52 protein-coding genes and 1 pseudogene (2 of these 53 cut by a window edge) are annotated in these 56093 nt (G+C 70.6%); 29 read left to right on the forward strand and 24 right to left on the reverse strand.

The window, feature by feature from the left end:
* Window positions 1–69, forward strand: partial view of a CopD family protein gene (locus tag IB242_RS01985; RefSeq protein WP_192275516.1) — the end only. Its footprint begins 354 nt before the window's first position; the window shows 69 of its 423 coding nt (coding positions 355–423); its start codon lies beyond the left edge, outside the window; its stop codon occupies window positions 67–69.
* 682 nt (window positions 70–751) lie between these two features.
* Here IB242_RS01985 and IB242_RS01990 read toward each other — a convergent pair.
* The gene (locus tag IB242_RS01990; protein ID WP_192275517.1) at window positions 752–2443 is read right to left on the reverse strand and encodes an alkaline phosphatase; all 1692 of its coding nucleotides are present in this window, start codon (window positions 2441–2443) and stop codon (window positions 752–754) included.
* Window positions 2444–2657: 214 nt separating this feature from the next.
* Here IB242_RS01990 and IB242_RS01995 point away from each other — a divergent pair, with 214 nt between their 5' ends.
* Window positions 2658–3959, forward strand: coding sequence for a dicarboxylate/amino acid:cation symporter (locus tag IB242_RS01995; RefSeq protein ID WP_192275518.1), 1302 nt, complete (start codon window positions 2658–2660; stop codon window positions 3957–3959).
* A 16-nt stretch (window positions 3960–3975) separates the two neighbouring features.
* On the opposite strand, the gene IB242_RS02000 is transcribed toward IB242_RS01995, so the two are convergent.
* The 3 genes from IB242_RS02000 to IB242_RS02010 form a co-directional block, all read right to left on the reverse strand.
* Complete coding sequence (locus tag IB242_RS02000; protein WP_192275519.1) at window positions 3976–4839, reverse strand: bile acid:sodium symporter family protein; 864 nt, start codon at window positions 4837–4839, stop codon at window positions 3976–3978.
* A gap of 154 nt (window positions 4840–4993) precedes the next feature.
* Complete coding sequence (locus tag IB242_RS02005) at window positions 4994–5698, reverse strand: C40 family peptidase (protein ID WP_343237097.1); 705 nt, start codon at window positions 5696–5698, stop codon at window positions 4994–4996.
* Window positions 5699–5987: 289 nt separating this feature from the next.
* Complete coding sequence (locus IB242_RS02010; RefSeq protein WP_225539950.1) at window positions 5988–6500, reverse strand: C40 family peptidase; 513 nt, start codon at window positions 6498–6500, stop codon at window positions 5988–5990.
* 120 nt (window positions 6501–6620) lie between these two features.
* Between IB242_RS02010 and IB242_RS02015 the strand changes: the two genes are divergently transcribed.
* Window positions 6621–7100, forward strand: a complete 480-nt coding sequence (locus tag IB242_RS02015; protein ID WP_192275522.1) for a peptidylprolyl isomerase — start codon at window positions 6621–6623, stop codon at window positions 7098–7100.
* Between the two features lie 462 nt (window positions 7101–7562).
* On the opposite strand, the gene rnhB is transcribed toward IB242_RS02015, so the two are convergent.
* From rnhB to IB242_RS02045, 6 genes and pseudogenes are all read right to left on the reverse strand, one after another.
* Entirely contained in the window at window positions 7563–8219 is a 657-nt protein-coding gene (rnhB, locus tag IB242_RS02020; protein ID WP_192275523.1) for a ribonuclease HII, read from the reverse strand.
* A pseudogene (gene lpxB, locus IB242_RS02025) lies at window positions 8216–9373 on the reverse strand (lipid-A-disaccharide synthase); the annotation flags it as partial. The pseudogene lpxB and the gene rnhB, both read right to left, overlap by 4 nt.
* Before the next feature lie 35 nt (window positions 9374–9408).
* Window positions 9409–10200, reverse strand: a complete 792-nt coding sequence (gene lpxA, locus IB242_RS02030) for an acyl-ACP--UDP-N-acetylglucosamine O-acyltransferase (RefSeq protein ID WP_192275525.1) — start codon at window positions 10198–10200, stop codon at window positions 9409–9411.
* Between the two features lie 16 nt (window positions 10201–10216).
* Window positions 10217–10675, reverse strand: a complete 459-nt coding sequence (gene fabZ, locus IB242_RS02035) for a 3-hydroxyacyl-ACP dehydratase FabZ (RefSeq protein ID WP_192275526.1) — start codon at window positions 10673–10675, stop codon at window positions 10217–10219.
* Window positions 10672–11697, reverse strand: coding sequence for a UDP-3-O-(3-hydroxymyristoyl)glucosamine N-acyltransferase (gene lpxD / locus IB242_RS02040; protein ID WP_192275527.1), 1026 nt, complete (start codon window positions 11695–11697; stop codon window positions 10672–10674). The genes fabZ and lpxD overlap by 4 nt, the downstream gene beginning before the upstream one ends.
* A 137-nt stretch (window positions 11698–11834) precedes the next feature.
* A complete protein-coding gene (locus tag IB242_RS02045; protein ID WP_192275528.1) occupies window positions 11835–12359 on the reverse strand; it encodes a Smr/MutS family protein in 525 nt (174 codons plus the stop codon).
* Window positions 12360–12441: 82 nt separating this feature from the next.
* Between IB242_RS02045 and surE the strand changes: the two genes are divergently transcribed.
* The 4 genes from surE to IB242_RS02065 all read left to right on the forward strand — a co-directional run bounded on the left by surE (window position 12442) and on the right by IB242_RS02065 (window position 15471).
* The gene (gene surE / locus IB242_RS02050; protein ID WP_192275529.1) at window positions 12442–13230 is read left to right on the forward strand and encodes a 5'/3'-nucleotidase SurE; all 789 of its coding nucleotides are present in this window, start codon (window positions 12442–12444) and stop codon (window positions 13228–13230) included.
* A complete protein-coding gene (locus IB242_RS02055; RefSeq protein WP_192275530.1) occupies window positions 13227–13904 on the forward strand; it encodes a protein-L-isoaspartate(D-aspartate) O-methyltransferase in 678 nt (225 codons plus the stop codon). Before surE ends, IB242_RS02055 begins: the two co-directional genes overlap by 4 nt.
* Window positions 13901–14566 carry an exopolysaccharide biosynthesis protein gene (locus IB242_RS02060; protein WP_343237069.1) on the forward strand — a complete coding sequence of 222 codons (666 nt, stop codon included), beginning with the start codon at window positions 13901–13903 and terminating at the stop codon, window positions 14564–14566. The genes IB242_RS02055 and IB242_RS02060 overlap by 4 nt, the downstream gene beginning before the upstream one ends.
* A 119-nt stretch (window positions 14567–14685) precedes the next feature.
* Window positions 14686–15471 carry a peptidoglycan DD-metalloendopeptidase family protein gene (locus IB242_RS02065; RefSeq protein WP_192275531.1) on the forward strand — a complete coding sequence of 262 codons (786 nt, stop codon included), beginning with the start codon at window positions 14686–14688 and terminating at the stop codon, window positions 15469–15471.
* 867 nt (window positions 15472–16338) lie between these two features.
* Here IB242_RS02065 and IB242_RS02070 read toward each other — a convergent pair.
* On the reverse strand, window positions 16339–16725 hold the full coding sequence (locus IB242_RS02070; RefSeq protein WP_192275532.1) for an Mth938-like domain-containing protein: 387 nt from the start codon (window positions 16723–16725) through the stop codon (window positions 16339–16341).
* Between the two features lie 16 nt (window positions 16726–16741).
* Window positions 16742–17047 (reverse strand): ribosome assembly RNA-binding protein YhbY, encoded by a 306-nt coding sequence (gene yhbY / locus IB242_RS02075; RefSeq protein WP_192275533.1) that lies wholly within the window; start codon window positions 17045–17047, stop codon window positions 16742–16744.
* Window positions 17048–17130: 83 nt separating this feature from the next.
* On the opposite strand from yhbY, the gene rlmE reads away from it, so the two are divergent.
* From rlmE to IB242_RS02130, 11 genes are all read left to right on the forward strand, one after another.
* On the forward strand, window positions 17131–17763 hold the full coding sequence (gene rlmE, locus IB242_RS02080; protein ID WP_192275534.1) for a 23S rRNA (uridine(2552)-2'-O)-methyltransferase RlmE: 633 nt from the start codon (window positions 17131–17133) through the stop codon (window positions 17761–17763).
* 64 nt (window positions 17764–17827) lie between these two features.
* A complete protein-coding gene (ftsH, locus tag IB242_RS02085) occupies window positions 17828–19765 on the forward strand; it encodes an ATP-dependent zinc metalloprotease FtsH (protein ID WP_192275535.1) in 1938 nt (645 codons plus the stop codon).
* Between the two features lie 20 nt (window positions 19766–19785).
* Entirely contained in the window at window positions 19786–20049 is a 264-nt protein-coding gene (locus IB242_RS02090) for a hypothetical protein (RefSeq protein ID WP_192275536.1), read from the forward strand.
* A 64-nt stretch (window positions 20050–20113) separates the two neighbouring features.
* Window positions 20114–21010, forward strand: a complete 897-nt coding sequence (folP, locus tag IB242_RS02095; protein ID WP_192275537.1) for a dihydropteroate synthase — start codon at window positions 20114–20116, stop codon at window positions 21008–21010.
* A 551-nt stretch (window positions 21011–21561) separates the two neighbouring features.
* On the forward strand, window positions 21562–22983 hold the full coding sequence (locus IB242_RS02100) for an amino acid permease (protein WP_192275538.1): 1422 nt from the start codon (window positions 21562–21564) through the stop codon (window positions 22981–22983).
* A gap of 25 nt (window positions 22984–23008) precedes the next feature.
* Window positions 23009–23980, forward strand: coding sequence for a tRNA (adenosine(37)-N6)-dimethylallyltransferase MiaA (gene miaA / locus IB242_RS02105; protein WP_192275539.1), 972 nt, complete (start codon window positions 23009–23011; stop codon window positions 23978–23980).
* 61 nt (window positions 23981–24041) lie between these two features.
* A complete protein-coding gene (gene hfq, locus IB242_RS02110; RefSeq protein ID WP_192275540.1) occupies window positions 24042–24329 on the forward strand; it encodes an RNA chaperone Hfq in 288 nt (95 codons plus the stop codon).
* A complete protein-coding gene (gene hflX, locus IB242_RS02115; protein ID WP_192275541.1) occupies window positions 24330–25652 on the forward strand; it encodes a ribosome rescue GTPase HflX in 1323 nt (440 codons plus the stop codon). It abuts the gene before it with no gap.
* A 300-nt stretch (window positions 25653–25952) separates the two neighbouring features.
* Window positions 25953–27083, forward strand: coding sequence for an FtsH protease activity modulator HflK (hflK, locus tag IB242_RS02120; protein WP_192275542.1), 1131 nt, complete (start codon window positions 25953–25955; stop codon window positions 27081–27083).
* Window positions 27080–27943 carry a protease modulator HflC gene (hflC, locus tag IB242_RS02125; RefSeq protein WP_192275543.1) on the forward strand — a complete coding sequence of 288 codons (864 nt, stop codon included), beginning with the start codon at window positions 27080–27082 and terminating at the stop codon, window positions 27941–27943. Before hflK ends, hflC begins: the two co-directional genes overlap by 4 nt.
* On the forward strand, window positions 27943–28134 hold the full coding sequence (locus IB242_RS02130) for a DUF2065 domain-containing protein (RefSeq protein ID WP_192275544.1): 192 nt from the start codon (window positions 27943–27945) through the stop codon (window positions 28132–28134). The genes hflC and IB242_RS02130 overlap by 1 nt, the downstream gene beginning before the upstream one ends.
* 269 nt (window positions 28135–28403) lie before the next feature.
* Here IB242_RS02130 and IB242_RS02135 read toward each other — a convergent pair whose 3' ends face one another.
* Entirely contained in the window at window positions 28404–29282 is an 879-nt protein-coding gene (locus IB242_RS02135; RefSeq protein WP_192275545.1) for a PhzF family phenazine biosynthesis protein, read from the reverse strand.
* A 275-nt stretch (window positions 29283–29557) separates the two neighbouring features.
* Between IB242_RS02135 and IB242_RS02140 the strand changes: the two genes are divergently transcribed.
* The 6 genes from IB242_RS02140 to IB242_RS02165 all read left to right on the forward strand — a co-directional run bounded on the left by IB242_RS02140 (window position 29558) and on the right by IB242_RS02165 (window position 37744).
* A complete protein-coding gene (locus tag IB242_RS02140; protein ID WP_192275546.1) occupies window positions 29558–32170 on the forward strand; it encodes a bifunctional aspartate kinase/diaminopimelate decarboxylase in 2613 nt (870 codons plus the stop codon).
* Entirely contained in the window at window positions 32154–32606 is a 453-nt protein-coding gene (locus IB242_RS02145) for a hypothetical protein (protein ID WP_192275547.1), read from the forward strand. The genes IB242_RS02140 and IB242_RS02145 overlap by 17 nt, the downstream gene beginning before the upstream one ends.
* Before the next feature lie 87 nt (window positions 32607–32693).
* Complete coding sequence (gene murL / locus IB242_RS02150; RefSeq protein ID WP_192275548.1) at window positions 32694–34052, forward strand: UDP-N-acetyl-alpha-D-muramoyl-L-alanyl-L-glutamate epimerase; 1359 nt, start codon at window positions 32694–32696, stop codon at window positions 34050–34052.
* Window positions 34033–35424 carry a UDP-N-acetylmuramoyl-L-alanine--D-glutamate ligase gene (gene murD, locus IB242_RS02155; RefSeq protein WP_192275549.1) on the forward strand — a complete coding sequence of 464 codons (1392 nt, stop codon included), beginning with the start codon at window positions 34033–34035 and terminating at the stop codon, window positions 35422–35424. The genes murL and murD overlap by 20 nt, the downstream gene beginning before the upstream one ends.
* Window positions 35425–36396: 972 nt before the next feature.
* Window positions 36397–37191, forward strand: a complete 795-nt coding sequence (locus tag IB242_RS02160; protein WP_225539954.1) for a dienelactone hydrolase family protein — start codon at window positions 36397–36399, stop codon at window positions 37189–37191.
* Window positions 37184–37744 (forward strand): invasion associated locus B family protein, encoded by a 561-nt coding sequence (locus IB242_RS02165; protein ID WP_192275550.1) that lies wholly within the window; start codon window positions 37184–37186, stop codon window positions 37742–37744. The genes IB242_RS02160 and IB242_RS02165 overlap by 8 nt, the downstream gene beginning before the upstream one ends.
* A gap of 50 nt (window positions 37745–37794) precedes the next feature.
* Here the strand turns inward: IB242_RS02165 and IB242_RS02170 are convergent, their stop codons facing one another.
* Window positions 37795–38049, reverse strand: a complete 255-nt coding sequence (locus tag IB242_RS02170; RefSeq protein WP_192275551.1) for a helix-hairpin-helix domain-containing protein — start codon at window positions 38047–38049, stop codon at window positions 37795–37797.
* Window positions 38049–39047 carry a polyprenyl synthetase family protein gene (locus IB242_RS02175; RefSeq protein WP_192275552.1) on the reverse strand — a complete coding sequence of 333 codons (999 nt, stop codon included), beginning with the start codon at window positions 39045–39047 and terminating at the stop codon, window positions 38049–38051. The genes IB242_RS02170 and IB242_RS02175 overlap by 1 nt, the downstream gene beginning before the upstream one ends.
* Window positions 39048–39197: 150 nt before the next feature.
* Here IB242_RS02175 and IB242_RS02180 point away from each other — a divergent pair, with 150 nt between their 5' ends.
* A complete protein-coding gene (locus IB242_RS02180; protein ID WP_192275553.1) occupies window positions 39198–39746 on the forward strand; it encodes a single-stranded DNA-binding protein in 549 nt (182 codons plus the stop codon).
* A gap of 173 nt (window positions 39747–39919) precedes the next feature.
* Here the strand turns inward: IB242_RS02180 and IB242_RS02185 are convergent, their stop codons facing one another.
* The 3 genes from IB242_RS02185 to IB242_RS02195 all read right to left on the reverse strand — a co-directional run bounded on the left by IB242_RS02185 (window position 39920) and on the right by IB242_RS02195 (window position 42463).
* Window positions 39920–40312: a diacylglycerol kinase gene (locus IB242_RS02185; RefSeq protein ID WP_192275554.1), complete on the reverse strand. Its 393-nt coding sequence runs from the start codon at window positions 40310–40312 to the stop codon at window positions 39920–39922.
* Window positions 40313–40509: 197 nt separating this feature from the next.
* Window positions 40510–41742 (reverse strand): HAMP domain-containing sensor histidine kinase, encoded by a 1233-nt coding sequence (locus IB242_RS02190; protein WP_192275555.1) that lies wholly within the window; start codon window positions 41740–41742, stop codon window positions 40510–40512.
* A 25-nt stretch (window positions 41743–41767) separates the two neighbouring features.
* The gene (locus tag IB242_RS02195) at window positions 41768–42463 is read right to left on the reverse strand and encodes a response regulator transcription factor (RefSeq protein WP_192275556.1); all 696 of its coding nucleotides are present in this window, start codon (window positions 42461–42463) and stop codon (window positions 41768–41770) included.
* A 95-nt stretch (window positions 42464–42558) separates the two neighbouring features.
* Here IB242_RS02195 and IB242_RS02200 point away from each other — a divergent pair, with 95 nt between their 5' ends.
* Entirely contained in the window at window positions 42559–44187 is a 1629-nt protein-coding gene (locus IB242_RS02200) for a phosphoethanolamine--lipid A transferase (protein ID WP_225539956.1), read from the forward strand.
* Window positions 44188–44245: 58 nt separating this feature from the next.
* Here IB242_RS02200 and IB242_RS02205 read toward each other — a convergent pair whose 3' ends face one another.
* From IB242_RS02205 to IB242_RS02215, 3 genes are all read right to left on the reverse strand, one after another.
* Window positions 44246–45157 (reverse strand): alpha/beta fold hydrolase, encoded by a 912-nt coding sequence (locus IB242_RS02205; protein WP_192275558.1) that lies wholly within the window; start codon window positions 45155–45157, stop codon window positions 44246–44248.
* 789 nt (window positions 45158–45946) lie between these two features.
* Window positions 45947–47230: a HAMP domain-containing sensor histidine kinase gene (locus tag IB242_RS02210; protein WP_192275559.1), complete on the reverse strand. Its 1284-nt coding sequence runs from the start codon at window positions 47228–47230 to the stop codon at window positions 45947–45949.
* Window positions 47227–47919 carry a response regulator transcription factor gene (locus tag IB242_RS02215; protein WP_192277631.1) on the reverse strand — a complete coding sequence of 231 codons (693 nt, stop codon included), beginning with the start codon at window positions 47917–47919 and terminating at the stop codon, window positions 47227–47229. The genes IB242_RS02210 and IB242_RS02215 overlap by 4 nt, the downstream gene beginning before the upstream one ends.
* 154 nt (window positions 47920–48073) lie before the next feature.
* On the opposite strand from IB242_RS02215, the gene IB242_RS02220 reads away from it, so the two are divergent.
* Window positions 48074–50095 (forward strand): LTA synthase family protein, encoded by a 2022-nt coding sequence (locus IB242_RS02220; RefSeq protein WP_225539958.1) that lies wholly within the window; start codon window positions 48074–48076, stop codon window positions 50093–50095.
* Here IB242_RS02220 and IB242_RS02225 read toward each other — a convergent pair.
* Entirely contained in the window at window positions 50045–50956 is a 912-nt protein-coding gene (locus IB242_RS02225; protein WP_192275560.1) for an EamA family transporter, read from the reverse strand. The genes IB242_RS02220 and IB242_RS02225 overlap by 51 nt on opposite strands.
* Complete coding sequence (locus IB242_RS02230) at window positions 50953–52137, reverse strand: MFS transporter (RefSeq protein WP_192275561.1); 1185 nt, start codon at window positions 52135–52137, stop codon at window positions 50953–50955. Before IB242_RS02230 ends, IB242_RS02225 begins: the two co-directional genes overlap by 4 nt.
* Window positions 52138–52245: 108 nt before the next feature.
* Between IB242_RS02230 and IB242_RS02235 the strand changes: the two genes are divergently transcribed.
* A complete protein-coding gene (locus tag IB242_RS02235) occupies window positions 52246–52749 on the forward strand; it encodes a MarR family transcriptional regulator (protein WP_225539960.1) in 504 nt (167 codons plus the stop codon).
* Window positions 52750–53098: 349 nt separating this feature from the next.
* Here IB242_RS02235 and IB242_RS02240 read toward each other — a convergent pair whose 3' ends face one another.
* Window positions 53099–54826 carry a peptide MFS transporter gene (locus IB242_RS02240; protein ID WP_225539962.1) on the reverse strand — a complete coding sequence of 576 codons (1728 nt, stop codon included), beginning with the start codon at window positions 54824–54826 and terminating at the stop codon, window positions 53099–53101.
* Window positions 54827–55204: 378 nt separating this feature from the next.
* Here IB242_RS02240 and IB242_RS02245 point away from each other — a divergent pair, with 378 nt between their 5' ends.
* Window positions 55205–56093, forward strand: partial view of a S9 family peptidase gene (locus IB242_RS02245; protein ID WP_192275563.1) — the 5' end (the start) only. 1283 nt of this gene lie beyond the right edge of the window; only the first 889 of its 2172 coding nucleotides appear in the window; the start codon lies at window positions 55205–55207; its stop codon lies off the right edge, out of view.

Raw genomic sequence — 56093 nt, forward strand, 5'->3', positions numbered from 1 at the left:
TTCTTCAACGAGATCCCGGTGCTGCTGCTGGTTGGCGTGATCTGGCTGGTGCTGGCCAAGCCGTTCTGAGTGCGTCCCCGTCCGCGCAGCGGGCTGCTGCCGCGCGACGGGCTGGAGGGATGCGGGCGTGGTGCCGTTCTTCAGTCTGCCCGTCGCCCTGCGCGGGTGGGCCCAGAGTCACGCGGCCGCTGATCCGTTGCGGATCCTGCGTCCATTTCACTGCTTCGCGCCGGGTTGCGCGGCGCCTGCGATACCGCGTCCGCAGGCAGGTGGCGATGGTCACGCCGTGAGCCACCGCGCCGATCAGGATCGCAGTGATCCAGCCTGATCCCGGGATGTTCTGTCCTGACGGGCGCGAGCGCGACCCGCGGATCAACGTGCGTGCTGGATGCTGCGTCAGGGTATCGGCATCGCGGCGCAGGGCGGATCGGCGGATGCAGGCAGGCCAGCTGCGCGATGACGCGGACGCGGCGTCTGTTGCTGCCTTCCATGCCGCGCCTGCGGCCTGGCCGGATTCGGAGCCGGAGCTGTCCGGCTGCAACGCTGGGCCGGGCAGAGACGCGAACCGGAGCGCTGGCCCCTGCCAACAGCGGGGACTGACGGAGCGCACCTGCTGCAGCCCGTGCTTTCCGTCCTGTCGCCGCGGCTGCAGCGCGGTGGCGCTTCGAACCCCCCCAGGCCACAGACCAAGGCGTGCCTGCAGCAGGGCATGCGGTGACGGCGGTGCGCCGTCATCGCATCCCGACGTCGCTCAGCGCTTCATGAACTCCGTTGGCTTTGGCAGCTCGACCGGCACGCCGTTGGCGTCGCAGGTACCGGCTTCGCACAGGGTCTGCCGCAGGCGGGGCGTGGACTGGACGATGAAATGGTAGATCGCGTTCTGCTCGACCGTGCCACGGATCGCACTGCTGCCCGGGCCGCGCGCCCAGATGCCGACGTCCTCGCCGCCATGCGACTCCGAACCCATCGGCACCAGCGCCTCCTGCAGGTAGTCCGGATGCTCGGTGTCGATGTCGGTCAGGTTCGGGCGGCCGTCGGCCGGCTCGATGTTGCTGGGGCTGTGCAGGAAGCGCTTCGGGCCGGCCGGCTGGCGGTTGCTCGCGCCGGTGTGGCCGGGGCCGTTGGCGTAGCTCAGCGTGGTGTAGGGCAGGCCGCTGGCGTCGCGGGCGTAGCTGTTGGGGTCGCCGTCCTCGCCGCTGCCGCCGCGGACCTTGCCCAGGATCGCGTTGCCGCGCACCGGGTAGCCGACGAAGTTCAGCGTGTGCGAGTGGTCGGCGGTGACCACGATCAGGGTGTCGTCGGCCGAGGTCGCGTCGATCGCGGCCTGGACCGCATCGGACATCGTCACGGTCTCGTCCAGCGCACGGTAGGCGTTGCCGTAGTGGTTGGCGTGGTCGATGCGCGCGCCTTCGATCATCAGCACGTAGCCGTTCGGTTCGCGCGACAGGCGCGCGATCGCGGTGCGGGTCAGCTCGGCCAGGCTCGGTTCGGCGGCGGTGTCGCGCTCGTGCTCGAACTGCATGTGGTCCGGCTCGAACAGGCCGAAGATCGCCGGCGCGTCGGCCGCGGCCTGCAGCTGCTCGCGGTTCCACACGTAGGCGCCCTGCGGATGCAGGGCTTTCCATTCGGCGATCAGGTCGCGGCCGTCCAGGCGCTGGCCGACCTTGTCGTCGTACTCGGGATCGCGCTGCTCGACGGTGGTGAACTCGCCACGACCACCGCCCAGCATCACCAGCGGGCCGCGGCCGTAGTCGGCGGTGACCAGCTGGCTGGCGATGTCGCGGCAGCCCTGCGCCACTGCTTCCGGCGGCAGGTCGGTGTCGTTCTCCCAGTTGCGGTTGGGCACGTGGGTGTAGGTCGCCGCCGGGGTGGCGTGGGTCAGGCGCGCGGTGCTGACGATGCCGGTGGCCATGCCGGCGCGGTCGGCCAGCTGCAGCCAGGTCAGGCGGTGCTTGCCCAGGCTGTCGGCGCAGTCCAGGCGGTTGCCGGCGGACACGCCGATCGCGCCCATGTGGGTCTTCACGCCGGTGGTGATCGCGCTCATCGTGCCGGCCGAGTCGGGCGTCTGTGCGTCGGTGTTGTAGGTCTTGCTGAATGCGGTCTGCGGGAAATGCTCCCAGCTCAGCAGGTTCTCCTCGCCGGGGTTGCCGCTGCGCTGGCCCTGCAGGATGCGGGCGGCGGCGACCGTGGTCAGGCTCATGCCGTCGCCGAGGAACAGGATCACGTTCTTCGCCTTGCCGTCCATCGCGCCGTTGGCGGCGGCGCGCGCCGCGCCGCTGCGGTACCACCATTCGGGGGTTTCGCCGGCCGGGTGGGCCACGGCCGGCACCTCGACGGCGATGCCGGCGGCGACGGGACGGGCAGGGGTGGCGGAGCAGCCGACCAGGGTGGTCAGGGCCGCGCACAGCGCGGTCAGGGGCAGGGCGGAGTTGAAACGGCGCATCGGGCTTCCAGCTGGTGATCCGGGCCGCAGGCGGTCATGCAGCGGCGGTGCGGCCATCGCCGCGCTCGCCTGCAGCGCGGGGCATGCGGGAGGGGCGTGAAGTATGACGGTTCACGGGTGTCGTATCGATGACACACCGGCGTTCCACCAGCGCCGTCGCCAGCATCGCCCGGCTGGGCTATCGTGCGCCGTTACCCGGTTCAGGTGGTTGCGGATGAAGCTCGTGTCGGCCTGGTTGGCCATTCCGTTCTGGCAGCGCGTGCTCGCCGGTTTCGTGCTGGGCGCGCTGGCGGGCTGGGCGATGGGGCCGGCGGCGCAGACCTGGTTCGGGCCGCTGGGCACGCTGTACGTGACCCTGATCAAGATGATCGCGGTGCCGCTGGTGCTGTTCGCGGTGATCAACGCGGTCGCCTCGCTGCATGGCCAGCAGTCGGTGGCGGCGCTGGGCGGGCGCACCTTCCTGTGGTTCGCGGCCACCGCGGCGCTGGCGGTGGGCGTGGGCCTGTCGGTCGGCCTGGTGCTCAAGCCCGGGCACGGCATCAGCGGGCTGGAGATGGCGGCGGACTTCGTCCCGCGCGAGGTGCCAGGCCCGGTCCAGGTGCTGCTGGACGTGGTGCCTGCCAATCCGTTCGCTGCCCTGGCCGATGGCAGGATCCTGCAGGTGATCTTCTTCGCCGGCCTGGTCGGCTTCGCCCTGGTCAAGCTGGGTGAGCGTGCGGCCAGGCTGCGCGCGCTGGCCACCGAGGCCAGCGACACGATGATCCAGGTCACCCGCTTCGTGCTGGAGATGACCCCGCTGGGCACCTTCGGCCTGATCGCCGGCCTGGTCGGCAGCTACGGCTTCGAGAAGCTGCTGCCGCTGGGCACCTTCGTGTTCGCGCTGTACCTGGCCTGCGCACTGCAGATCGTGGTGGTCTACGGCGGCCTGCTGCTGGCGCACGGCCTCAATCCGCTGAAGTTCTTCCGCGGCGCCGCGGCCGGCATGCAGGTCGCGTTCGTCAGTTCGTCCAGCTTCGCCTCGATGCCGGTGGCGATCCGCAGCGTCACCCACAACCTGGGCGTGGACCGGAACTACGCCGCGTTCGCGGTGCCGCTGGGCGCCAGCATCAAGATGGACGGCTGCGGGGCGATCTTCCCGGCCCTGACCAGCGTGTTCGTCGCCCAGTACTTCGGCCTGGACCTGTCGGTCGACCAGTACTTCGTGATCCTGCTGGCCTCGGTGCTGGGCAGCTTCGGCACCGCCGGCGTACCGGGCACGGCGGTGGTGATGGTGACCGTGGTGCTGAGCGCGGCCGGCCTGCCGCTGGAAGGCATCGGCCTGCTGGTGGCGATCGACCGCGTGCTCGACATGATGCGCACCATGACCAACGTGACCGGGCAGATGCTGGTGCCGGTGCTGGTCGCCAAGGAGACCGGCCTGCTCGACACGCAGGTCTACCAGCGCGCCTCCAGCAACGTCGGCATCGACGACGGGACGGCGGACAGCGCCTCCCCCGGCAAGGATACCGTCGCCTGAGCGGCCGCTGCGCCGCTCATTCCGACGCCGGCCGACGCGCCGCCCACCAGGCGAAGGCGGCGGCGGTGAAGAACATCAGCAGGCTGTAGACCGCCGCGGGCACCGACATCGCCGCGTTGCCCAGCACGTTGAGCGCGATGAAGATCGCCAGCGTGCCGTTGTGGATGCCGATCTCCATCGCGATCGCCACCGCCTGCCGGCGTGGAAGCCGCAGTGCCAGCGGAGCGGCATAGCCGGCGCCCATGCTGACCAGGTTGAACAGCAGGCAGGCCAGCCCGACCACCGCCAGGTGCGATGCCAGCGTGCGCCATTCCTGCGCGACCGCGGCCACGATCAGCAGCGCCAGCACCAGCACCGACAGCAGCCGCAGCGGCTTCTCGGCGCGCGCGGCGAAGCCCGGTGCACGGGCGCGCACCAGCATGCCTAGCGCCACCGGCAGCACGATGATCACTGCCACCTCGATCACCTTGCGGGTCGGTGGCGGCACGTACTGGCCGGCGCCGAGGAAATGCTCGAGCGCCAGGTTCAGGATCAGGGGCAGGGTCAGCAGGCACAGCGCGCTGTTGATCGCGGTCAGGGTGATGTTGAGCGCCACGTCGCCACGCGCGAGATGGCTGTAGATGTTGGCGGTGGCGCCGCCGGGCGAGGCCGCCAGCAGCATCAGGCCCACGGCCAGTTCGGCCGGAAGGCGGAACGCCAGGGCCAGCGCGAACGCCGCCCAGGGCAGCACCAGGATCTGCAGACCCAGGCCCGTCAGCACCGCGCGCGGGTAGCGCGCGACGCGGCGGAAGTCTTCGGTGGTCAGGCCCAGCCCGAGCCCGAACATGATCACGCCCAGCGCCAGCGGCAGCAGCGCGTTGGTCAGCAACGAAGCCTGCATCGGCGGTTCCCCTCCCGCATCGGGTAGCGGCGACCATGCCGCAGCGGCAGGGGATGGTCACGCTGCTGCGCGGCATGGCGCGTGCCACGGCCCGGCACCCGGAAACGACAAGGCCGCCCGAAGGCGGCCCTGGATGCGTCGTTGGCGGGGTGGATCAGATGTCGATCCGGCGCGCCTGCATGAAGCGGGTGCCCCAGTAGCCGCCGGTCATGCTGTCCACACGCACGTCCTTGCCGCGGCTGGGCGCGTGCAGGAACTGGCCCTCGCCGACATAGATGCCGACGTGGTTGATGCGGCCGCGCATGCCGAAGAACACCAGGTCGCCGGGGCTCAGCGCGTTGCGGTCCTTGATCAGCTCGCCCTCGCCGATGCCGGCGATCTCGCGCGAGACGCGCGGCAACTCCACGCCGAGCACGTTGCGGAACACGTAGCCGACCAGGCCGCTGCAGTCGAAGCCGGTGTCCGGCGAGGTGCCGCCCCAGCGGTAGGGAGTGCCGACCAGCGACATGGCGCCCTTGAGTACCTGCTGCACGCGGTTGTCGGTGACCGCCTGCGAAGCCGCTGCACCCTGCTGGGCGCGGCCCTCGGCGCCCTGGCCGAGTTCGTAGGCGTTGATCAGGCGGCTGATGTCGCCGGCGAACATGGCCGAGCGGTCCAGCAGCGGGAGGGCGTCGTTGCCGGCCAGGTGCGGCAGCAGTGCGGCCAGGGTGGCCGTCGCGGCGGCGTCGGCCTTGCGACGCAGGGGGGAGCCGGTGGCAGCGGCCGGCTGCGGTGCCGCAGCGCTGGCGTGGGAGGTCGGGGTGGCCGGAGCGGCGGATGCCGCCGTGGCGGTGGTGGGCGGGGCCAGCGGGAGATCGATGCTGGGGGCCGGTTGCTGCTGCAGTTCGATCGCCTCGGGAACAACCGGAGCGGGTTCCGGTGCGGCCAGCGCAGGCAGTGCGCAGGAGACCAGCAGCGGCAGAAGCAGGAAGCGTTTTGCCCGATGGAGGCGGGGCGGGGCGATGGCAGGCAGGCCTGGCGTCAGGTCGTCGGTCGTCACGCGGCGGTCACACAGGAAAAAGCGATGGGCGATGATGCCCCGTCCCGGTGACCACCATGTTCAAAAAAAGTTAATTTTTGGTAAATCCCGATGTGACCGCTGTCCGCTTTCAGAGCAGAACACGTTTCGCGCCACTGTAGTGGTCGCGCCAGTAATGGCCGTCCAGCCGGTCCAGGCGGACGCTGCCGCCGGTGCTGGGGGCATGCACGAAGCGGCCCTCGCCGACATAGATGCCCACGTGGTACACCACGCCGCGGTCGGCGAAGAACACCAGGTCGCCGGCCGCCAGCCGCTCGGGCGCGATCTTTGGTCCCTGCGCCTTGGCCAGGTCACCGGAACTGCGCGGCAGGCGCAGGTCGAGCATGTCCCGGAACACGTAGTTGACCAGGCCGCTGCAGTCGAAGCCGGTATCGGGCGTGTTGCCGCCGTAGCGGTAGGGCGTGCCGACCAGACTGATCGCACGCAGGGTCACCGCATTGGCGGCGGCCGGATCGGCCGGGGTGACCGTCGGCCAGTCGCGGGTCGAGCCGGCGGCCGGTGGCGTGGAGCGCACCGCCTCGCGGCCGCAGGCGGCAAGCAGAGGCAGCAGCAGCGCTGCGACGAGCAGGCGCGAAACTGGCATGGGCGCGGGCGAGCCGGGATAATGCGGGGTCATCGTCACGGCGGCCATCATCGCCGTAGTACCCTGCGGCAGACAAGCCGCCCACCCGCTGCCGCGTCAGGCAGCCAGACCGAGTTGCGCATGAAGATCGAAAAAGACCGCGTCGTCCGCTTCCACTACACCGTTTCCGAGGTCGGCCAGGAGCCGATCGAAAGCTCGAAGGACCGTGATCCGCTGGCGATCCTGATCGGCCACGGCAACATCATCCCGGGGCTGGAAAACGCGATGCAGGACAAGCAGGCCGGCGACAGCTTCGGCGTCGACGTGTCGGCCGCCGATGCCTACGGCGAGCGCCGCGAGGGCATGACCCAGCGCATCCCGAAGAAGCACTTCGGCGAGACCCGCCTGCAGCCGGGCATGCAGGTCGTGCTGCAGACCAACTTCGGCCCGCGCGCGGTCACCGTGCAGAAGGTCGGCCACAGCGTGGTCGACGTCGACCTGAACCACCCGATGGCCGGCAAGGACCTGCACTTCGACGTGGAGATCATCGAAGTGCGTGAAGCCGCGGCCGAGGAAGTCGAGCACGGCCACGTGCACGGCGACGGTGGTCACCACCACTGAGTCTCGCCGGGCGTGATGCCTGCAGTGGAAGCCCGCCGGAAGGCGGGCTTTCGCGTTTTCGGGGCCTCCGGCGGGCCCGCGCAGGCGGACCCGCGCCCAGGGCCTGGTCGGGCCGGTCGGTGGGGCCGGCGGCCGCCGGCTGTCGCCATGGACATGCCGAGTGTGTGGTTCTCCGGTGCGCGCGCCACGCGGGGCGCTCGCCGTGCCGCGACCCTCGGGATGAGACGGCTGGATCCGCGCGACGGCGGGACCGACGGTGACGGGTCACGGTGCTGGCGGCAGGCGGGCGTTGGCGCGACGGTCGCGTCTCGCCGGCCTGCGCGTCCCGATTCCGGGCGCCGACCCGCGTCCAGTCGTGGCGCGGTGCGAATGCCTGCGACGCTCGGCGTCACGGGACGATGGACGGCGGGCCTGGCCGGTGCGAGCGGCGCGGATGTCCGCTGGTGCGGTTCCTGGCGTCCGTCAGGCGGGGACGGCGGCCAGCCGCTCCCAGGCACTACGCACCGGAGCGAAGCTGCGGCGGTGGTGCGCGCAGGGGCCATGCTGATCGAGCGCCGCCAGGTGTGCGGGGGTGGGATAGCCCTTGTGCGCGTCGAAGCCGTAATGCGGATGCACCGCGTGCAGCTCGGCCATGTAGCGGTCGCGGGCGACCTTGGCCAGGATCGAGGCGGCCATGATCGCCGGCACCAGCGCATCGCCACCGACCACGGCTTCGGCGGCGCAGGCCAGTCCGCGCGGCACCGCGTTGCCATCGATCCGGACCAGCTCGGCGCGCGGCTGCAGCGCCGCGATCGAGCGGCGCATGCCTTCCAGCGTGGCCTGCAGGATGTTGAGCCGGTCGATCTCGTCCACCGCCACCAGTTCGATGTGCCAGGCCAGCGCACGTTCGCGGATGAGCGGATACAGCGCCTCGCGTCGGGCCTCGGTCAGACGCTTGGAATCGTCCAGGCCGTCGATCGGCCGGGCCGGGTCCAGGATCACCGCGGCCACTGCGACCGGCCCGGCCAGCGGGCCGCGGCCGGCCTCGTCGACGCCGGCGGTCAGCAGGCGGTCGCGGGCCAGCGGGAACAGGTCGATGCCGGCCCCGCCACTGCGACCGCGTCGGGCGCGTGCGTTCATGACGCGGCCGGACCCAGGCCGGGCAGCCCGGCGATGGCATCGGCGGCGCGCGCGGAGGCGTCCTGGCGCAGCAGCGCGTGCAGTTCCTCGAAGCGCGGCTGCAGCGCCTCGACCGCCGCACGGTCGCCGAACCAGCGCAGCACCGCGGCGGCCAGGCGCTCGGGCGTGCAGGCGTCCTGGATCAGCTCGGGCACCAGTTCCTCGCCGGCGAGCACGTTGGGCAGCGAGTAGCGCTGCACCTTGAGCAGCTTCAGCGCCCGCACGATCCGGTAGGTGAGTGGCGAGATCCGGTAACCCACCACCATCGGCCGCTTGGACAGCATCGTCTCCAGGGTGGCGGTACCGGAGGCCAGCAGGACCACGTCTGCGGCGGCGAGCGCATCGCGCGCCTGCCCATCGAGCAGGTGCGAGTGCATCGCCGGCAGCGCCGAGCGCGACAGCTGCGCCTGCAGCAGGGCACGGCAGGCCGCATTGGCGGCCGGGACCACGACCTGCAGTGCGGGCAGGGTCTCGGAGACCTGCCAGGCGGCTTCGAAGAAGGTTTCGCCGAGCTTGTCGATCTCGCCCAGCCGGCTGCCCGGCAGCACCGCCAGCACCGGCGCGGCGTCGCTCAGGCCCAGGCGCGCGCGCGCGGCGGCGCGATCGGGATGCATCGGCATCGCATCGGCCATCGGGTGGCCGACGAAGCGGGCGTCGATGCCGTGCCGTGCATAGATCGGCGGCTCCATCGGGAACAGGCACAGCACGCGGTCGGCACTTTCGCCGATCTTCTCCGCGCGCTTCTCGCGCCAGGCCCAGACCGACGGGCTGACGTAGTGCACGGTGCGGATGCCGCGCTGCTTGAACCAGCGCTCGACGCCGAGGTTGAAGTCCGGCGCGTCGATGCCGATCACCACGTCCGGGCGCCAAGCCAGGCCGCGCTCGCGGAACTCGCGACGCAGCTTCAGCAGGCGCGGCAGGTGCCGCAGCACCTCGACCAGGCCCATCACCGACAGCTCGCTGGCGTCGTGCCAGGTTTCGCAACCGGCATTGCGCATCGCGTCGCCGCCGATGCCGGCGAACCGCGCATCGGGAAAACGGGTGCGCAGCTCGGCGATCAGGCCCGCACCGAGCGCGTCGCCTGAGGCTTCGCCGGCGACGAGCAGGATCCTGGGCGAACCGTCGACGTGGCCCGGGTGCAGCACCGCGCTCACCGCAGCAGGGGCCTTTCGCCGCCGTCGAGGAAGTCGACCAGCAGCTGCACGTCGGCGCTGCCCTTGGCCTGCTCGACCAGCTGTGCCTTGGCCTCGGCCAGCGGCAGGCCGGCGACGAACAGGGTGCGGTAGGCGCGCTTGATCAGGGTGATGCGCTCGGCATCGAAGCCGCGGCGCTTCAGGCCTTCGCTGTTGATGCCGCGCGGCCGGCCCAGCGAATTGCCACCGACCATGGTGTAGGGCGGCACGTCGCCGTTGGCCAGCGCGCCCATCGCCAGGAACGCATGCGCGCCGATCCGGCAGAACTGGTGCGCGCCGGCGAAGCCGCTGATGATCACGTAGTCGCCCACGGTGACGTGGCCGGCCAGGGTGGTGTTGTTGGAGAACACGCAGTGGTCGCCGACGATGCAGTCGTGCGCCACGTGGGTGTAGGCCAGCATCCAGTTGCCGTTGCCGATGCGGGTGATGCCGCCGCCGTTGCCGGTGCCGCGGTTGAGGGTGACGAACTCGCGGAACACGTTGTCGTCGCCGATCACCAGCTCGGTGCGCTCGCCGGCGTACTTCTTGTCCTGCGGCTCGCCGCCGACGGCGACATGGCCGATGAACCGGTTGCCGCGGCCGATCCTGGTCGGGCCTTGGAAACTGCAGTGCGGGCCGATCTCGCAGTCGTCGCCGATCTCCACGTCCGGGCCGATCAGGGTGAACGCGCCCACGCGCACGCCGCTGCCGAGGCGCGCGCCGGGATCGATCACGGCGGTGGGGTGGATCAACGGGGCGGTGTCGCTCATCGCGGCCTCCTTCCTGTTACTCGCGGGTACCGGCGCACAGCACTTCGGCGCAGGCGACGATCTCGCCGGCCACCTTGGCCTCGCCGTAGTAGACGGCCATGTTGCGGATCACGCGCTTGACCTGCACGTGCAGCTCCAGCACGTCGCCCGGGACGACCTGCTTGCTGAAGCGCGCGTTGTCCACCTTGACCATGTAGAACAGCTTGGACTGCGCGTCGCGACCCAGGCTCAGCTGGGTCAGCACGCCGCCGGCCTGGGCCAGCGCCTCGATGATCAGCACGCCGGGCATGATCGGCTGGGTCGGGAAATGCCCCTGGAAGAACGGCTCGTTGATGGTGACGTTCTTGTGCGCGACGATGCGCTTGCCTTCGATGTCCAGCTCCACCACGCGGTCCACCAGCAGGAACGGGTAGCGGTGGGGAATCAGGGTCTGGATGGTGGTGACGTCGATGGGCAACTGCACGGTATCGTTCATTCGGATCTGTCCTGGTGGGAGGCGTTGACGCGGCGCGCCAGCGCATCCAGCTGCTTGAACCGGGCGGCATTCCTGCGCCAGGTCCGGTTGTCGGTGAGGGGCGTTCCGGACGAGTACTCGCCCGGCGTGTGGATGGAGTGGGTGACCAGCGACATCGCGGTGATCATCACCTTGTCGCAGATCTCCAGATGGCCGAGCACGCCGGCCGCGCCGCCGATCAGGCAGTAGCGGCCGATCTTCGCGCTGCCGGCGGCGGCCGAGCAGCCGGCCATCGCGGTATGGGCGCCGATGCGCACGTTGTGGCCGATCTGGACCAGGTTGTCGATGCGGACGTCCTCCTCGAGGACGGTGTCGTCGAGCGCGCCGCGGTCGATGCAGCTGTTGGCGCCGATCTCGCAGTCGTCGCCGACCACCACGCCACCGAGCTGGGGCACGTTGACCCACTGGCCGGCGTCCATCGCCAGGCCGAAACCGGCGGCGCCGAGCACCGCGCCTGGCAGGATCCGCACCCGCTTGCCCAGGCGCACGCGCGCGACCAGGGTGACGCGGGCCTGCAGCTCGCACCCGGCATCGAGCGCGCAGTCCTCGCCGATCGTGCAGTGCGGGCCGACCACGCAGCCGGCGCCGATGCGGCTGCGCGCACCGATGCTGACGAACGGGCCGATGTGCGCGTCCGGCGAGACCTCGGCGGACGGATCGATCGCGGCGCTGGGGTGGATGCCGGGCGCACGTGCCGGCACACGCTCGAACAGCGCGCCGATGCGGGCGAAAGCCACGTACGGATCGCGTGCGATCAGTGCGGTGCCGCGCACGGACGCGGCGTCATCCGCGCGCACCACGACCACGCCGGCCTGGGTCGCGTCGAGCTGCGAGCGATAGCGCGGGTTGGCCAGGAATGCGAGCTGGGCCGGACCTGCGTTGGCCAGCGTGGCGACGCCCGCAACCGGCGTGTCGCCATCGCCCTGCAGCTGCAGGGAAAAGCGTTCGGCGAGGGTGCGGGCAGTGAAGGTCGGGGCATGCATGGGGTGCATTCTAGGCGCTGCCCCAGGCCCCGGGTAGGGCAGATCAGGAGGACACGTGTGCAGTGAGCGCGCCGTAGTGCGGGCGTCCGCGGTGTTTCGCCCGCCGATGCTGTCGTTGCGACACCCGGTCGTATCGCTCAGCGGTTGGCCAGCAATACGAGCAGGGCGCCGGTGCCGCCCTGCGTGGCTGGCGCGGAATGGAATGCCAGCACGTCCCCGCGCTGGCGCAGCACGCGGTCGACCAGATTCTTCAGCACCGGCACGCCGGTTTCCGCGCCCGCGCCCTTGCCGTGGATGATGCGCACGCAGCCGATGCCGGCGTCCACCGCTTCGGCGATGAAACGCGCCAGCAGCAGCTCGGCCTGCAGTGCGCTGGCGCCATGCAGGTCCAGCTCGTCGAGCGCGGAGAACTGGCCGCGCCGCAGCCGCTGCCAGGCCTGGGCGGACAGGCGGTCGCGACGGAAACTGCTGATGTCGCCGCGTTGCAGGACGTCGCCGTCCGCGCCGGCGAGCGGGGTGCCGGCAGGGGCCTGGACCACGCTGTCGCGACGCAGCGCCGGACGCGGGCGCGGGCGTGCCGGCGGCGCCTCGGCATCGGTGCGCAGCGGCGCCACCTTGCCGATCGCGTCACGGAACAGCGCGGCGTCGTCGTCGTCGATCATGCGCACAGGGTAGCGTCCGCGTGCAGCGGCGCAACCGGCACTGGACGCATCCGGTATCATGCCCGGGTTTTCGAGGAAGCCCATGCGCGTACTGGTCAGCAACGACGACGGCGTGGATGCCCCCGGCATCCGCATCCTGGCGGAGCATCTGCGTGATGCCGGTCACGAGGTCTATGTGGTCGCGCCCGATCGCGACCGCTCGGGCGCCAGCAATTCGCTGACCCTGGATCTGCCGATCCGGGTCAAGCGGATCGATCACTACACCTGCTCGGTGGCCGGCACGCCGACCGACTGCGTGCACCTGGCGCTGACCGGCATGTTCGAGTTCGATCCGGACATCGTGGTCTCCGGCATCAACAACACCGCCAATCTCGGCGACGACGTGATCTATTCGGGCACGGTGTCGGCGGCGATGGAGGGGCGCTTTCTCGGGCTGCCCGCGGTGGCGGTGTCGCTGGCCACGCGCAATCACGACGCGCAGCATTACGAGACCGCCGCGCGTGCCGCGGTGGAGATCGTCGCGCGGCTCAAGGCCGATCCGCTGCCGGCCGACACGATCCTGAACGTCAACGTGCCCGACCTGGCCTGGGGCGATGTCCTCGGCTTCGAGGTGACCCGGCTCGGCAACCGCCATCGGTCCGAACCCTGCATCCCGCAGTCCGACCCGCGCGGCCGCACCGTCTACTGGATCGGCCCGGCCGGCCCGGAGCAGGACGCCGGCCCCGGCACCGACTTCCATGCCGTGCGCACCGGGCACATCGCGATCACCCCGATCCACGTCGACCTGACCCGCTACCAGGCGTTGGAGAAGGTCGCCGGCTGGGTCGGCGGGCTGAGCGCCGCACTGGCCCGGGACGGAGGCGGGGCGTGACGCCGCGGCTGCGGCTGCAGCCGGCGGCGATGGGTGTCGGGATGACCTCGCAGCGCGTCCGCGACCGCCTGGTCGAGCGCCTGCGCGAAGCCGGCATCGCCGACGAGCGCGTGCTGGCGGTGATGGGCGCGGTGCCGCGGCATCTGTTCGTCGACGAGGCGCTGGCGATGCGCGCCTACGAGGACACCGCGCTGCCGATCGGCTTCGGCCAGACCATCTCCCAGCCCTGGGTGGTGGCGCGCATGACCGAGGTGCTGCTGCAGAACGCGCCGTCGAAGGTGCTGGAGATCGGCACCGGCTCGGGCTACCAGGGCGCGGTGCTGGCGGCGCTGGGGCTGGAGGTCTACACGGTCGAGCGCATCGGCGATCTGCTGCGGCAGGCGCGCAAGCGCTTCCGCACGCTGGGCATGAACGTGCGCAGCAAGCACGACGATGGCCGCGTCGGCTGGGCCGAGCACGGTCCGTTCGACGGCATCCTGGTCACTGCCGCCGCGGCCGCGTTGGTGCCGGCCCTGGTCGAGCAGCTGCGCCCCGGTGGCCAGTTGATCGCGCCGGTCGGCGGCAGCCAGCAGCAGAGCCTGATCCGGCTCGTTCGCCGCGAGGATGGCGGCGTCGACGAGACGCACCTGGCGCCCGTCACCTTCGTCCCGCTCCTGTCCGGAATGATCGATTGAACCAGAAGATGTCCGAGCCGACTTCCCGTTCCGCCGCGCCCGAGGCGGTCCCGCTGGGCGACCAGATCGCGCAGGTCATCGACCAGCTGCCCGAGGACCACCTGACCCTGGGCGAACTGCTGGACGCGTTCGGTGACGAGGGCCTGCTGCTGCTGACCATCATGCTGACCCTGGTCTTCATGATTCCGGTCTCCATCCCCGGCGTGAGCACGGTGTTCGGCGCGGCGATCCTGCTGGTCGGCATCAGCCGCCTGTCCGGCCGCCCGCTGTGGCTGCCGCGCCGGCTCAAGGAGCGCCCGCTGCCGGCGGCCAAGCTGCGTCCGGGCCTGGCCGGCGGCATGACCTGGGTGCGCCGGCTCGAGAAGGTCGCCCGTCCGTACCGGCTGCGCGTGCTGGTCGACGGCCGCCTGCAGGACATCATCAACAACCTGTGCTTCATCCTGGCCGCGCTGCTGCTGATGGCGCCTTTCGGCTTCATTCCGTTCAGCAATACGATCCCGGGACTGGCGCTGCTGCTGTACGCGATCGGCCTGATCCAGCGCGACGGCGGCGCGGTGCTGCTCGGTCACCTGGCCAACATCGGCACGATGGTCTACTTCAGCATCCTGATCGGCGGTGGTGGCGTGGCCGTGCACGGCCTGCTGCAGCGGATCGGCGGTTGATGGCGCTCCGCGCGGATGCCGGGTTGGCATCCGTTCGGACGCGACGTCGCACACTCGGGCTGCACACGATGCGCCCACCCGCCCTGGATCGGGGCGGGCCATGGATACGAGGAGCGGGAATGACGGAGACGAGGCGGATCGGGCCGGCGGGCCTGGCACTGGTGGGATTGCTGGCGCTGGTGCTGGCCGCCTGCAGCAGTACGGTGACCCGGACTCCGGCTGCCAGCGGCGCATCGCCATCGGCCGGATCCGGCAATGCCGGCAGCGTGGTCGTCCAGCGCGGCGATACCCTGTATTCGATCGCGCGCCGGCACGGGCAGCAGGTGGCCGATGTCGCCCGCTGGAACCGGCTGCAACCGCCTTACACCATCTATCCCGGGCAGCGGCTGACGCTGTCCGGCAGCGGCCAGGCCGCGACCGCGGCGCGGCCCGCGCCGACCGCCGGCAGTACACCTGCAGCCCGGCCGGCCGCGCCCGCAGCCACTCCGCCCAGGCCTGCGACGCCGGCTCCCGCGCCCGCGCCTGCGAGCAGCGGTTTCGCCTGGCGCTGGCCGGCGGAAGGCGTGCTGATCAACGGCTTCGTCGCCGGCGACAACACGCGGCAGGGCATCGACATCGGTGGCAACAGCGGGCAGGCGGTCAACGCCGCTGCCGATGGCGTCGTCGTCTACTCGGGGGCCGGTCTGGTCGGCTACGGCGAGCTGATCATCGTCAAGCACAACGAGCAGTGGCTGTCGGCGTACGGGCACAACCGCAAGCGTTTGGTCAACGAGGGCCAGAACGTGAAGGCGGGCCAGCAGATCGCGGAGATGGGGCGGACCGGAGCTGCCCGCGACATGCTGCACTTCGAGATCCGCCATAACGGCAAGCCGGTGGATCCTCTGCCTTACCTGCCCAAGCGCTGATCCAGCCGCGCTGCCGCTTGCCAGCGGATGCTTCGCCTGGCGCAGCGCCCCGGGGCCGTCGGCGCCCGATGCGGTGGATCGTCGCCGGCGGCGCCGACCCGGTCGCCACGACGGACGTGAGCTTCCTCGCCTTGCCTGCCGAGGCGCCGATCTGGCCATGTGGCCGTTCACCGGCGTGTTCCCATCCAATCGCTGTGCCTGACGTGCCAGCCACGCCGGCCTGCGATGCCGCCCGGTGGCGCCGCTGCGCGGGTGGGCGCCGATGGCTCCCGATCGCGGGGCCGCCGGAGAAGAGTGCCGTGGAGGCCGATGAACCTCCGCTCCGGCGCATGCTCGGTTCGACCGGGCGTGTGCGGGGAGTGCAGTGCGTGACCGCAAGATCGCCGGTGTTGCCGATCGCATGCTGGGCGCTGCCGGGCCATGCGGCTGCACTGATTCCGCCGGAGGCGGCGCGAGCCGTCTTCGATGAGGCACGTGCCGTTTGCACACGCGACGACAGCCAGCTGTTGGGGCGCTTCCCTGTGTGTGCCGATCATGCTGGCGGACCCGGGCAGCCGCGTGCTCGTGGCCAGCGTCGCCGATGCCGGATTGCCGGTGGAGCGCGACGGCGTGCTCGTCGGCCGGCTGTCCGGCGAGCAGATGATGGCCAACACCGCATTCGGACTGGTCCGGTACGCGCTGGGGCAGCTCATGTGGCCGCTGCCGGAGGATCCGGGCTTCAGTGTGCTGCCGCCGACGTCCTGCGCTCGGTCCATCGGCCCGCGACATCACGGGGCGGCAGGGAATCCACACGACGCGACGAGCGTGACCGCCGGGGCGGATCACCTGCGGGCAGTGTCCCTGAAGGGGCGAGCGCTGCCGCGGGCGTCAGCCGTCCGGGGTTTCCAGCAGGAGGATCACCAGCGCACGCCGGCCTTCGCCGGCCAGCACGTTGAAGGTGCGCGCGGCGGCTGCGTTGTCCATCACCTCGATGCCGATGCCGCGGCTCAGGCAGGCGGCCATGACGGCGGGGGCAGGAAAGACCTGGCGGTCGCCGGTGCCGAGCACGATCAGCTCCGGACCCAGCGCGAGCAGGGGTGCCAGATGGTCGGGGGCGAGGGTGCTGGCCGACGATGGCCCATCCCAGTCCTCGATCAACTGGTTGGGCGAGACGGCGAAGCTGCGTTGAAGCACCCGGTCGTTGACCCGTGCCTGGCGCCCGTCGGCACCGCGGAGCACGTAGCTGTAATCGGGGCGTTCCTCGCTCAACTGCACGACGGCATCCTGCGCTTCAGGCCCGCGGCAGCACGATCTGGCGCTTGTCGCGGCCGGGGCGGTACAGGGTCGCGGTGTGGCCGATGCGCTGGACCAGGGCCGCGTCGCTGCCGGAGGCCAGCTCGGCGATCATCGCGTCGCGGGCTTCGCGGTCCTCGGCACCGACCTTCACCTTGACCAGCTCGTGGCGCTCCAGCAGCTGGTCCAGCTCGGCCAGCAGCGACGGCGTGATGCCCTTGCCGCCGACCTGCATCAGCGCCTTCAGATCGTGGGCCTGGCCGCGCAGGAAGCGGTTCTGGGCAGAGGTCAGGACAACGGGCATCGGGTGCGGGCCGGGTGAAATGGCGGATCAGGGTATCATGGCCGGCCATCTCCCCGCCGCGGGTCGCGCCCGCGGGAACCCCCATGGCCTCCCGCAGCAAGAGCAGCCACCGCTGGCTCCGCGAACACTTCGCCGATCCCTATGTGAAGAAGGCCCAGGCCGAGGGCCTGCGCTCGCGCGCGGCCTACAAGCTGGAGGAGCTGATCGAGCGCGACCGCCTGCTCAAGCCGGGCATGGCCGTGGTCGACCTCGGCGCTGCCCCGGGAGGCTGGTCGCAGTACGTCCGCCAGGCCCTGGGCGACAGCGGCCGGGTCATCGCCCTGGACATCCTGGAGATGCCGCCGCTGGCTGGGGTGGACTTCCTTCATGGGGATTTCAGGGAGGATGCCGTCCTATCGGAGCTGGAAGCCCGTCTGGACGGCCAGCAGGTCGACCTTGTGCTTTCGGACATGGCACCCAATATGAGTGGCGTGGACGCGGTCGACCAGCCGCGTGCGATGCATCTGGCGGAGCTGGCGATGGAGTTCGCCGACGCCCATCTGCGCCCCGGTGGCGCCTTCCTGATCAAGCTGTTCCAGGGAGTGGGCTTCGACGATTACGTGCGCGAGCTGCGCCGGCGCTACGAGCGGGTGGTCATCCGCAAGCCGGCGGCGTCGCGCAAGCGCTCGCCCGAGGTCTATGCCCTGGGGCAGGGCAAGCGTGCCCAGATCAAGTAAGCTCGACCCGTCCGGCCAGGCCGGGACACCATAGAAAAGAAGAGGAAGCACCGGAGCGATGAGGATGAACGACTTGACCAAGAATCTGCTGCTCTGGGTGGTGGTCGCCGTCGTACTGATGGTCGTGTTCCAGAGCTTCTCGCCGCGCGGCGCGACGACCTCGACCGGCGAAGCGCCGACCTACACGCGCTTCCTGCAGGATGTCGAATCCGGTCGCATCCGTTCGGTGGTGATCACCGACGAGAGCACGCTGACCAGCAACGTCATCCGCTATCGCCGCAGCGACGGCACCGAAGGCCAGGTGGTCGGTCCGATCGACCTCAAGCTGACCGACCAGCTGCTGGGCAAGAACATCGAAGTCACCCGCGAGCCGCCCAAAACCGGCCCGGGCTTCTGGGGCATCGTCCTGAACTTCCTGCCGGTGCTGCTGCTGATCGGCTTCTGGATCTTCATGATGCGGCAGATGCAGGGCGGCGGTGGCGGCGCGAAGGGCGCGATGTCCTTCGGCAAGTCGCGCGCCAAGCTGCAGGGCGAGGACCAGGTGAAAGTCACCTTCGCCGACGTCGCCGGCTGCGACGAGGCCAAGGAGGAAGTCGGCGAGCTGGTCGAGTTCCTGCGCGATCCTTCCAAGTTCCAGAAGCTGGGCGGCAAGATTCCGCGCGGCGTGCTGATGGTCGGCCAGCCCGGCACCGGCAAGACGCTGCTGGCCAAGGCCATCGCCGGCGAGGCCAAGGTCCCGTTCTTCTCGATCTCCGGTTCGGACTTCGTCGAGATGTTCGTCGGCGTCGGCGCCAGCCGCGTGCGCGACATGTTCGAGCAGGCCAAGAAGCACGCGCCGTGCATCATCTTCATCGACGAGATCGACGCCGTCGGCCGCCATCGCGGTGCCGGCCTGGGCGGCGGTCATGACGAGCGCGAGCAGACCCTGAACCAGCTGCTGGTCGAGATGGACGGCTTCGAGGGGGGCGAGGGCGTGATCGTCATCGCCGCCACCAACCGTCCCGACGTGCTCGACCCGGCGCTGCTGCGTCCGGGCCGCTTCGACCGCCAGGTCGTGGTCGGCCTGCCCGACGTGAAGGGCCGCGAGCAGATCCTGCGTGTGCACATGCGCAAGCTGCCGCTGGCCGACGACGTGGAGCCGATGGTGATCGCGCGCGGTACCCCGGGCTTCTCGGGCGCCGACCTGGCCAACCTCTGCAACGAGGCGGCCCTGTTCGCCGCGCGCGGCAACGAGAAGGAGGTCCGCATGGACCACTTCGACCGGGCCCGCGACAAGATCCTGATGGGCGCCGAGCGCCGCTCGATGGCGATGAGCGAGGACGAGAAGACACTGACCGCCTACCACGAGGCCGGCCACGCCATCGTCGGCCGCCTCGTCCCCGAGCACGACCCGGTCTACAAGGTCACGATCATTCCGCGCGGCCGCGCGCTGGGCGTGACGATGTACCTGCCCGAAGGCGACCGGTACTCGATGAACCGCGTGGCGATCGAGTCGCAGCTGTGCTCGCTGTATGGCGGCCGCGTCGCAGAGGAGCTGATCTTCGGCGAGGACAAGGTCACCACCGGCGCCTCCAACGACATCGAGCGCGCCACCAAGATGGCGCGCAACATGGTCACCAAGTGGGGCCTGAGCGACGAGATGGGGCCGATCGCCTATGGCGAGGAAGAGGACGAGGTGTTCCTCGGCCGCTCGGTCACCCAGCACAAGAACGTATCCGACGCGACCGCCCGCCGGATCGACGAGGTGGTGCGCTCGATCCTGGACAAGGCCTACGCCAGGACCAAGGCCTTGCTGACCGAGAACAGCGACAAGCTGCATGCGATGTCGCAGCTGCTGCTGCAGTACGAGACCATCGACGCGCCGCAGATCGACGCGATCATGGAAGGCCGCGAGCCGCCGCCGCCGATGGGCTGGAACAAGTCCGGCAAGGGCGGTGACCAGAGTGGAGGTGGCGACCCGCGCCCGCTGCCGCCGGTCGGTGGCCCCGCCACCCAGAGCTGACCGCTCGGCTGGCTGCAGGCATGCCCGACCATGAGCACCAGGCGCCACCCCGTGGCGCCGGCTATTACGTCCGCAATCCGTGGCGCAACCGCGCCACGGCTGGTTTCGCGGCCGCATCCTCGCTGCTGACCTTCACTGCGCTGTTCTACGCATTCGGTGCGCTGCCGCTGCTGCTGGTGGTGCCCTGCGTGCTGCTGGCCGTCGCCGCGTTCGGCTTCGGCCTGTACGCACGCCATCGCGCCGCACGCCAGGATGCAGCGCTGTTCCGCGAACTGGGTCGCTAGCAGCACCGCGTCGCGCCGTCGCGACGCTTCCAGACCGCCGTGCACGCGGCAGGGGAGTGAGAGCATGTTCGACCTGTCGCCGCAGCTGGACTGCAACGGCCGCCGCCTGGTGCTGGATCGCCCCCGGGTGATGGGCATCGTCAACGTCACCCCCGATTCGTTCTCCGACGGCGGCGCGCACGATACGGTCGCCGCCGCGGTGGCCCATGGCCTGCGGCTGGTCGCCGAAGGGGCGGACATCCTCGACATCGGTGGCGAATCGACCCGTCCCGGTGCCGAAGCGGTGCCGCTGGACGAGGAGCTGCGGCGGGTGCTGCCGGTGATCGAGGCCCTTGCAGGGCAGATCGCGGTGCCGATCAGCATCGATACCTGCAAGCCCGAGGTCATGCGCGCCGCGGTGCAGGCCGGTGCCGGCATGGTCAACGACATCCAGGCGCTGCGCGCGCCCGGCGCGCTGGAGGCGGTGGCCGATCTGCGCGTGCCGGTGGTGCTGATGCACATGCAGGGCGAGCCCGGCTCGATGCAGGCCGCGCCACAGTACGACGACGTGGTCGCCGAGGTGCACCGGTTCCTGGCCGAGCGGATCTTCGCGGCGGAACTGGCCGGGATCGAAAAGAAGCGGATCGTGGTCGATCCCGGTTTCGGCTTCGGCAAGTCCACCGGGCACAACATGACCCTGCTGGCCGGCCTGGAACGTATCGGCGAGCTCGGCGTGCCGGTGCTCGCCGGTCTGTCGCGCAAGCGCAGCCTGGGCGAGCTGACCGGACGCGAGGTGCCGGCCGAGCGCGTCGCGGCGTCGGTGGCCGCGCATCTGGTCGCCGTGCAGCGCGGTGCGCGGATCGTGCGCGTGCACGACGTGGCCGCTACCGTCGATGCGATGAAGGTCTGGGCGGCCATCGAGGCGGTACCCGCTCCGCGGCGCGATGCGGCGCCCGCGATCCGCTGGCCGGACGAGACCTGAGGCGTCCGCCCGGCCTGTTGGGCGGCATGAGCGTCCAGCCTCCGCAACGAGGCGGCCCGGCATCGGTTTTTCTTCACCCGTCGTCGCGTTTGCCGCCGATCCGGCGGGCGTCGCGTGCCGGACAAGGTTCGCGCACAGGCGCATGAGCGCGCCCGCGTGCCCGTGCCCGCAAGCTGTTGCGTCAGGTGCACGCAGCGGCCTCGCGCTGTCGTCATGTATGACGGCGGTAAAGGCCGCATCGATGTGTGCCGTGGCTGTTCACCATGGCGGGCGCTGCGTTCGCGCGACACCTGCGGCAGGTTGGGCAATGTCCGCCACGAGGTCCGCGACGGGCAGTGCCCTTGATGCTTTGGCCGCCGAGGCGGCCATCGCATCAGGATCCCGGCGCGACGAGGCATCGCGTACGGGCGCGGCCCGATGCGCGGCGTGGCGCGGCCTGCGCCACTGCGATGCGGGGAGCGAGCCCCGCCTGCGTCGGCTGCGGCGGCGCACATCGCAATGGCCGGAGCGATGCCCCACACTGTGCGCCTTTCATCTCCGGCGGGACTCCCATGCAGGCATGGCAGCGGCGCAAGAACATCGATCTGATCACCGTGCACGAGGAGGGGCGGCGGCTGGTGCCGACCCTCAGCTGGCCGCATCTGGTGGCGCTGGGTATCGGCGCGATCGTGGGTACCGGCATCTACACGCTGATCGGCGTCGGCGCCAATCTGGCCGGCCCGGCCGTCCTGCTGTCCTTCATCATCGCCGGCGTGGTCTGCGCCTGTGCGGCGCTGGCCTACGCCGAGATGTCGACGATGATGCCGGCCGCCGGCAGCGCCTACACCTACAGCTACGCGGTGCTCGGTGAGGGCGTCGCCTGGATCGTCGGCTGGAGCCTGATCCTCGAGTATTCGCTGGTGGTCAGCGCGGTGGCGGTGGGCTGGTCCGGCTCGGTGGTGGAGTTCCTGGCCGGCATCGGCCTGCAGCTGCCGCAGGCGATCGCGGTGGGCCCGCATGCCGGCGGCGTGATCAACCTGCCGGCGGTGCTGATCACCTTCGTCGTGGCCGGGCTGCTGGTGGTCGGGACGAGGGAGAGCGCAACGCTCAACGCGGTGCTGGTGGTGGTCAAGGTGGTGGCGCTGGCGGTGTTCGTGGCCATCGCGCTCCCGCATTTCGATGCGGCCAACCTCGATCCGTTCATGCCCTACGGCTTCGCCAAGAGCATGGATGCCGGAGGTGCCGAGCGCGGCGTGATGGCTGCGGCGGCGATCATCTTCTTCGCGTTCTACGGTTTCGATGCGATCTCCACCGCCGCCGAGGAAACGAAGAACCCCAAGCGCGACCTGTCGATCGGCATCATCGGCTCGATGGTCGGCTGCACCGTGATCTATCTGCTGGTCGCGCTGGCCGCGGTCGGCGCGATGAGCTACATGGTGTTCGCGCAGAGCCCGGCGCCGCTGGCGCTGATCATGCGCGAACTGGGACAGGGCACCGCCGCCGGCATCGTCTCCGGCGCGGCGGTGGTCGCGCTGCCGACCGTGCTGCTGGCGTTCTTCTACGGGCAGAGCCGCATCTTCTTCGTGATGTCGCGCGATGGGCTGCTGCCGCGCGGCCTGTCCAAGGTCAATCCGCGCAGCGGGACGCCGGTGGCGATCACCCTGTTCACCGCGGTGCTGGTCGCTGCGCTGGCGGGCGTGGCGCGGCTGGACGAGATCGCCGCGCTCGCCAACGCCGGCACCCTGGCCGCGTTCACCGCGGTGTCGGTGTGCCTGCTGGTGCTGCGCCGGCGCGACCCGCAGCGCCCGCGCGTGTTCCGCACGCCGCTGGCCTGGGTCGTGGGGCCGGTGGCGATCCTCGGCTGCACCTACCTGTTCCTGAGTCTGCCGCAGAAGACCCAGCTGTGGTTCCTGGCCTGGAACGTGCTCGGCGTGCTGGTGTACCTGGTCTATTCGCGCCGCAACAGCGTGCTCGGGCGCGGCAGGGACGCGTGACCGCACAGGCCATCCGGACACGCTGATGGCGATCGACCTCCGGCCGCCGGTCATCGCGGTGATGGGCCCGACCGCGTCGGGCAAGACCGCGTTCGCCATCGCGCTGGCGCAGCGGTTCGGCGGCGAGATCGTCAGCGTCGATTCGGCGCTGGTCTATCGCGGGCTGGACATCGGCGCGGCCAAGCCGGACCTGGCCGAGCGCGCCGGCGTGCCGCACCACCTGCTGGACCTGCGCGCGCCCTGGCAGCCGTACTCGGCGGCGGAGTTCGCCGCCGATGCGCGCGCTGCGATCGACGACATCCTCGCCCGTGGCCGCCTGCCGATCCTGGCCGGCGGTACCGGACTGTATTTCCAGGCGCTGCTGCGCGGGCTGTCGCCGATGCCGGCGGCCGATCCGGCATTGCGCGAGGTGCTGGCCGCGGAGGCCGCGGCGCGCGGCTGGCCGGCGATGCACGCCGAGCTGGCCGGAATCGATCCGGCTGCCGCCACCCGTATCGGCCCGAACGATCCGCAGCGGATCCAGCGGGCGCTGGAGGTGTACCGGCTCAGCGGCGAGACGATCAGTGCCTGGCAGCGTCGGCCGCCACCGCCGCGTCCGCCATGGCGGGTCCTGCCGCTGGTACTGGCCCCGCGCGAGCGCGCGGTGCTGCACGAGCGGATCGCCCGCCGCTTCGACCTGATGCTCGCCGCGGGCTTCCTCGACGAGGTCCGCCGCCTGCGCGCGCTGCCCGGCCTTCAGGCGGTGGCGCGGCCGCTGGACCTGCCGGCGCTGCGTGCGGTCGGCTACCGCCAGGCCTGGGAACACCTGGACGGCGCCTTCGACGCCGCGCAGCTGCGCGACCGCGGCATCTTCGCCACCCGCCAGCTGGCCAAGCGCCAGATCACCTGGCTGCGCGGCGAACTCGATGCGCGCTGGTTCGACCCGGTGCACGACGCGGACCGGCTGCGGGATGCGGTCGGGGCCTTCCTGCCGGCGGGCCGGGCCGGCCTTGTGTAACATGCTCCCAACGGGCGGGGAACGGCCCGGATGGACCAATAACAATAAGCGGGGAAACCACATGTCCAAGGGGCAATCGCTGCAGGATCCTTTTCTGAACGCACTGCGTCGCGAGCGCGTGCCGGTGTCGGTCTACCTGGTCAACGGGATCAAGCTGCAGGGCACGATCGAATCGTTCGACCAGTTCGTGGTGCTGCTGCGCAGCACCGTCAGCCAGATGGTCTACAAGCACGCCATTTCCACGGTGGTACCGTCGCGCAACGTCAAGGTGGGTCCGGGAGGCGGCTACGTGCAGCAGCCCGGCGAGGCCGGCCACGACGACGACGGGCAAGACGAAGCGGAGTCCTGATTGTTCGAACGTTCGCGCAAGGGTGAACATGCCCTGCTGATCCAGCCCTACTCGGGCGGTGCACTGGCCGAGGATGTGCTGGAGGAGTTCGCCGACCTGGCCCGCTCCGCCGGTGCCACCATCGCGGCGACATTGACCGCGCGGATCGACAAGCCCAACCCGGCGCTGCTGATCGGCACCGGCAAGCTGGAAGAAGTGCGGGCCGCGGCCGACGCTACCGGCGCCGACCTGATCCTGGTCAACCATCCACTCAGCCCCGGCCAGGAACGCAACCTGGAGCGCGAGCTGCAGCGCCGGGTGGTCGACCGCACCGGCCTGATCCTGGACATCTTCGCCCAGCGCGCCCGCAGCCACGACGGCAAGCTGCAGGTCGAACTGGCCCAGCTCAAGCACATGGCCACGCGCCTGGTGCGTGGCTGGACCCACCTGGAACGCCAGCGCGGCGGCGCCATCGGCCTGCGCGGCCCCGGCGAAACCCAGCTGGAAACCGACCGCCGTCTGTTGCAGAAGCGTCTTGAGCAGCTGCAGCGCCGGCTGGACAAGGTCGAGGTGCAGCGCACCCAGATGCGCCGCGCCCGCGTGCGCAGCGAGCTGCCGCGCGTGGCCCTGGTCGGCTACACCAATGCCGGCAAATCGACCCTGTTCAATGCGCTGACCGGCGCAGACGCCTACGCGGCCGACCAGCTGTTCGCCACGCTGGACCCGACCGTGCGCCGGATCACCCTGCCGGGCGGTGGCGTGGTTCTGGCCGATACGGTCGGCTTCGTCCGCGACCTGCCGCACGAACTGGTTGCCGCGTTCCGCTCGACCCTGAGCGAGGCGCGCGAGGCCGACCTGCTGCTGCATGTGATCGATGCCGCCGATCCGCAGCGCGAGGACCGCATCGCCCAGGTGGACGAGGTGCTGACCGAGATCGGCGCCGGCGACCTGCCGCAGCTGCTGGTGTTCAACAAGATCGACCGGATCGAGGGCGCCGAACCGCGCCACGACCACAGCGAGGCGGCGGCCGACGAGCCCGGCCACCACGAGCGGGTCTGGCTGTCGGCCCGCGACGGCCGCGGCCTGGAACTGCTGCAGGCCGCGCTGGCCCGGCGGCTGGATTTCCAGCGAGCCTTCGGCGAACTGCGCCTGCCGCCGGGTGCCGGCCGCCTGCGCGCGCGCCTGCACGAGGCCGGCGCCGTCCAGTCCGAGACCGCGGACGAGGAGGGCTGGCTGCTGCAGATCGACATGCCGCTGGGCGAGGCCGAGCGGATCGCCGCCGGTCCCGGCGGGGTGTATCTGCAGGACCTGCTGCCGCCGGTCGAGCCGGACGAGTGGGCCTGACCGGCCCGGGCACCCGGCGGCGGGGCTGCGCCGTTCCTGCGCACGGCCGCGGCCACTGAGCCGGGCCGGGCGCGCATCGCCGCATTCGGGGGCTGCCTGGCGCCGCCCGGCAGTGCCGCCGGCCTGCGCCGCGGGATCGGAGAGCGGTCATTTGGCAGGTGCGTGGCCGATGTCGCCGATGTCGATGCCGGCCCGCCCCTTGTCGGGGCGGCAGGGCGTCCCCATCAGTTAGAATCGGGCTTCTGCCGCCGCATGCAGCGTTTTGCTGCGTCCGGCCGGACCCGCAACCACGGAGTGTGCATGGCCTGGAATACCCCCGGGAAGGGTGGGGACTCCCCCGACAACAATGGACGCAACCCCTGGCCGCCGCGGCGGCCCTCGTCTGGCGGCAACAACAACGGGCTGGGTGACGCGTTCGAGAACCTGCGCCGCCAGTTCGGCGGTGGCAACGGTGGCGGGATCTTCCGCTGGGTGCTGCTGGGCGTGGCCCTGCTGGTCCTGCTGAGCAGCTTCCAGCTGATCGGCGAACAGCAGCGTGGCGTGGTCCTGCGCTTCGGCGAGTTCGCCCGCGTGATGCAGCCCGGTCCGAACCTGAAGTTCCCGTGGCCGATCGAGCGCGTGGTCAAGGTCAATGCGACCCAGATCAAGACCTTCAGCAACACCGTGCTGGTCCTGACCCGCGACGAGAACATCGTCAACGTGACGCTGAACGTGCAGTACCGGGTCGGCGACCCGCGCCTGTACCTGTTCGGTTCGCGCGATGCCGATCGCGTGCTCGAGCAGGTCGCGCAGAGCGTGATCCGCGAACAGGTCGGCCGCGCCAACCTCGATACCGTGCTCGGTGCGCGTGGGCCCCTGTCGGTCAGCGCCTCCGAGCAGCTGCAGGCTTCGCTGGACGCCTATCGCACCGGCCTGGTCGTGACCGAGGTCAACCTGCAGGACGCGCGTCCGCCGGAGGAGGTCAAGCCGGCCTTCGACGAGGTCAACAGCGCCCAGCAGATCAAGGACCAGCTGATCAACGAGGCCCGTGCCTACGCCGCCAAGGTGGTGCCGGAGTCGCGAGGCGAGGCCGCACGCCGCCGCACCGTGGCCGAGGGCTACAAGGCCGCCAAGGTCGCCCAGGCAGAGGGTGATGTCGCCCGCTTCAGCCTGCTGCGCGACGAGCACCGCAACGCGCCGGAAGTCACCCGCAAGCGCCTGTGGCTGGAGACGGTGCAGGACGTGCTGGCCCGCAACCGCAAGGTGGTCGGCGGCGACGAGCGCCAGCTGATCTACGTGCCGATGGGATCGTCCGGCGGTGCCAGTGCGCCGTTGCCAGCACCGCCGACCGGGGCCGCCATCGCGCCCGAGACGGTGCTGCCGGCGATCGAGAATGCGAGCGAGCCGGTGCGCGCCACCGGCCGCACCGGGCGTGAGGAGGTGTCCCGATGAAGTACCCGGCAATCGTTGCAGCGGCCGTGGCCGTGCTGCTGGGCCTGCTCGGCTCGGTCTACGTGGTGCGCGAGGACCAGGTCGGCCTGGTCCTGAACCTGGGTCGCGTGGCCCGGACCGACATCGGCCCCGGCCTGCATTTCAAGGTGCCGCTGGTCGAGACCGCGCGCGTGTTCGACCGCCGTTTCAGCCTGGTCGATTTCTCGCCGGAGCGTTACCTGACCTCCGAGCGCAAGGACGTCAGCGTCGACTTCGTGGCCATCGGCTACATCGACGACGTGCGGGCGTTCTACCGTGCCACCGGTGGCGACGAGACCGCCGCCAGCGACCGCCTGGCGCCGATCATCAAGGACTCGCTGCGCAACGAGATCAACGCCCGTACCCTGACCCAGCTGGTGTCGGGCGACCGCGCCGAAGTCATCGCCACGCAGCTGGAGGGCATCAACCGCGGTGCCGCCACGCTGGGCATGCGCATCGTCGACATCCGGCTCAAGCAGATCGACCTGCCCACCGACAGCGACGTGATCAAGCAGGTCTACGACCGCATGCGCGCCGAGCGCAAGCAGGTCGCCAGCGCCCTGCGCGCAGAAGGCGAGGAGCAGGCACGGACCGTGCGTGCCCAGGCCGACCGCGACCAGGCGGTGATCGTGGCCGAGGCCGAGCGCGATGCGCAGCGCCTGCGCGGTGAAGGCGATGCCGAGGCTGCGCGCCTGTACGGGCAGTCGGCCAGCGCCGACCCGGCGTTCTACGCGTTCTATCGCAGCCTGGAGGCCTATCGCAGTTCGTTCGCCGATGGCCAGGGCGTGATCGTGCTCGACAAGGACGACCCGTTCCTGCAGTACCTCAAGAGCGATCGCTGATGCCGGGCGAGCTGGTCTCGGCGCTGTGCCTGGTGGCGGTGATCGAGGGGCTGGTCCTGTTCGCGCTGCCGGGGCTGTGGCGGCAGACGATGCAGCAGCTCGGCACGCTGCCCTCGCAGCGGCTGCGCCAGTTCGGCGGCCTGGTGATGGTCGCCGGTCTGGCCCTGCTGTGGTGGGTGCGGATGGGCTGAGTCCATCGACGCCCTGCACGCTGTCCATGAGAGCCCCGTCGGCTGCTGCCGGTGGGGCTTTTTTTTGGCTGCGCGGGTGGGAGGGCTGTCGCGGCTGTGGCCGCTCCTACAGAGATGGGGCAGGTCGTTGCAGGAGGCCGCTTGAGGCCGACCGCCATGCGTGGCGAGGCGTTGGTGGTGTCGGTAGATGGCTGTCGTGGCTGGGGCCGCTCCTACGGGAGCGGTGCGGGTCGTTGCAGGAGGCCGCCTAAGGCCGACCGCCACTCGACTCAGGTCCAGTCGATCTCCCCGCGGATCACGGTGACCACCTGGCCGCCCGACCAGACCTCGCCATCGGCGTCGACCCGCATGTCCAGACGCGCGTCGTGGCCGACTTCGCGGCCCTGGCTGACCCGGTAGCGTCCGTCCGCGCCTGGGAGGGCATCGCGCAGCTGCAGCCAGGCGGCGAGCACCGCGTTGGCCGCGCCGGAGGCCGCGTCCTCGAACACCGCCGGGCCACCGACCAGGGCGCGTGCGGCCACCTGGTAATCGCTGCCGTGGCAGCGCGCCCAGGCCAGCACGCCCATGCTGTCGGTGCCGCGGGCCAGCGTGCAGATGGCATCCCAGTCCGGCTGCGCGGCGCGCAGGCTGGCTTCGTCGCGGGCCTCGGCCACCCACCAGCGCCGGCCGCCATCCATCAGCGCCGGAGGCAGCGCGCCCATCGGCAGCCAGTCCAGGGCCTCGGCCATCCGGCTGCCGCGGGCATCGGCGGTCTCGACCAGTCGCGCGCGCGGGGTGCGGATGGCGATGCTGCGGCGTCCGTCGGCGACATCCACACGCAGCGGCAGGAGGCCGGCGATGCCCTCCTGCACCAGCAGGCCGTCGCGCGGTGTGGCCAGGCCCGCGTCCAGCACCGCATGCGCGGTGCCGACGCTGGGGTGGCCCGCGAACGGCACCTCGCGCTTGGGGCTGAACATGCGGATCGCGTGGGTCGCTTCCGGGCGCGTGGCCGGGAAGACGAAGGTGGTCTCCGGCAGCCGCGTCCAGCGGGCGATGGCCTGCATCGCCGCATCGTCGAGGCCGCGGGCATCGAGCACCACGGCCAGCGGATTGCCGGCGCCGGGGCGGTCGGCGAACACGTCCACCTGGACGAAGGGGCGTGGAGACATGGGGGCGATCCTGCGCGGGAAAGCGCGGAGCTTAGCAACCACACCGCACCTGGATCATGCGCGGTCGATGACAGCGGCGCGTCCGCTGGCCGGCGCCCGGAACCGGCCGTCAGCGGGCACCCGGCCGGCGCCGTCGATGAACGGTCGGGCCTGCGCGCCCGACCGGTCCGCAAGCGTGGCAGCGCGGCCGGGACGGCGGGTGATTTCCGCTAGAATCGACCGTTCATGCCCGATGGTCGGGTGGTCCCCAGGCAGACATGTCCGCAGCTTCGTCCGTGCAAGCGCCCGCCTCCGGCGGGTGGATCGTCCTCAAGTTCGGTGGCACCTCGGTGTCGCGTCGTCATCGCTGGGACACGATCGGCAAACTGGCGAACAAACGTGCGGACGAAACCGGTGCGCGGGTGCTGGTGGTGGTGTCGGCGCTGTCGGGCGTCACCAACGAACTGACCGCGATCGCCGATGGCACGGACGACAGCGCCCGGCGCGTGGCCGCGCTCGAGCAGCGCCACCGCGACTTCCTGGCCGAGCTCGACCTGGATGCCGATGCGGTGCTGGGCGAACGCCTGGCGGCGCTGCGCGGCCTGCTGACCGACCCGCGCGCGGCGACGCGCCCGCTGGACTGGCAGGCGGAAGTGCTGGGGCAGGGCGAGCTGCTGTCGTCCACCATCGGTGCGGCCTACCTGCACGCGAGCGGCCTGGACATCGGCTGGATCGATTCGCGCGACTGGATCTGCGCGATGCCGCCGCAGGACGACCAGAGCCCGTGGTCGCAGCGGCTGTCGGTGAACTGCCAGTGGCAGTCCGATGCCGCGTGGCGGGCACGCTTCGACGCGCAGCCGAGCCGGTTCCTGATCGGCCAGGGCTTCATCGCGCGTCATGCCGACGGCGGCACCGCGATCCTCGGCCGCGGTGGCTCCGATACCTCGGCCGCGTACTTCGGTGCGCTGCTCGGTGCGGCGCGCGTGGAGATCTGGACCGACGTGCCAGGCATGTTCAGCGCCAACCCGCGCGAGGTGCCGGATGCGCGCCTGCTGACCCGGCTCGGTTACGCCGAGGCGCAGGAAATCGCCACCACCGGCGCCAAGGTGCTGCACCCGCGCTCGATCAAGCCCTGCCGCGACGCCGGCGTGCCGATGGCGATCCTCGATACCGAGCGGCCCGACCTGCCCGGCACCTCGATCGACCGCAGCGCGGCCACCGTGCCCGGCGTCAAGGCGCTCAGCCGACGCAACGGCGTGGTGCTGGTGTCGGTGGAGGACATCGGCATGTGGCAGCAGGTCGGCTACCTGGCCGAGGTGTTCGCGCTGTTCCGCAAGCACGGCCTGTCCGTCGACATGATCGGTACCTCGCAGACCAATGTGACCGTGTCGCTGGACCCCAGCGAGAACCTGCTCAACGACGACGTGCTGTCGGCGCTGGCCGCCGACCTGGAGAAGATCGGCCGGGTCAAGGTGATCGTGCAGTGCGCGGCCATCACCCTGGTCGGCCGCGGCATGCGCTCGCTGCTGCACCGGCTGTCGGACGTGTGGGCCGCGTTCGGCCACGAGCGCGTGCACATGATCTCGCAGTCGTCCAACGACCTGAACCTGACCTTCGTCATCGATGAAGCCGACGCGGACGGCCTGCTGCCGACGCTGCACGCCGCGCTGATCGACGGTGGCGCGATGCCGGTGCTGGAGAACGAGGTGTTCGGTCCGCGCTGGCGCGACATCAACGGCAGCGTGCGTCCGCGGCAGCAGCCGTGGTGGCAGCAGCCGGCCGAGCGCGCGCGCCTGCTGGCCAGCGCGGGGACCGGCACGCCGCGCTACGTCTACCACCTGCCGACCGTGCGCGAGCGTGCACGCTCGCTGGCCGCCATCCCGGCGGTCGACCGGCGCTACTACGCGATCAAGGCCAACCCGCACGCGGCGCTCCTGCGCACGATGGTCGAGGAAGGCTTCGGCCTGGAGTGCGTGTCGCTGGGCGAGCTGCGCCACGTGTTCGCGTCCGTGCCGGGCATGGATCCGGCGCGGGTGCTGTTCACCCCCAGCTTCGCGCCGCGCAACGAGTACGCCGAGGCGTTCGCGCTGGGCGTCACCGTCACCGTCGACAACGTCGAGGCCCTGCGGCGCTGGCCGGAGATCTTCCGCGGTCGCCAGATCTGGGTGCGGATCGACCTGGGCCACGGCGATGGCCACCACGAGAAGGTCAACACCGGCGGCAAGGCGTCCAAGTTCGGCCTGTCGGTCGCGCGCGTGGACGAATTCGTCGATGCCGCGCGCGCGCTGGACGTCGCCATCGTCGGCCTGCACGCGCACCTGGGCAGCGGCGTGGAAACCGCCGGCCACTGGCGCCTGATGTGCGACGAACTGGCCGGCTTCGCCCGCCGCATCGGCAGCGTCGGCATCATCGACATCGGTGGCGGCCTGCCGATCCCGTATACCGCCGACGACGAACCGTTCGACCTCGAGGCCTGGGCCGCCGGCCTCGCCGACGTGCGCGCGGTGCACCCGGCGTTCCAGCTGGCGATCGAGCCTGGCCGCTTCCTGGTGGCCGAATCCGGCGTGCTGCTCTGCAACGCCAGCCAGGTGGTCGAGAAGGACGGTGTGCTGCGCGTCGGCCTGGATGCCGGCATGCATACGCTGATCCGCCCGGCGCTGTACGACGCCTGGCACGACATCGCCAACCTCAGCCGTCTCGACGAGGCCGCCGATGGCGTATTCGACGTGGTCGGCCCGATCTGCGAATCCAGCGACGTGTTCGGCAAGCGCCGGCGCCTGCCGGCCACGACCACTCCCGACGACGTGATCCTGATCGCCGATGCCGGCGCGTACGGCTACTCGATGGCCAACACCTACAACCACCGCGCGCTGCCGGCCGAGGATGTGCTCGATGCCGCCGCGGATTGAGTTCGCGCTGGTGGCAGGCAGCCTCGCCGTCGTCCTGGCGATGGTCGGGCTGTGGCTGATGGTGCGCAGGGAGTTCGGCGAGATGCTGGGGCTGGTCGCGCCTGCGGCGGGTATCGCCGCGGCGCTGTCGGCGCTGTGGACCGGGGGCTGGCGCCTGTTCGTCGGCTGTCGCCGGCGCTACTGGCCGACGATCGGCCTGGCGTTCTTCACCGTGCTGGTGGCGATGGCGCTGTTCGTGCTGGCGGTCGCGCTGCAGGCGTGGTTCCAGTTGCCCGAGGGGCCGGTTTCCGGCCGGCTGCTGCGTGCGCTCGACAACGGCGCGCTCCTGGGCTTCTTCGCGCTGGTGATCGGCGGAGTGCCCGCGTGGCTGCTGATGCTGCCGGTCTCCACCCGGTACCTGCGCCTCCAGCGTCTGCGGCTGGAGCCCGCCCGATGAGCGCATCGGGCCGCTCGCCGGCTGTCCGTTCTTCCTGCCGTCGCCACCGCGCCCGGCTCAATCCTGTTCGTGCGGAGTCCTGAGTGCATGTTCAAGCGTGACGCCATCACCACCTTCCGTTTCGTGCGCTGCACGTTCGACCCGCAGGACGGCGTGGCGCGTCTGGTCTATGCCTTCGACGACGGCCCCGAGCTGGTCGAGACGGTCACCATTCCCGGCGCGCCGTTCGTGCTGGACGGCGCGCGCGCCGTCGCGGTGCAGCGTGCGCTGCGCCTGCTGCATCTGATCGCCGGCGTCAGCTACTACAAGGCCGCGGTGCCGCCGACCATCGTCATCGAGGGCGAGGGCATCGACGCGGCCACCGCCGCGCTGGCCGAGCAGGTCTACCTCAACGGCCTGGGCGAGTTCGCCTACCGCAACGGACTGGACCTGCACGGCCGGATCCGCTTTCCGGTCGCCGACGTGATGCCTGGCGAAGGCGATGGCGCGCCGGTGCTGGGCCTGGATGCACGCGCGCTGGTCGCCATCGGTGGCGGCAAGGATTCGCTGGTCAGCATCGAGGCCCTGCGCGCCGCGGGCGTCGAGCAGACCGTCACCTGGATCGGCGGTTCGCAGCTGATCCGCACCTGCGCCGAGCGCACCGGCCTGGCGACGCTCAACATCGGCCGCGCGCTGGCGCCGGAGCTGTTCGAGATCAACCGCCAGGGCGCGTACAACGGCCACATCCCGGTGACCGCGGTGAACTCGGCCATCCTGGTGCTGGCCGCGGTGCTGACCAATGCCGGCCAGGTGGTGTTCTCCAACGAGCGTTCGGCCAGCTACGGCAGCATCATCCCAGGCACCGGCGAGGTGAACCACCAGTGGTCGAAGGGCTGGGCGTTCGAGCAGGCCTTCGGCGCGCATGTCGAGCGCAGCGTCGCCGCCGACCTGCACTACTACTCGCTGCTGCGCCCGCTGTCGGAGCTGGCGGTGGCGCGGCAGTTCGCGCGCACCGATCATTACGACGCGCATTTCTCCAGCTGCAACCGCAACTTCCACATCCTCGGCGAGAAACCGGCGCAGCGCTGGTGCGGGCTGTGCCCGAAGTGCCACTTCGTGTTCTTGGCGCTGGCGCCGTTCATGCCCAAGCCGCGGCTGGTGCGCATCTTCGGCCGCAACCTGCTGGACGACATCGCGCTGGCGCCGGGCTTCGATGCCTTGCTGGAGTTCCAGGATCACAAGCCGTTCGAATGCGTTGGCGAAGGCCGGGAATCGCGTACCGCCATGGCGCTGCTGGCCGCGCGTGCCGACTGGCGCGAGGACGCGCTGGTGGCGCGCTTCGTGCGCGAGATCCAGCCGCAGCTGGACCCGGCCGAACTGGCGCTGGAGCCGCTGCTGGAGATCGTCGGCGAGCATCGCGTCCCGGCCGCGGTCTGGGAGCGGATCGGTGCGCGTTTCGCAGCTTGATGGCCTGCGGGTCGCACTGTGGGGCTGGGGCCGCGAGGGCCGCGCCGCCTGGCGTGCGATCCGCGCGCAGCTGCCGCAGCTGCCGCTGACCCTGTTCTGCAACGCGAGCGAGGCCGCCGATGCGGCCGCGCTCGGCGATGCCTGGCTGAGCACGCGCGAGCAGGTCGATGCGCAGGCGCTGTCGGGGTTCGACGTGGTGATCAAGTCGCCCGGCATCAGTCCGTACTCGCCCGAGGCGCTGGCCGCCGCGCAGGCCGGCACGCGTTTCATCGGCGGCACCACGCTGTGGTTCGCCGAGCATCCGCACGCGCGCACCGTCTGCGTCACCGGCACCAAGGGCAAGAGCACCACCACCGCCTTGCTCGCGCATCTGCTGCGCGCGGGCGGGCACCGCACCGCACTGGCCGGCAACATCGGCCTGCCGCTGCTGGAGCTGGACCAGCTGCCCCCGGCCGAGCTGCATGCGATCGAACTGTCCAGCTACCAGACCGGCGATGTCGCCGCCTCCGGCGTGCATCCGCACGTGGCTGTGGTGCTGAACCTGTTCCCCGAGCATCTGGACTGGCACGGCAGCGAGCAGCGCTACATCGAGGACAAGCTCAAGCTGGTCACCGCCGCCGCGCCGCGCATCGCCGTGCTCAATGCCGACGACCCGCACCTGGCGCAGCTGCAGCTGCCGCACAGCACGGTGATCTGGTTCAACCGGTCCGAGGGCTGGCACATGCGCGGCGAGGTCGTGCACCGCGGCGAGCTGGCCGTGTTCGACACCCGCGACACGCCGCTGCCCGGCCGCCACAACCGCGGCAACCTGTGCGCGGTGCTGGCTGCGATCGAGGCGCTGGGCCTGGATGCGGTGTCGCTGGCACCGGCCGTGCAGAGCTTCCGGCCGCTGCCCAACCGCCTGCAGCGCATCGGCACGCGCGATGGCGTCACCTGGGTCAACGACTCGATCAGTACCACGCCCCACGCCAGCCTCGCCGCGCTGGACTGCTTCGCCGGGCGCCGCATCGCACTGCTGGTCGGCGGTCACGACCGCGGCCTGGACTGGAGCGACTTCGTCCTGCACATGACCCACGACACGCCGCCGCTGGAGATCGTGACGATGGGCGCCAACGGCCCGCGCATCCATGCGCTGCTGCAGCCGCTGGCCGAGGCCGGCCGCTTCGGCCTGCACGCCGCCGCCGATCTGCCGCAGGCGATGCGGCTGGCCCGCGATGCGCTGGGCGAGGAGGGCGGCATCGTCCTGCTGTCGCCCGGCGCCCCCAGCTTCGGCGCCTACCGCGACTACGTCGAACGCGGCCGCCACTTCGCCAGCCTGGCCGGCTTCGACCCCGACGCGATCAGCGCGATCCCCGGCCTGGGCGTCGCCTGACCCCGTAGGAAGGGCCACAGCCCCGACCACCCTCCCACCGCCGCGGCGGATGCATGAGGGCAGGTGCGGCCACTGCATGCTCCAACATGGCGGTCGGCCTCGAGCGGCCTCCTACGGATTAGGCCAAGCACGTGGTCGGCCACGGCCATCCGTGGTCACGGCAACCGTGCGGCTCCACGTCCGCCGTAGGAGGGGCCACAGTCCCGACCACCCTCCCACCGCCGCGGCGGATGCATGAAGGCAGGTGCGGCCACTGCATGCTCCGACATGGTCGGCCTCGAGCGGCCTCCTACGGATTAGGCTAAGTACGTGGTCGGCCACGGCCACCGGCGGTCACGGCAACCGTGCGACGCCACATCCGCCGTAGGAGGGGCCACAGCCCCGACCACTCTCCCACCGCCACGGCGGATGCATGAAGGCAGGTACGGTCGCTGCGTGCCCCGACATGGCGGTCGGCCTCGAGCGGCCTCCTACGGATTAGGCTCAGCACGCGGTCAGCCACGGCCGATCGCGGTCACGGTAACCGTGCGACGGCACGCTGCCGTAGGAGGGGCCGCAGCCCCGACCACCCTCCCGCCGCCGCGGCGGATGCATGAAGGCAGGTGCGGCCACTGCATGCCCCGACATGGCGGTCGGCCTCGAGCGGCCTCCTACGGATTAGGCTCCGCACGCGGTCGGCCGCGGCCACCCGCGGTCACGGCAACCGTGCGACGCCACGTCCGCTGTAGGAGGGGCCGCAGCCCCGACCACCCTCCCGCCGCCGCGGCGAGCACCCCACCACCACGGGCGGCATACGTGAGCCAGGCGAGGCGGCCGTCCTCCAACCGTCGTCTCGACTTCGCATCAGTCCCCGATGCAGCTCCACCATCGCAGGCGATCCGGTCCGACATCGATCCGGGATCGATCCGGCGTGATGCCGCGCCATGACCGCCCACCCGCTAGACTCCGCCCATCCACCGACGGAGTCATGCCATGCGCCTGCCGATCCTCGCTGCCCTCTCCAGCGCCATCCTCGCCACGATGGCGTTTTCTGCCAGCGCCGCCATGCGCACCCAGCCGGTCGAATGGAGCAACGGCGCCGAGCGTTTCAGTGGCGTGCTGGTCTACGACGACAGCAGCGACGACGCGCGTCCTGGCCTGGTGATGGTGCCGAACTGGAAGGGCGTCAGCCCGGCATCGGTCGAAACCGCCAAGCGCCTGGCCGGCGACGATTACGTGGTGCTGGTGGCCGATGTCTACGGCAAGGATGTGCGGCCGAAGACCGATGCCGAGGCCGGGCCGGTGGCGAGCAGGCTGCGTGGCGACCGCCCGCTGCTGCGCACGCGCACCGCGCAGGCGCTGGAGGTGCTCAAGCAGCAGGCCGGCAGCGCGCCGCTGGATGCGTCGAAGCTCGGCGCGGTCGGCTACTGCTTCGGCGGCACCGCGGTGCTGGAACTGGCGCGCGCCGGTGCACCGCTGGCCGGCGTGGTCAGCCTGCATGGCGCGCTCGGCACCGACCTGCCGGCCGGGCAGGGTGCGGTGAAGGCACCGCTGCTGGTACTCAACGGTGCAGCCGACACCTATGTGAGCGCCGAGGAGATCGCCGGCTTCGGGAAGGAGATGGATGCGGCAGGTGCCGACTGGCAGTTCGTCAACTTCAGCGGCGCGGTGCACTGCTTCGCCGAAGCCGATGCCAACAGCGGCCCGGGCTGCCAGTACGACCCGCGCGCGGCTGCGCGTGCCTACCGCATGCTCGACGGCTTCTTCGACGAGCGCTTCGATGACTGAGGCGCGCATGCGGCATCGCACCCGCCCACGCGCCTGTCTGGCACGTGGCCTCACCGCTGTGTTCCTGCTGCTCGCCGGCAGCCCGGTCGCCTTCGCGCAGCCGCAGTCCGATGCCGGCACCGGCGGCACCCGCGCCGCGCATGGCGCGTGGTCGCTGCTGTGCGGGCCGCCGGTCGGCAGGGCGTCCGACGACTGCGCGCTGGTGCAGGAAACACGGCTGGCCGAACGGCCCGACGTGACCATCAGCGCGATCGTGATGAAGATGCAGCGCCCCGCCGACATGCGCGTGCTGCGGCTGCGTACGCCGCTGGGCGTGCTGCTCGACAGCGGAGTGGAACTGGAAATCGACGGCCGCGCGGTCGGGCAGTTGCCGTTCAACCGCTGCTACAGCGAGGGCTGCTACGTGGAAGTGCCGCTGGATCCGGAGCTGCTGGCCGACCTGCGTGCCGGCAGCCAGGTGCGGCTGGGCATGCGCGAGTTCGAGGCGCCGGCTCGCGTGTACCTGCCGCTGGACCTGTCCGGATTCGGCGAAGGTTACGACGCCTTGCCCTGAGCGGGCTGCACGCCGCGCGTGGTGCTCATGCGCCGCGCCGCAGAAGGCGCTCAGGCTGCAGGTGCCACCGCAGCCTGCGCCGCCGCGATCGCCCCGGCAATCGCCGCCCGCGACTGCGGGCTGTTGCGCCAGCAGGTGGTGCCGAGCATCGCCGCGACCTGGCCGGTGATGTCCTCCACGCTCGCGTCGGCCAGTTGCGCCAGCGAGCGGTAGCCGATCTGCTCCAGCCGCGCGATCACCGTCGGGCCCACGCCTCTGGTGGCGAGCAGCGCGTCGCGCTCGGCCGCACTGAAGCCTTCGGCCATCAGTGCGTGCGTTCCACCGCGTAGCGGGCCAGGCCACGCAGCGCGGCGGTGGCCTCGTTGTCCGGCAACGCGTCCAGCGCGGCTTCGGCCGCTGCGGCGAACTCGAATGCGCGCGCGCGGCTGTACTCGATGCCGCCGCTGGCCCGTATGGCGGCCATCGCTTCGGGCAGCGCGTCGCTGTCGCCCTGCTCGACGATGGCGCGCAGGCGCTCGCGGGTCGCGCCCTCGGCATGGGCGATGGCGTGGATCAGCGGCAGCGTGGCCTTGCCCTCGGCCAGGTCGTCGCCCAGGTTCTTGCCCAGGTCGGCAGCGTCGGCGGTGTAGTCCAGCACGTCGTCGGCGATCTGGAACGCGTAGCCCAGCGCCATGCCGTAGTCGTACAGCGCCTGCTGGGTGGCTTCGTCCGCGCCGGAGGCCAGCGCGCCCAGGCGGGTACCGGCGGCGAACAGCACCGCGGTCTTGCGCTCGATCACGCGCAGGTAGGCGGCCTCGTCGGTGTCCGGATTGCGTACGTGCAGCAGCTGCAGCACCTCGCCCTCGGCGATGCGGTTGGTAGTGTCGGCCAGGATCCGCATCACCGGCATCCGGTCCAGTTCCACCATCAGCTGGAAGCTGCGCGAGTACAGGAAATCGCCGACCAGCACGCTGGCCGCATTGCCCCAGATCGCGTTGGCCGTGCTGCGGCCGCGGCGCAGGTCGGACTCGTCCACCACGTCGTCGTGCAGCAGGGTGGAGGTGTGGATGAACTCGATGATCGCCGCCAGCTGGTGGTGGTCGGCGCCCGGGGTGCCGCAGGCGCGGCCGGCCAGCAGCACCAGCATCGGCCGCAGCCGCTTGCCGCCGGCCGAGACGATGTGCTCGGCGATCTGGTTGATCAGGACCACGTCCGAGGCCAGCCGGGTGCGGATCAGGGTATCGACCGCGGCCATGTCGGCGGCCGCCAGGGCCTGGATCTGCGGGAGCGTGGCGTGGGGACGGGCGGACTGATCGATTGCCATGGGAAAGCCTTGGGACGACGGGGAATTATAGGCCGGACGGGCTGACTTCTGACCCCGTTAATGGCGATGGACCGATGGCGGGGCCGGCCCCGGTATACTTCACTGCCCTTGCCCGGACCCGCCGGGCGACGAGAACGGAACCCCAAAGCTATGGCACGCGGCATCAACAAGGTCATCCTGGTCGGCAACCTCGGCAACGATCCCGACGTCAAGTACACCCAGGGCGGCATGGCGGTGACCCGTGTCAGCCTGGCCACCACCAGCGTCCGCAAGGACCGCGATGGCAACAACCAGGAACGCACCGAATGGCACCGCGTGGTGTTCTTCGGCAAGCTCGGCGAGATCGCCGGCGAGTACCTGCGCAAGGGCTCGCAGGTCTACGTCGAAGGCGAGATCCGCTACGACAAGTTCACCGGCCAGGACGGCGTGGAGAAGTACACCACCGACATCGTCGCCAACGAGATGCAGATGCTCGGCGGCCGCGCCGGCGGCGGCGAGGGCGGCGGCGGCTTCGAGCGCAGCGAGCGCCCGCAGCGATCGGCGGCCCCGCGTCGCGAGTACGGCGGTGGTGGCCAGGGCGGCCAGCAGTCCCGCGGCGGCAACGACTACGGCCAGGGCGGCGGCCAGCAGCGCAACGCGCCGGCCCAGCAGTCGGCTCCGCCGATGGACGACTTCGCGGACGACGACATCCCGTTCTGAGGCGGGTGCTGTCTGATGGAATGAAAAAGCCCGCGTCGAGCGGGCTTTTTCGTGGGCGGGATGCTGGGCGCTGTCTCCCGGGGGCTGTCCTGGCGCCTTGTCGGCAACAGTGTTTCCCGGCCCGGACCGGGTCTTCCTTCCAGGCGCCGGCGGCGTCGTGCCGCAGGCGCTGGCTAACCCAGCAGGATCGCCGCCCAGACCGCGGTCACCATCAGCAGGGCCGTGGTCTGTGCGGCGCTGCCCATGTCCTTGGCGTTCTTGGACAGCGGGTGGCGTTCCAGCGAGATGCGATCGACCACCGCTTCGATGGCGGAGTTGAGCAGTTCGGTCAGCAGGCTGATGAAACAGACCGCCAGCATCAAGGCACGCTCGACCGGGCTCACGTCGAGCACGCAGGCCACGACGATCAGCACGGCATGCAGGGCCAGCAGCTGTCGGAACGCGGCCTCGCCACGCACGGTGGCGAGGAAGCCGTCGCGCGAGTAACGCAGGGTGTGCAGGATGCGGCTGAAGCCGGTCTTGCCGTGCTGGTACTTGCCGGTGACGGCGGGGCGGGGCGATGACATGCACTCTCCTGGACGGCGCGGACAGCGCGCAGGATGGGGGCGGGCCTGTCAGAAAGTCGTCAGGCGCGGCGCCGTTGCATGGCGATCGCGCGTGGTGCCGGTGATCGTCGCGTCAGCGTGTGCGTGTGCGGGTGCGCCGATCCGCTGCGCACGATGAGACAGGCACTCCTGTGCAACGCGAACACCGGGTGTGGTCTTTACGGCGCGTCGCGCATGTCCAGGCTGAAACGGCAGCCCTGGTCCGAGCTGTCGACCGTCATGCGCCAGCCCAGATGCTCGACGATGCGCTGCACGATGGACAGGCCGAGGCCTTCGCCGCTCTGGCGGGCGCTGGGTGCGAAGCGTTGGAACTGCTGCGGGTCGATGCTGGGCGGCAGGCCCGGGCCGGTGTCGGCGATGACCAGCGTGGTGCCGTGCAGAGCGATGCGCACTTCGCCGGCATCCGTGTACTGGCAGGCATTGCGCAGCAGATTCCAGACCACGCTGCGCGCCAGTTCGGCGTTGGTGTGGACGTGGGCGTCCTGCGGTGCGTCCAGCACCAGCGCTACCGGCTTTCGTGCCAGCCAGGGCTGGCAGCGCGCCATGCACTCTTCGATCAATGGGCGCAGCGGCACCACGCTGCGGGCCAGGTTGTGCGGGTCGCGCGAGAGCAGCAGCAGGCAGGCCAGCTGGCGCTGCATCTCCTCGGTGGTACGCACGATGCGGTCGGCGCTGGCCACCAGATGGCTGTCGGGCGGCAGCTGGTGGACGATGGTCTCCGCCGCGCCGGCGATGATGGCAAGCGGGGTGCGCAGTTCGTGGCTGGCATCGCCCACGAAGCAGCGCTCACGCTGCAGGAACTGCTCGGTCTCGTCGCTGTGCTGCGCGAAGGCGCGCGCCAGCACGCCGATCTCGTCGCGCGCGTCCTGGAAGGGGAAGGGCTTCTGCCTGCGCTGCACCGCGTCCGCCAGGCGGGTGATGGGGGCGATGACCCGCTCGGCCGTCAAACGCCCGATCCAGAACGCGCAGAGGATGCACAGCAGGATGACCACCACCGCGTAGGCGTCGATCACGTGCTCCAGGTAGGCGTAATACGCGCCGTCCTGCAGCAGGTAATAGCGCTTCCCCGTGATGTCGAACACCATCAGGTGCCAGACGTCGGCCTCCTCCACGCTGTGGTAGCCCGGGGCGTACCTGCGCAGGTCCTCGGGCACGCTGCGCGCGTCGTAGAGACGGCTGCCTTCGGGCATGGCCGGCGTGACACCCGCGGCGATCTCGCCCTCCACCCGGCGCATCTCGCTGTGCAGGGTTTCGGAAATGACATAGGCGCGCAGCTCGTCGTAGTCGAGCTGTTCGGCCAGGACCACGAACCCCATCACCGCGACCATCAGCATCACGAACGACACCGTGATGCGCGTCCGCAGCGACATCGGGCTGAAAGCGGATTTCATGATGGTGGCCCTGCCGCCCCGGTGGTCAGGCCGACGCGGCCCTGCGCGCATCATGCAGGCGCCAGCCGACGCCGTGCACGGTTTCGATGAGGGCGGTGTCGAACCGCTTGTCGACCAGCTGGCGCAGCTCGTGGATGTGGGTGCGCAGCGCGCCGCTGTCGGGCGGGTCGTCGCCCCAGAGCAGGTACTCCATCTCCTGCTTGCGCACGACCTCCGGCGCGGCGCGCACCAGACACAGCAGCAGCTTGTGGGTGCTGGGGGTCAGGTCGATGGCCTGGCCCTGCCGGCAGGCCCGTGGTGCGCGGGTATCCACCTGCAGGTCGTCCCAGCCCAGGGTGCCCTGCACCTGGCGGCCCTGGGCGCGGCGCACCAGCGCCTTGATGCGCGCGTCCAGTTCCTTGAGCGAGAAGGGCTTGACCAGGTAGTCGTCCGCGCCGAGCGCCAGGCCCTGCACGCGGTCGTCGACCGGGTCGCGCGCGGTCAGCATCAGCACCGGTACCGGATTCTGGAACTCCTGGCGCAGCATCCGGCACAGGGCCATGCCGTCCAGCCGCGGCAGCATCAGGTCGAGCAGGATGGCGTCGTAGTCGTTCTGTGTGGCCAGGCGCAGGCCGCTGGCGCCATCGCGTGCATCGTCCAGCACGTAGCCCAGCGGTTCGAAGAAGGCGTAGAGGTTGGCCACCAGCTCCGGGTTGTCTTCGATGATGAGCAGGCGGGTCATGGTGGGCGGCATTCTAACAACATCCTGACAGGCGGTTTTCAAGACTGCGCGCGCTTTTTCACCGGGATTTGCGCGTGTTTCGACGATTGAGGTCTTTGCAGTTGCACCCCGTGCAGCTGACGTGGGCGGCTGCCTTCTTCTTCGCCACCATCGGCAATGTGGTGCTGTGGAGGACGCTGTGGTCGACGGTGGAGATCGACAGCCTGCGCAGCCTGCTGTTCTTCGTCAGCCTGCCGGTGTTCTTCTTCTGCCTGTTCAACCTGGCGCTGTCGCCTCTGCTGGCCCTGCCGTACGTACGCAAGCCGGTGCTCGCGTTGCTGGTGGTCGTCAGCGCCGGCTGCAGCTACTTCATGCTCCATTACAACGTGCTCATCGACCGCAGCATGGTGCAGAACTTCTTCGAGACCAACCAGGCCGAGCTCAGCTCGTACGTTTCCCTGCCGCTGCTGCTCAACATCCTGGTGCTCGGCGTGCTGCCGGCCGCACTGAGCGCCTGCCTGACCACACGCGCCGCCGGGCGCCCGCTGCGCAGCCTGCTGTGGTGGCTGGGCAACCTGCTGGCGACCTTGGCCGTGCTGGCCGTGGTCACCCTGCCGTTCTACAAGGACTACGCCTCGCTGCTGCGCAACAACCGCGAGATCCGCGACCAGGTGCTGCCGTTCAATTTCGTGCGCAACACCAATGGTTACCTGAAGCGCAAATACAGCGCGACCTCGCAGCCGCTGCGTACGGTGGCCGAGGACGCCACCCGGCCACAGAAGCCCAACGGTGCGCGGACCAGGCTGGTGATCGTCGTGGTGGGCGAAACCGCACGCGCCCGCAACTTCCAGCTCAATGGTTACGGGCGGGCGACCAATCCGGTGCTGTCGCAGCGTGACGACATCATCAGCTTCAGACACATGTCGTCCTGCGGGACGGCCACCGCCATTTCCGTGCCCTGCATGTTCTCGCGCATGGTCCGTCCGCAGTACGACGACGTGCGCGCGGCCACCGAGGAGAACCTGCTCGACATCCTGCAGCGCACGGGCGTCCACCTGCTCTGGCGCAACAACAACAACGGCGGCTGCAAGGGCGTCTGCGCCCGCGTACCGACCGACGACATGCCGGCGACGAAGGTCCCAGGCCTGTGCGTCAACAAGGACGGCACCTGTCTGGACGACGTGCTGCTGCACCGGCTGCGCGAGCGCATCGACGCGATGCCGGGCGATGCGCTGGTCGTGCTGCACCAGATGGGCAGCCACGGGCCGACCTACTTCGAACGCTATCCGGCGGACAGCCGCGCTTTCGCCCCCACCTGCGACAGCAACCAGATCCAGAAGTGCAGCAACGCCGCGCTGACCAACACCTACGACAACACGCTGGTCTACACCGACCGCATGCTGGGCAGGACCATCGACCTGCTGCAGGACTACGCGGAGCAGCGCGACGTGGCGATGCTCTACGTGTCCGACCACGGCGAATCGCTGGGCGAACGCGGCATGTACCTGCACGGCACCCCGTACATCATCGCGCCCGACGAGCAGACCCGGGTGCCGATGGTGATGTGGTTCTCGCCGGAGTTCGCCCGCAACGCGCAGCTCAACCTGGATTGCCTGCGCTACCGCGCCGACAACCGCGAGTACAGCCACGACAACGTCTACCACTCCATGCTCGGCCTGTTCGATGTGCGCAGCAGCGTGTACGAGCGGGAGCTGGATGTGTTCGCGGCGTGCCGAAGGGGGTGAGTCCGGCGACTGCGCCGCGGCGGTACCGCCTTGCGTGCCTTGGCACCGGTGCGCTGGATCAGAACCAGTCGCCCAGCGCGTCCGGGTAGTCCGCCGGCAGCAGGTGGCCACCGGCGAACCGGACGTGGCGCTTGTCCTCAGTCGGCAACGCGTCGAACAGGGCGCGGTTCTGCGCCGCGCTGGCGTATTCGTCGTCGTCCGCACTGAGCAGCCAGACCTTTTTTCCGACCAGGCCAGCCGCCGCATTGCGCGGCGAAGCGATGGCGACCTTGTCGTCCAGGTGCGGCGGCACGATGGCCAGCACCGCGTCGACGCGGTCGTCCATGCCGCCCAGCAGCAGGGCCATCTGCGCGCCCATGCTGTAGCCGGCGACGTTGATGCGGCCGCTGTCCAGCTGCGGCTGGGTCTGCACCCAGTCCAGCAGCAGCCGGTAGTCGCGCACGCTGTCGACGATCATCCGCTCGTAGGGTTCGCGCTTTCCCCACAGATGCAGGTCTTCCATCACCTGCAGCACGGTGTGGTCCAGATCCTTGCGCACGCCATGGTTGCGCGCGTCCACCGCCAGCACCGCGTAGCCGCGCTGCAGCGCCAGCTCGGTGATGCGGTGCGTGTTCTCCCGCGTGGCGCCGCCCTTGTGCTCGCCGTGCCACCAGCGGTAGTGGCTGCGCCCCAGTGCATGCAGGCCGATCAGCACCGGGTAGGGCGCGTCGGCCCGTGCCGGATCGCCGGGATAGAGCAGGCGTCCGGACAGCGGGCTGCCATCCAGGCCCGGCAGTTGCAGTTCGATGCCGTGCACGGTGCCGCTGCCGTCCAGCGGCGTCAGCTGCGCCTGCAGCATGGCCGGCCTCTCGTACGCGTAGCCGGCGCGCATCTGTTCGGGCGTGATGGCGTAGGGCTTGAGCGCGAACAGCCACCACCAGAGCACCCCCAGCAATGTCGCCAGACCCACGAGGCCTGCCAGGACCTTCATCACGGCACGTCGGCTGATGCGCATTCGAACCTCTCTCGGGTTTTCGTCGCGGTGCGGTGCCGGCGACGAGGGGTGGTAGGGACGTGGACCGGCAACGCATGACGGCGTGCGGACTGCCATGCCGAAGCGGTTGCGTGCGGGAACACATCCAGCCTGGGGTGCGGCCTTCAAGAAAAGCTCAAACGCGATCGGGTGCAGGCGACGGCGTGGCCCGCGCGCATCCGATCGCCGGTGTCCGGCGGCGGACGCAACAGTGTGTTGGTGTCCCGCAGGCTGCCGGAGGTGTGCGGGTCAGCATCGCGCGATGCCAGGAGAGTGCAGGCGCGTGACGCAGATGCATCCGCCGTGTCCAGGCGATGCTGCCGGTGGCGAAGGCCGACGCGGCCAGCGGCTGTCGGTGTGCGGCGCTGGCCGTTTCGCGCGTACGTGGGCAGCCGGACGTAGCTGCGCGGTGGAGGCGGACGAAGCGCGCACGCACGGAAGCCTTCATGGCAGGGCGTCCGGTCTGCATGAGTCCGGATGATCGCCGGGACCACGCCAGGCCTCCCGCCGCGTCCCGACACCATCGGCGCAACGTCTGGCGGGTGGCAGCCGTCGGCGGTGCGCACGCTGTGTAGCGGACGGCGCCGAGCCGGGAGGCCGCGAATGGAGCGCTTGCGCCCTGGCGGTATCGACGGCGGGGGATCGACCGCGGTGGGGCCGTCGGCGCCGTGGCACGGTCGGGACAGGAGGTGAGCGTCGCATCGCCGGCTCGCGCCTGCGATCGCCCGCGTGCCCACGTTGATCACGTCACGCTGTCGCGTCCCGCCGCAGCCGCAGCGTGGCCGTCGTGCCGCGTTCCGGATCGGACTGGATGTCCAGCGACCAGCCGAGGTGTTCGCAGACCCGGGCGATCAGTTCCAGGCCGATGCCGTCGCTGGTGGGCTCGCCGGTGCGGGCCAGGCGCGAATAGATCGCGCTGATCTGCTCGGGCGTCATGCCGTGGCCGGGGTCGCGGATGACGACGGTGGCGTCCGACTGCAGGACCACGTCGATGCGGCCGTCGTCGCTGTGCTCGATGGCGTTGCGCAGCAGGTTGCCCACGGTGGCGCGGACCACGCCGGGCGGGGCGATGATGGTGCAGGGCGCGGGTGCTTCCAGCGCGATCTGCAGGGCCTTGTCGCGGGTGAGGTGGCGATGGTCGTCGATGATGGCCGGCAGCAGGCCGGCCAGTTCGATCGGCTGGTTGGCCTGGGCCAGCCGTGCCGGATCCTTGGCCAGGGCCAGCAGCAGGGCGACCATCTGGTTCATGTCGGCCGCGGTGCGCTGGATGCGGCCCAGCTGGTGGGCGGTGGCGGCAGGGACGTCGGCGGACGCCAGGGCCAGTTCGGCGGCACCGGTCATCACCGCCAGCGGCGTGCGCAGTTCGTGGCTGGCGGTGTTGATGAAGGTGCGCTCGCGCTCGACGAAATGCTCGTTGCGCTGCAGGTAGTCGTTGAGCGCGCCGGCGATCACCAGCAGCTCCGAACTGGCCGGAGCGCCCGGCACGATCCGCTGGCCGCTGCGGTCGGGGCTGAGCATGGCGATGTCGGCGGCCATCGTGGTGAGCGGGCGCAGTGCACGGCCCAGGCCCAGCGCCATCAGGCCACCCATCAGCGTGACCAGGGCGACGGCCGAGCCGAGGATGAACAGGGTGAGGCGGTCTTCCTCGCGTTCCATTTCGGTGATGTCGAGGGTCAGCACATGGCGGATGCCGTCGACATGCTTGATCAGCACCAGGATCTCGGTGCCGTCGGGCATCTCGACCTCGTCGTGGATGCCGTCGGGCAGGGTGTCGACGATCGCAGGCGGTGGCGTGCCGCTGCCGTCGATGTACAGGCGCAGGCTGTCCGAGTCGCTCCAGCGGTAGGCCGGGTCGCTGGCGCGGCGCTCCATGTGCCGTTCGAACTCGGTCTGCAGCAGCGAGTCCCAGAGCAGGCGCTCGGCGTACTCGTTGACCAGGAAGCCGTGCAGCGACACGCCGGCGGCCAGCAGCAGCGCGTAGGCGCCCAGCCAGTACAGGATGCGGGTGCGCAGGCTGTGCGCGGTCTTCATGCGGCGGGCCGCGGGTCGGTGGGCACGGCCAGCCGGTAGCCGAAGCGCGGCAGGGTCTGGATCAGCTTGGTCTCGAACGGGCCGTCGACGCTGCGGCGCAGCTCGTAGACGTGCGAGCGCAGCATGTCGCCATCGGGCGGCGCATCGCCCCACAGCGCGTGTTCGAGCTGCTGGCGCTCGACCGCTGCGGGGCTGGCCTGCATCAGCAGTTCCAGCAGCTTGCGTCCGGCCGGGTACAGGTGCAGCGGCTGGCCGGCGCGGCTGGCTTCCAGGGTGTCCAGATCCAGTCGCAGGTCGTGCACCTGCAGCGTGCGCGGCGTCCGCCGTCCTCGCGCACGGACCAGCAGCGCCTCCAGCCGGACCTCGAGCTCGGGCAGGGCGAAGGGCTTGGTCAGGTAGTCGTCCGCGCCGGCGCGGAAGCCGGCGATCTTGTCCGGCAGCTCGTCGCGGGCGGTCAGCATGATCACCGGCGTGTCGACCGCATGCTCGCGCAGCCGCTTGAGCAGCGCGCAGCCATCCAGCCGCGGCAGCATCCAGTCCAGGATGATCGCGTCGTAGGACTGGGTCACCGCCAGGTGCAGCCCGACGATGCCATCGGGCGCGGCATCCATCTCGTGGCCGCGTGCCTCGAAGTACTCGAACAGGTTGCCGACCAGGTTGCGGTTGTCCTCGACCACCAGCAGGCGCATCGGCATCTCCAGGCAGGGCGACGGCATGGGCGCATGATACGGCGCGCGTCGCCGGCGCTCCGACATCTCTCCGACACGTTTCCGATCCGCTTCCGACATGCCCGCGCCGATGCTGCGCGCCGCCGCGGCCTGCGCGGGAGAGTGGAGTGGATGCATGCGCATGGACCTGGCCGGGCCGATCGGCCGGCTGAAGCCGGTGCTCGGGATGTTCGTGCTGGGGCTGGGCGTGCTGGGCGTCTCGCGCCTGGCGCTGTCGCTGTGGAAGCACGCCGACGTGTCCGAGGCCGACGGCTGGGGACGGGTGCTTGCGCAGGGGCTGCGGGTGGACATCGCCAGCCTGTGCCTGCTGTACGTCCCGGTCGCGCTGGTGCTGCTGCTGGCGCCGGCGCGGCTGCGCGCCCGGGCGTGGTTCCGGCGCGCGGCGCTGCTGTGGCTGGCCGCGGCGATGACCGTGCTGCTGTGGCTGGAGCTGGCCACGCCGGGCTTCATGCAGGAGTACGGCCTGCGTCCGAACCGGGTGTTCGTCGAGTACCTGGTCTACCCCAGGGAAGTCCTGTCGATGCTGGTCGGCGGGCGGCCGCTGGAATGCGCGCTGGTGCTGCTGCTGACGATGGCCGGCGCCTGGGCCAGCCTGTGGCTGGCAGCGCGCTGGTGGAATGCGCCGCATGCCGGGCGCGATGGCGTGGTGGTCCGCTGCGCGCTGGCGGTGCTGGTGCTGGCCGTCGGCGTGCTCGGGGTGCGCTCCACGCTGGGCCACCGGCCGATGAATCCGGCGATGCTGGCCTTCAGCAGTAATCCCACGGTCAACGCGCTGCCGCTGAACTCGTTCTATTCGCTGGCGCATGCGCTGCGCGACTGGCTGCAGCACGAGGAAACCGCGCAGGCGCTGTACGGTGCGCTGCCGGAGGCCGAGGTGGTTGCGGCGATGCGCGTCGACAGCGGGCTCGCGACGGGCGCGTTCACCGATCCGGCACTGCCCACGCTGGCCGCGCGCACGCCGATCTGGCAGGGACGTCCGCGCAACCTGGTGATCGTGCTGGAAGAGAGCCTGGGCGCGCAGTTCATCGGCAGCCTGGGCGGACGGCCGCTGTCGCCGCACTACGACCGGCTGAGCGCACAGGGCTGGGCATTCACCCGCCTGTATGCGACGGGCACGCGCTCGGTGCGGGGCATCGAGGCGGTGGTGTCGGGCTTCCCGCCGACGCCGGCGCAGGCGGTGGTCAAACGGCCCGACAGCCAGCAGGGGTTCTTCACCCTGGCCGACGTGCTGGCCCGCAACGGTTACGACACGACGTTCTACTACGGCGGCGAAAGCCACTTCGACAACATGCGCGGGTTCTTCCTGGGCAATGGCTTCAAGCGGGTGATCGAGCGGCGCGACCATCGCAACCCGGCCTTCGTCGGCTCCTGGGGCGTCTCGGACGAGGATCTGTTCGCGCGCGCGGACGAGGAATTCAGCAGCCTGCATGCGGCCGGCACGCCGTTCTTCGGCTTCGTGTTCACTTCCAGCAACCACGACCCGTTCGAGTTTCCAGAAGGCCGCATCGAGCCCTACGAACAGCCGCTGGCCACCCGCGACAACGCGGCGAAGTACGCCGACCACGCGCTGGGCGGGTTCTTCGAGCGGGCGATGGCCTCTGACTACTGGAAGGACACGGTGTTCCTGGTGGTCGCCGACCACGACTCGCGGGTGTTCGGGCGCGACCTGGTGCCGGTGGACAACTTCCATATCCCGGGCCTGATCCTGGGCGGCGGCATCGCGCCGCGGACCGATGCGCGCATCGCCAGCCAGATCGACCTGGGCCCCACGCTGCTGTCGCTGGTCGGCATCGATGACCCGACGCCGATGACCGGCCGCGACCTGTCCGATCCGGCGATGACCCTGCCCGGTCGCGCAGTGATGCAGTACGACCGCAACTTCGCCTGGCTCCAGGACGAGGACGTGGTGGTGCTGCAGCCGCAGAAAGCGCCCGCGCAGTTCCGTTACGACCGCGCCGGTGGACGCCTGCTGCCTGCACCGGTGTCGCCGCCGCTGGTGCGGCAGGCGCAGATGCAGGCGCTGTGGGGATCGCTGGCCTACGCCCGTGGCTGGCACCGGCTGGTGCCGCGCACCGGCGCCGTGGCGTCAACCGGCGATGCGGTGCGAGCCGAGGCCGGCGTCGCCCTGCGGCCGTGAGGATCGCGGCCGTGCCAGCCACTGCACGGCCAGCACACTGCCGAGCACCAGTGCCAGACCGGCCAGCGCCGTGCCGGTCATCGCCTGGCCGAGCACGCTCCAGCCCAGCAGCACCGCGGTCAGCGGGCTGAGCAGTCCCAGCGATGCGACCGCCACCGGCGGCAGGCGGGCGACACCGCGGAACCACAGCGCGTAGGCCAGCAGCGCACCGGCCAGTGACAGGTAGGCGTAGGCGCCCAGCTGGGACAGCGTCAGCACCGGCAGGCGTTCGCCGCTCAGCCAGACCGCCGGCAGCAGCAGGGCGCCGCCGAGCAGCAACTGCCAGCCGGTCGATGCCAGCACGGGCATGTCCAGCCGCCAGCGGTGCGCGAGCCAGGTGCCGGCGGCCATGCATGCCGCGCCCACCAGCGCGGCGGCGATGCCGACCGGTTCCCAGACCGTCTGTGGCGAAACCAGCAGGATCGCCATGCCGGCCACGCCGCTTGCCGATGCGATCACCGCCGCGGCGGCCGGACGCCGGTGGTCCACGACCCACGCCAGCAGCAGCACCAGCAGCGGCTGGATGGCGCCCAGCACCGCCGCCAGACCGCCGGGCAGGCGGTAGGCCGCCACGAACAGCAGGGCCTGGAACACACCGATGTTCAGCACCGCCAGCACCAGCAGACGCCAGCGGTCGGCGGCGCGCGGCAGGGACCGGGTCCAGGCCAGCAGCAGGAGCCCGGCCGGCAGTACGCGCAGCACTGCAGCGGTCAGGGGCAGGCCCGGCGGCAATCCGTGCGAGGTGACCAGATAGGTCGATCCCCAGATCGCCGGTGCCAGCGCGGTCAGCAGTACGTCGCGCCAGCGCGCGGACCGTGTCATGGGCCGATGCGCCGGTACGAGGCGGGCGAGAAGCGCAGGCCGAGCGCGACCAGCACCAGCGCGCCCGCCAGCATCACGACCCAGGCCTGGGTCAGGCTCGCGAACCGGTCGCGGAGCACGCCGGCCAGCAGCGGCATCGCACTGGCGATGATGTAGCCGCCGCCCTGCACGAAGGCGACCAGCAGGCCGGCCTGCGCCGGGTCGTCGATATGGTCGAGCGCGACGATCAGCGACAGCGGGAACAGCGCCCCGATGCCGACGCCGAGCAGCAGGCAGGCCGGCAGTGCCAGCGCTGCAGGCGCCGTGATCAGGCACAGCAGGCCGGCAATCAGCAGGAGCAGCACCGCAACGAGCGGCCCACGCCGGTCGGGGAAGCGGCCGATCCAGGCGGAGACCGCCAGACCGGCGGCGACTTCGGCCAGCGTGAGGCCGCCGAGCAGGAAGCCGGCCGCCGCCGGTGACCAGCCCAGTCCCGTGTAGAACGGAGGCAGCCAGGCCAGTACCAGCGTGTACGCGCCGGTGCCGATGCCGAAGAAGACCAGCAGCGCCCATGCGCGCCGGTTGCGTCGGAACGCGCGCGGCGCCGCTGCCGTGGCCACCGCGTCTGCGGGCGTGCCGTTGGCCGTCCGCGCGCGTGCGGCCAGCCGCCACAGCAGCAGTGCCAGCAGTGCCGTCAGCGCCCAGGCCGCCAGCGCGGCCGGCCAGCCCCAGTGGGTGGCGAGGCCGGAGGCCGACATCGCCGCGATGGCCGCGCCTCCCATGATGCCGGTGGTGTAGAGCGCGAAGACGCTGCCGGCACGCGCGCCGAAGCGGGATTTGATGAAGGACGGCAGCAGTGTCTGCACCAGCGCGATGCCGATGCCCGCAGCCACTGCGGTGAGCAGCAGGCCATCGATGCCATGGACCGCAAGCCGGGCCACGCATGCGGCGAGTACCAGTGCGATACCCAGGCCGACACCGCGCCGCTCGCCCAGCCGGTCGGCGATCCAGCGCCCGCCCAGCGCACAGGCGCCCATCACGAACACCGGCAGGGCGGTTAGCAGGCTGGACAGCGTGTGCGAGGCACCGGTGTCGGCTTCGATCATGTCCAGCAGCGGGCCGATGGCGGCCAGGGCAGGACGCAGATTCAGCGCGACGGCGACGATCGCGATGGTCATCAGCCAGGGGCGGACATGCGCCATGTTTGCCTCGATGCAATATATCTTGATATCGAAATATATTCCTGCAGAATCATGGAAACAAGGCATCATGAGTGGGACGATGTCGAGCGATCAGGGAATGGAGGAGTGATGGTGGACCGAGCCGAACGCGCCAGGGCGCAATGGCAGCGCGAACGTCCGGACCTCGATGCGTCGGTCATGGCACTGGTCGGGCGCGTGATGGAAGCGGCGCACGTGCTGGATCGCGACTGGTTTTCGCCTTTGGCCGCACGCTTCGAACTGCATCGCGGCGAGTTCGACGTGCTGGCCACGCTGCGACGCAGCGGTGCGCCGTATGCGCTGACGCCGACCGGCCTGTACGAGAGCCTGATGCTGTCGTCTGGCGCGATGACCAGCCGCCTCGACCGGCTCGAACGCAAGGGCCTGATCGAGCGCATGCCCTCGCCCGAGGACCGGCGCAGCATCCTGGTCAGGCTCACGCCCGCCGGCCTGGCCCTGATCGACAGCGTGCTGCCACTGCACGTCGCCAACGAGCAGCAGGCAGTGGCCGCGCTCACGCGCAAGGAGCAGGCACAGCTCGATGCGCTGCTGGCCAAGTTGCTGACCGGGCTGCATGAGACGCCAGGAGACTGAGCCGGCGAGCAGGCGAGGTCGCGCTTGGCGTCGCCGGTGCGGTGCAAGGGCGGTTGCGCTCCTTCGGATCCGCGTTGCGGAGGGCGCCGACACACGCCGGCGCCAGCGTGCACCGGTGGCGCGGCGGCCGTGGCGATCCGTCCCGGTTCCCGCGACGCCGGCCGCGTATCGCCCGGGCGGAGGCAGCCCGGCGGCAGACGGTGCTCGCCGTCCTTTCCGATCGGCCGTCACCGCGCCGGGCCGCGCGACGCGCGGCTCGTCACCATGGGCGTGAGGCACACGCAGAAGGCCCGCATCGCTGCGGGCCTTCCGGACTTCTTTGGAGGGCATCGCCGGGGCGATGCGGCGATCAGCGCACGCCGTGCATCCAGCGGCGCACCAGCGGGGTCAGCACGAAGTAGGCCACGCCCGAGCCCACGCCGATCCACAGCATGATCTGGAACAGGTCGGCGTACTTCGCCGCGGCCACGGCCATGTCGATGGCCTCGCCCTCGGCGACCTCCAGCGAGGTCAGCTTGCCGAACTGCGCGGCCAGCACCTCCGAGTAGGCGGTGGCCAGCCAGAACGCGCCCATCATCAGGCCGACCACGCGCGCCACCGACAGCTGGGTGACCGCCGACAGGCCGATCGGCGACAGGCACATCTCGCCCAGTTCAAGCAGGAAATAGGCCAGCACCAGCCACCACACGCTGGCCAGCACGCCGCCGCCCGCGGTCTGCGCGGCCATCAGCAGCGGCACGAAGGCCAGGCCGGCGAAGATCAGGCCGATCGCCATCTTGGCCGGCTTGCTCGGGTTGAGCCCGCGCCTGTCCAGCCACGGCCACAGCCAGGAGAACACCGGCGCCAGCACCACGATGAAGAACGCGCCCAGGAAGGTCAGCGAGCCGGCGGTCTGCGGCACCAGCACCACGTCGTGCACCAGCGCGATGGCCAGCGCCAGCACCAGCGCCGCCGCCATCGTCCGGGCCAGGCCGGTGTTGCCGCGGTCGCTGGCGCGCAGTGCGATCACCATCAGTACCGGGCTGGCGCCCAGCGCGAAGATCGCCCACGGCACGCCCGGGGTGTAGCCGCCCGGCGTCAGGCCGAACAGGTCCTTGGTCAGCAGGCGGTCGGTGAAGGTGACCCACGAGCCGTAGGTCTGCTCGTACAGGGTGAAGAAGATCAGCACGCCGACGATCAGCACGACCAGCGCCAGCATCTGCTGCCGCTCGACCCGGTTGCAGTGCTTGACCAGGAACCACACGAACCAGGCCAGCAGGGCGATGGCGATCAGGTGCATCGCGCCATGCACGGTCCAGGTGCGCTGGATCAGCTGCCACACCACCAGCGCGCCGCCGAAGCTGCCCAGGTAGATCCACCATTCGCGGCTGAGCGGGCCGACCTTCTGCGCCAGCTTGGCCGGGTCGTTCGGCTCGGCGTGGCCGTACAGGTACTTCTGGCCCCACAGGAACACGATCAGGCCGGCGACCATGCCGATGCCGGCGGCGCCGAAGCCGTACTTCCAGCCGTAGGTCTCGCCGAGGAAGGCGCAGACCAGGCTGGCGAACAGCGCACCGACGTTGATGCCGGCATAGAACAGGGTGAAGCCCGAATCGCGGCGCGGATCCTCCGGCGCGTACAGCTTGCCGACGATGGTCGAGATGTTCGGCTTCAGGAAACCCACGCCCATGATGATCAGCGCCAGCGACAGGTAGAACACCTGCAGCGCGGCCTCGTCGCGGACCACCACGCCATCGACGATGCGCGCCTGTTCGCCCTCGAACGCCATGCCCAGATGCCCCAGCACCAGCAGCACAGCGCCCAGCACCACCGCCTTGCGCATGCCCAGGTAGCGGTCGGCCAGCAGGCCGCCGAGCACCGGGACCGCATAGACCAGGCCGCCATAGGCACCGAGCAGGTCGTAGCCGGCGTCGTCGCCGAACAGGTGGTACTTGAGGATGTACAGCAGCAGCAGCGCCTTCATGCCGTAGAAGGAGAAGCGCTCCCACATCTCGGTGAAGAAGCAGACGAACACGCCCTTGGGATGGCCGAGGAAGTCGTCGCTGGTGGCGGGGTAGGTCGGGGAAGTGGCGCCCAAGACTGCGCTCCGGAAAACGGTCAGCGGGCGAGTATAGACGCGCGTGGAACCCGGGGCCGCGGCTGCCATCGGCCATGCCCGCGCCGGGTGGCGCGCTGGCGTGCCGTGCACACGCGGCAGGCGCTGCGGACCGAAGCGCACCCGGCAAAGCGGGACGCGGCCACCCATCAGGCGCCACGCCAGCCACGTGCCGACCCCATGTCCGCCTGCGGCATGCCCGTCCGCAGCACGCACGATGCTGCGCTGCGCAACAGTCCGCCACCCGTGCATCGCCGCAGCGTTGCGCCGCGTCGCCGTGCCGCCGGCATGACCATCCGCCTTTGCGCCCGCCCCGCCGCCCGACCTACCATCCGGGGTTTGACCTTGCCGGAGACCCGGATGAAGCCCGTTCATTCCCTGCTGCTGCTCGGCCTGCTGGCCGCCGCGCCGGACCTCGCCACCGCCCAGGCGCGCGGCCTCGACGTGCGCGATCTGCAGGCGCTGGACCGCGTGTCCTCGCCGACCCTGTCGCCCGATGGCAGCCTGGTGGTGTTCGCCAAGCGCGAGATCGGCAAGGACCTGGGCAAGGCCAGCACCGGCCTGTGGATCCGCAACCTGCGCACCCGCGACATGGCTGGCCCGAAGCGGCTGACCCCGGTCGGCTGGAGCGTGAACTCGCCGAGCTTCTCGGCCGATGGCAGGACGGTCTACTTCCTCAGCAGCCAGGGTGGCAGCCAGCAGCTGTACGCGATCGCCGCCACCGGCGGTACGCCGCGGCAGGTCAGCCGCTATCCGCTGGATGTGGGCAGCTACAAGCTCAACCCGGACGACAGCCGCGTCGCGCTGAGCTTCGAGGTGTTCACCGACTGCGCGGCCGACCTGGCCTGCACGGTCGAGCGACTTGAACAGCGCGAGCAGTCCAAGGCCAGCGGCGTGGTCTACGACCAGCTGTTCGTCCGCCATTGGGACACCTGGGCCGACGGCCGCTACAACCAGCTGTTCGTCGCCGACCTGGATGCGAAGGGCGCCGGTGCGGTCAGCGCGGTCGGCCCGGTGGTCGGCGGCGTGCCCGGCAACGTGCCGTCGAAGCCGTTCGGTGGCGACGACGAGTACACCTGGGCGCCGGACGGCCAGTCGCTGGTGTTCTCCGCGCGCCTGGCGACCCGCGACGAGCCTTGGTCGACCAACTTCGACCTGTACCTGTACAAGCCCGGGCAGCCGCTGCAGAACCTGACCTTCGACGACCGCACCGCCGGTGCCGGCCCGTCGCCCAGCCCGGAGGGCAAGA

The organism is Xanthomonas sp. XNM01 (assembly GCF_014851915.1).
Taxonomy (GTDB): domain Bacteria; phylum Pseudomonadota; class Gammaproteobacteria; order Xanthomonadales; family Xanthomonadaceae; genus Pseudoxanthomonas.

Coding starts and splice junctions, on each gene's coding strand:
- IB242_RS02010 (WP_225539950.1), bottom strand. CDS start 6,500: ATGCCAGTTTCGCGCCTGCTCGTCGCAGCGCTGCTGCTGCCTCTGCTT.
- IB242_RS02170 (WP_192275551.1), bottom strand. CDS start 38,049: ATGGCCGAAGGCTTCAGTGCGGCCGAGCGCGACGCGCTGCTCGCCACC.
- IB242_RS02220 (WP_225539958.1), top strand. CDS start 48,074: ATGCGCATGGACCTGGCCGGGCCGATCGGCCGGCTGAAGCCGGTGCTC.
- IB242_RS02065 (WP_192275531.1), top strand. CDS start 14,686: ATGACGGAGACGAGGCGGATCGGGCCGGCGGGCCTGGCACTGGTGGGA.
- IB242_RS02015 (WP_192275522.1), top strand. CDS start 6,621: ATGAAGATCGAAAAAGACCGCGTCGTCCGCTTCCACTACACCGTTTCC.
- folP (WP_192275537.1), top strand. CDS start 20,114: ATGTTCGACCTGTCGCCGCAGCTGGACTGCAACGGCCGCCGCCTGGTG.
- IB242_RS02000 (WP_192275519.1), bottom strand. CDS start 4,839: ATGCAGGCTTCGTTGCTGACCAACGCGCTGCTGCCGCTGGCGCTGGGC.
- IB242_RS02100 (WP_192275538.1), top strand. CDS start 21,562: ATGCAGGCATGGCAGCGGCGCAAGAACATCGATCTGATCACCGTGCAC.
- IB242_RS02195 (WP_192275556.1), bottom strand. CDS start 42,463: ATGACCCGCCTGCTCATCATCGAAGACAACCCGGAGCTGGTGGCCAAC.
- IB242_RS02225 (WP_192275560.1), bottom strand. CDS start 50,956: ATGACACGGTCCGCGCGCTGGCGCGACGTACTGCTGACCGCGCTGGCA.
- IB242_RS02175 (WP_192275552.1), bottom strand. CDS start 39,047: ATGGCAATCGATCAGTCCGCCCGTCCCCACGCCACGCTCCCGCAGATC.
- surE (WP_192275529.1), top strand. CDS start 12,442: ATGCGCGTACTGGTCAGCAACGACGACGGCGTGGATGCCCCCGGCATC.
- IB242_RS02210 (WP_192275559.1), bottom strand. CDS start 47,230: ATGAAGACCGCGCACAGCCTGCGCACCCGCATCCTGTACTGGCTGGGC.
- IB242_RS02185 (WP_192275554.1), bottom strand. CDS start 40,312: ATGTCATCGCCCCGCCCCGCCGTCACCGGCAAGTACCAGCACGGCAAG.
- IB242_RS02190 (WP_192275555.1), bottom strand. CDS start 41,742: ATGAAATCCGCTTTCAGCCCGATGTCGCTGCGGACGCGCATCACGGTG.
- IB242_RS02160 (WP_225539954.1), top strand. CDS start 36,397: ATGCGCCTGCCGATCCTCGCTGCCCTCTCCAGCGCCATCCTCGCCACG.
- miaA (WP_192275539.1), top strand. CDS start 23,009: ATGGCGATCGACCTCCGGCCGCCGGTCATCGCGGTGATGGGCCCGACC.
- IB242_RS02045 (WP_192275528.1), bottom strand. CDS start 12,359: ATGATCGACGACGACGACGCCGCGCTGTTCCGTGACGCGATCGGCAAG.
- hflC (WP_192275543.1), top strand. CDS start 27,080: ATGAAGTACCCGGCAATCGTTGCAGCGGCCGTGGCCGTGCTGCTGGGC.
- IB242_RS02090 (WP_192275536.1), top strand. CDS start 19,786: ATGCCCGACCATGAGCACCAGGCGCCACCCCGTGGCGCCGGCTATTAC.
- IB242_RS02205 (WP_192275558.1), bottom strand. CDS start 45,157: ATGAAGGTCCTGGCAGGCCTCGTGGGTCTGGCGACATTGCTGGGGGTG.
- ftsH (WP_192275535.1), top strand. CDS start 17,828: ATGAACGACTTGACCAAGAATCTGCTGCTCTGGGTGGTGGTCGCCGTC.
- murL (WP_192275548.1), top strand. CDS start 32,694: ATGTTCAAGCGTGACGCCATCACCACCTTCCGTTTCGTGCGCTGCACG.
- lpxA (WP_192275525.1), bottom strand. CDS start 10,200: ATGAGCGACACCGCCCCGTTGATCCACCCCACCGCCGTGATCGATCCC.
- fabZ (WP_192275526.1), bottom strand. CDS start 10,675: ATGAACGATACCGTGCAGTTGCCCATCGACGTCACCACCATCCAGACC.
- IB242_RS01995 (WP_192275518.1), top strand. CDS start 2,658: ATGAAGCTCGTGTCGGCCTGGTTGGCCATTCCGTTCTGGCAGCGCGTG.
- IB242_RS02145 (WP_192275547.1), top strand. CDS start 32,154: ATGCCGCCGCGGATTGAGTTCGCGCTGGTGGCAGGCAGCCTCGCCGTC.
- IB242_RS02215 (WP_192277631.1), bottom strand. CDS start 47,919: ATGCGCCTGCTGGTGGTCGAGGACAACCGCAACCTGGTCGGCAACCTG.
- rlmE (WP_192275534.1), top strand. CDS start 17,131: ATGGCCTCCCGCAGCAAGAGCAGCCACCGCTGGCTCCGCGAACACTTC.
- yhbY (WP_192275533.1), bottom strand. CDS start 17,047: ATGCCCGTTGTCCTGACCTCTGCCCAGAACCGCTTCCTGCGCGGCCAG.
- IB242_RS02235 (WP_225539960.1), top strand. CDS start 52,246: ATGGTGGACCGAGCCGAACGCGCCAGGGCGCAATGGCAGCGCGAACGT.
- hflK (WP_192275542.1), top strand. CDS start 25,953: ATGGCCTGGAATACCCCCGGGAAGGGTGGGGACTCCCCCGACAACAAT.
- IB242_RS02135 (WP_192275545.1), bottom strand. CDS start 29,282: ATGTCTCCACGCCCCTTCGTCCAGGTGGACGTGTTCGCCGACCGCCCC.
- IB242_RS02165 (WP_192275550.1), top strand. CDS start 37,184: ATGACTGAGGCGCGCATGCGGCATCGCACCCGCCCACGCGCCTGTCTG.
- IB242_RS02180 (WP_192275553.1), top strand. CDS start 39,198: ATGGCACGCGGCATCAACAAGGTCATCCTGGTCGGCAACCTCGGCAAC.
- IB242_RS02130 (WP_192275544.1), top strand. CDS start 27,943: ATGCCGGGCGAGCTGGTCTCGGCGCTGTGCCTGGTGGCGGTGATCGAG.
- IB242_RS02230 (WP_192275561.1), bottom strand. CDS start 52,137: ATGGCGCATGTCCGCCCCTGGCTGATGACCATCGCGATCGTCGCCGTC.
- rnhB (WP_192275523.1), bottom strand. CDS start 8,219: ATGAACGCACGCGCCCGACGCGGTCGCAGTGGCGGGGCCGGCATCGAC.
- lpxD (WP_192275527.1), bottom strand. CDS start 11,697: ATGCATGCCCCGACCTTCACTGCCCGCACCCTCGCCGAACGCTTTTCC.
- IB242_RS01990 (WP_192275517.1), bottom strand. CDS start 2,443: ATGCGCCGTTTCAACTCCGCCCTGCCCCTGACCGCGCTGTGCGCGGCC.
- hfq (WP_192275540.1), top strand. CDS start 24,042: ATGTCCAAGGGGCAATCGCTGCAGGATCCTTTTCTGAACGCACTGCGT.